The organism is Streptomyces aidingensis, assembly GCF_900112355.1.
GTDB lineage: Bacteria > Actinomycetota > Actinomycetes > Streptomycetales > Streptomycetaceae > Streptomyces > Streptomyces aidingensis.
On the sequence record NZ_FOLM01000017.1, the window covers coordinates 1 to 57,671 of the forward strand.

Sequence of the window (57,671 nt, forward strand, 5' to 3'; positions counted from 1 at the left end):
ACCCGCGCCTCCGGCAGGACCCACAGCGTCCAAGCCCGCTTCGCCCGCAACGACCGCCTCGCCGATGCCCTCCAGAGACAAGCGTTCTCCGCCATCAACACCTCGCCCGGCGCTCGGCGCTACTACGACAAGCAGCGCGCCCGCGACTCGGGCTACAACCCCGCCCTGCGCCAGCTCGGCAACCGCCTCGTCGGCATCCTCCACGGCTGCCTCAAGACCCGTACCCACTACGACGAGGCCACCGCGTGGTCACACCACGCAACCCCCACCACCGCCGCTTGACATCAAAACGCCATGGGATGTCTGACCGCGCGGGCCGCGCCACCGGCCGCGCCACCCGCGCATTTCGAACACATTCGCGTTGACACTGTTGACGATCCGCATCAACACGGTGGTCAGCACCGTCACTTGAGGCGTCTCCCCACAGCCGGGCCGTCATTCTGGTAACCGCGTGATTACGGAAAGGCTCGACCTCGGGAGGCGAGATGCTCGGCGGTGCCGGTATGACCACGGTCGCCGGATGGCGGGGCCTGATCGGCGCCCGCGTCCGGGACACCACGACCGAACGCACGGGACTGCTGATGGACGTCCTCAAGGAACCGGTTTCCGCCCCGGGCTGCGCCACCGTCGCCTGGGCCGTGCGCGCGTACCTGCGCCCCGTGCAGGGCGGCACCGAATGGGTCACCGACCCGAAGAACCTCGAGGTGATCGAACCTCATGCCCTCCACCGGCCGGTCCGGCACCCTGCCGCCGGAGCCCCCTCCCCCGACCCCGCCTCCGTCCCGGCCCCCGTCCCCGGCCTGCGCCCATCCCCGGCCGCCGCGGAGCCTCCCGGGTAGGACCGGCAAGTGGTGCCCCGACTGCGGCCACCAGATCTACCTGTGAAGGACCGGCAGCGGCAGCCGCCGCTCCCGGGCCGCAGGCCGCGGGCCGCGGGCCGCCGGGTCAGTCCGTCGGCCCGGGCCGGCCGAGGGAGAGCAGGGCCCGGGCCACGGTGCGCAGTTCCTCGTCCGGGCGGGTCTGCCCGGCCGAGGGCTCGGCGCTGAGCAGGCGAAGCGGGGAGCCGGCGAAGGAACGCAGGGCGGGGCGCAGCTCCCCGGGAACCCGGCCGATGGCGGCAAGCGCCCGGAGGGCGCGCAGACCGTACGGGGTGGGGCCGGCCACCGCGGCGAGAACGGAACAGGCGGGCTCCGGGGAACCGGTGATCCAGTAGTGCGCCTCGGCGGCCGCCGTCCGAGTCCACTCGTAGCCGGCCGTCAGCAAGGGCTCGACGAGGGGCAGCAGTGGAGCAGCGGCCCTGCCGAGCGGCTCCAGGCTGCTCAGGTGCCAGTGCACCGGCCCCCGGGCGGAGAGCAGGCCCTCGAAGGTGCTGAGCGCCGGGCCGGCCTCGCCGGTCAGCCGGTAGTGGGCCACGGCCGCCGCGGCGCTGAGCGAGGAGTCGGAGCTGAGCGCGGCGGTCCGCAGCAGGGAGGTGATCCCGGGCGTCGCCATGCCGTTGAGCCCGAGCTGCCGGGCGGCGACGATGGCCGCGCGACCGGTCCGGAGGCAGTCGGCCAGTTCGGGCTGGGCCCGGCGGGCGGCGGCGCCGAGCGGCGCCAGGGCCGCGACCAGGTCGATGCCCGCGTTTCCGGCGGCGCCCGCCGCCAGTTCGCGCCGGATCACGGGTATCAGCCGGTCGGCCGCCTCCGGGAAGGACCGGGCCGCCGCTTCGACCGCCTCGGCCCGCGGATTGTCCAGGACCAGGTCCAGGGCGCGGGCGTCGCGGGCACGGATCAGGGCGAGCAGCGCCGGTTCCGCTGTCTCCGGCTCCCCTTGTGCGTAGCGGTACAGGGTGTCCCGGAGGCCGGCGCCGGGCTCGGGCAGGAGCCCGATCCAGCGCCCGATGGTGCCCAGGCAGTGGGAGAGCGCGCCCGCGTCCTTCTGGTGCGGCAGGGCGGCGAGGAGAAGTTCCAGGACGGCGGGCTCCCGGTCGCGCCAGGCGCCGGCGATCTCCCCGGCGAGCCAGGAACCGCGCGCGTCCGCGTCCCCGGCGGCGATCCAGCGGGCGGCCACCGCCAGTCCGGCGTCCGCGTCCCGCATGACCAGGTGGCAGAGATGCTCGTCCGGGGTGATGGCCCCGCGCCACGGGAAGCCGTCGCCCTCCGGGTCGGGCTCGGCGCCGTCCGCGGCGATGATCTCCACCAGCCCGGCCGGATACGGCGGCCCGGTCCGTTCGGCGGCCAGGACGGCCGCGGCGAGTCTGACCTCGGGCAGCGGGCTGTCCACAGGCTCCAGCGGCCGGCCGAGCCGGTTCAGGGCGACCAGTGCGTCCGCCCGCACCGCCGGGACCGGGTCGGTGGTCCACAGCGCGTGGACCCGTTCGATCACCGAGGCGGACAGCTCGTCCGGGAGCAGCCCGGCCACGCTCACGACGGCCCGGAGCGCCGCCCGGCGCACCCCGCGCCCGGCATCCTCCAGGCAGGGCAGCAGCTCCGGGAGTTCCCCGCACAGCTCCGCGCAGACCGCGCCGGCCGCACTGCCGGCCCAGTGCGGCGAGGCCCGCTCCGCCGGGTCGTGGTCGGCGAGGAGGGAAAGCAGCATCAGCAGCTCCTCGCGCCTGCCCGTCACGTGCCGCGCGGCGTGGACGAGGAAGGGGACGGCGGGCGCCGACGCCGGGTAGACCGAGCCCTGGTGGTGGATGGTGGCGAGGAGACCGTCGAGCGCCGCCCCGGCGGTCTCCTCGTCGTCCTGGTAGAGCGCCCTGATCAGCTCCGGCACATCCTCGGCGGAGCCGTAGGCATGGGTCAGGGACTGCCACTGGACGGTGTCCAGCTCGGCCGGGGATTTCATGGTCCGCACTCCTCGGACGATCGGATGCACCGACCGTACCGGGCACCACTGACACCGCCCCCCGGCCCCGGCAGGGGGCCGGGGCCGTGCCCGTTGGGCCGGGCGGGGCCGGGTCAGTCGGCGGGGGCGGGGAGGGTGAGGAGGGCGAGTTCGGGGCCGGTGGCCAGGCGGGGGTGGGCGGGCAGGACGCGGACGGTGAAGCCGAAGGGACCCGTCCGGTCCAGGGGGAGTTCGCCGGCATAGGTCCAGCGGCCGTCCAGATCCGGGTGGCCGCCGTCCGGCTTGAGGGTGACCACGGCCGGGTCGGCGAGCGTGTCCTCGGCGTCCACCCGGCCGGTGACGGCCTGGACCTCCACATCCGCCGGTTCCAGCTCGCCCAGGCGGACGCGGACCGAGACCGGGATCACCCCGCCCAGAACGGCCGGTTCGTCCCCGGAGTCGACATGGTCGACAAAGACCCGGGGCCAGCCGTTCCGGACCCGGGAGACATATCCGGCGAAGGCGTCGGCGGCGCCGGGGGCGGCCAGGGCGCGGTGTGCCGCGGTGGCCGGGCGGTAGAACTCCAGGACGTAGTCGCGCAGCATGCGGTCGGCGAGGATCATGGGCACCAGCCGGGTCAGGGTGGCGCGGACCATGGCCAGCCAGCGGGCGGGCGGGTCGCCGCCCCGTCCCCGGTCGTAGAAGCGGGGGACGATCTGCTCCTCCAGCAGGGCGTAGAGGCCGGCGGCCTCCACGGCGTCCCGCCGGTCGGGGTCGGCGGCGGCCGGGCCGTCGGCGGTGGGGATCTCCCAGCCGAAGTCCGGGTCACAGGCCTCGTCCCACCAGCCGTCCCGGACGGAGAGGTTCAGGCAGCCGTTCAGGGCGGCCTTCATGCCCGAGGTGCCGCAGGCCTCCAGCGGGCGGAGGGGGTTGTTGAGCCAGACGTCGCAGCCGGCGTAGAGGGTCCGGGCCATCCCCATGCCGTAGTCGGGGAGGAAAACGATCCGGCGGCGCAGCAGGGGGTCGTCGGCGAAGCGGACGAGTTCCTGGATCAGGCGTTTGCCGCCCTCGTCGGCCGGGTGGGCCTTGCCCGCGACCACGATCTGGACCGGCCGCTCGGGGTGCAGCAGGAGGCGGCGCAGCCGCTCCGGGTCCTTGAGCATCAGGGTGAGCCGCTTGTAGGAGGGGACCCGGCGGGCGAAGCCCAGGGTGAGCACGCCGGGGTCGAAGACCTCGTCGATCCAGCCCAGCTCGGCCTGCCCGGCGCCGCGCTGCCGCCAGGAGGCGCGCAGCCGGGCGCGCACCTCGTGGACCAGGCGCTCGCGCAGGGTGCGGCGGACCTCCCACAGTTCGGTGTCGGAGGCGTGGGCCGGGTCGTGGGCGGACATCTCGTCGGCGGTCCAGGTGGCCGCGTGCACCCCGTTGGTGACATGGCCGATGGGCACTTCGGCGGGGTCGAAGCCGGGCCACAGGCCGTTGAACATCTCCCGGCTGACCGCGCCGTGCAGCCGGGAGACGCCGTTGGCGCGCTGCGCGGTGCGCAGCCCGAGCAGCGCCATGTTGAACTGCGGCGGTGTGCCGGGGGCCGAGCCGGTGCCGGAGCCGGCGACGGTGGTGCGCTCGTCCTCCCGGCCCAGGGCGAGCAGCCGCTCCCGGTCCGGCCCGGCATCCTCGGCGCCCTCGCCCAGGTGACGGGCGACCAGGTCGAGCGGAAAACGGTCGATGCCGGCCGGCACCGGGGTGTGGGTGGTGAAGACGGTGCCGGCCCGGACCAGGCGCAGCGCCGCGTCGAAGCCGGTGCCGGCCTCGGCGAGTTCCCGGATGCGTTCCACGGCGAGGAAACCGGCGTGGCCCTCGTTCATGTGGAAGACCTCGGGCTCGGGGTGGCCGCTGATCCGGCAGTAGGCGCGCAGCGCGCGCACCCCGCCGATGCCCAGCAGCAGTTCCTGGAGCAGCCGGTGCTCGGTGCCGCCGCCGTAGAGCCGGTCGGTGATGTCGCGTTCGGCCGGGCCGTTCTCGGCCAGGCCGGAGTCGAGCAGCAGCAGCGGGACCCGGCCGACCCTGGCCTGCCACACCTGGGCGTGCAGGGTCCGGCCGCCGGGCAGGGCCAGCATCACCCGGACGGGGGCGGCGCCGCCCGGCTCGGTGAGCAGTTCCAGGGGCAGCTCGTGCGGGTCGAGGACGGGGTACTGCTCCTGCTGCCAGCCGTCGGCGGACAGGCTCTGCCGGAAGTAGCCGTGCCGGTAGAGCAGGCCGACGCCGATCAGCGGCACGCCCAGGTCGCTGGCGGCCTTGAGATGGTCGCCGGCCAGGATGCCCAGGCCGCCGGAGTACTGCGGCAGGGCGGCGGTGATGCCGAACTCGGGCGAGAAGTAGGCGACGGCGCGCGGCAGGTCCGCACCGGCCTGCTGGTACCAGCGGGGCTCGGTCCGGTAGTCGCGGAGGTCGCCGGCGATGACGGTGAGCCGGCGCAGGAAGCCGCGGTCCCCGGCGAGCTCGGACAGCCGGCCGGCGGACACGGTGCTGAGCATGCGGACGGGGTCGCCGCCGGCCGCCTCCCAGCCCTCGGGGTCGACGGATCGCAGCAGTTCTCGGGTCTCCGCATGCCACGACCAGCGCAGGTTGAGCGCCAGCTCGTGGAGCGGACGCAGCGTTTCCGGAAGGACAGGACGAACAGAGTATCGACGAATGGCCTTCACCATTCGAAGGTAGCGGCGGGCGCCCGGGGCGGCGAGGGCATATCGGGGGTTCGAGTGATGACGCCACACCAATGGAACGCCCGCGCGGCCGGCGGGCGGGCTCACACCCGGTGCAGCACCGGGGCGGCGAGGTCGCCGGTGGGGCGCAGGGTGCCGGCGGCGATCTCCTCCGCCCAGTGGCAGGCGACCCGGTGGCCGGTGCCCGCGCCGCCCGCGGGGCGCAGCGCGGGCCGCTCGTCCGCGCAGCGGGTGGGCTGCTTCCAGGGGCAGCGGGTGTGGAAGCGGCAGCCGGCCGGCGGGTCGGCCGGGGACGGCAGATCGCCGGTCAGCAGGATGCGCTCCCGCCGGTCCTCGGCCTTGGGATCGGGCACCGGCACGGCCGACATCAGCGCCTTGGTGTACGGATGCCGGGGCGTTCCGTACAGCTCGTCGCCGGGCGCCTCCTCCACCAGCGAGCCCAGATACATCACCCCGATGACATCGGAGATGTGCCGGACCACGGCCAGGTCGTGGGCGATCACCAGATAGGTCAGGCCCATGGCGTCCTGGAGTTCCTCCAGCAGATTGAGCACCTGGGCCTGGATGGAGACGTCCAGCGCGGAGACCGGCTCGTCGCAGATGAGCAGGTCGGGTTCCAGCACCAGCGCGCGGGCGATGCCGATGCGCTGCCGCTGGCCGCCGGAGAACTCGTGCGGATAGCGGGAGAGGGAGCCGGCGGGCAGGCCGACCCGGTCCAGGATGGCGCGGATGCGTTCCCGCCGCTCCTTGCGGCCGGCGCCGATGCCGTGCGCGGCCATGCCCTCGGCCAGGATCGACTCGATGTTCTGCCGGGGGTTGAGGCTGCCCAGCGGGTCCTGGAACACCATCTGGAGCCGGCGCCGGGCGCGGCGCATCTCCCCCTCCGGGAGCTTCGCCAGGTCGGTGCCGTCGAAGACCACGGAGCCGGCGGTGATGTCGGTCAGGCGCAGGACCGCCCGGCCCAGGGTGGTCTTGCCGCAGCCGGACTCGCCGACCAGGCCGTAGGTCCGGCCGGCCGGGACGGACAGCGAGACGCCGTCCACGGCCCGGACATGGCCCACCGTGCGGTCGAAGACGACCCCCCGCCGGAGGGGGAAGTGCACCTTGAGGCCGGAGAGAGTCAGCAGCGGCGCGGGCGGGGCCCCCTGGGGCGGGACCGGAGCGGCGGACGCCGGCCCGGACCCGGACACGGACGCGGACGCCGGCTCGGGCCCGGACGCGGACGCGGATGCGGACTCGGACTCGGTCATTCGGCCTTCTCCTTGGTCGCGGAGGCCGCCGGGGCCGCCCCCGGCGGTTCCGACGGGGGGTGCGGGGGATGCCCGGGGCGCGGTTGCCCGTCCCGTCGCGCGGCGTCCGGCGCCGTTGCCGTGTTCACCGGGTGAACACAGCGCACCAGATGGCTCCGGGGACCCGGCACGGCCGCGTCCGGGGCCGGCGCCTGAGCCGGGGTGCCCTCCAGGCAGGCCGGTGAGAAGTGGTCGCAGCGCGGGGCGAAGGCGCAGCCCTCGGCCCAGGCGATGGTGTCGTTGACGGAGCCGCGGATCGGCTTGAGCGGCTGTCCGCGCGGCGCGTCCAGCCGCGGGATGGAGGCCAGCAGGCCGTGGGTGTACGGGTGGGCGGGGGCGGCGAACAGCGGGCGCCGGGCGGCGGCCTCCACCACCTTGCCGGCGTAGAGCACATTGACCCGGTCGCACAGTCCGGCGACCACGCCGAGGTCATGGGTGATCATCAGCAGCGCGGTGCCCTCCTGGTCGACCAGTTCCCGCAGCAGTTCCAGGATCTGCGCCTGGATGGTGACGTCCAGGGCGGTGGTCGGCTCGTCGGCGATCAGCAGCCGGGGCGCGCAGGCCACGGCCATGGCGATCAGCGCGCGCTGCCGCATGCCGCCGGAGAGCTGGTGCGGATACTCCTTCAGCCGCCGCGCGGGGTCCGGGATGCCGACGCGGTCGAGCAGATGGGCGGCCTCGGCGCGGGCGCGCTCGCCGCGCAGCCCGCGGTGGCGGCGGAGGATCTCGGTCACCTGGACGCCGATCGGCACCACCGGGTTGAGCGAGGACAGCGGGTCCTGGAAGACCATGGCCAACTGGGTGCCGCGCAGATCCCGTATCCGGGCGTCGTCCAGGGCCAGCAGGTCGGTGGAGCCGTCGAGCAGGGCGCGCCCGCCGGTGCGGACGCCGCGCCGGGGCAGCAGTCCCATCAGGGCCAGCGAGGTGACGCTCTTTCCGCAGCCGGACTCGCCGACCAGGCCGACGACCTCGCCGGCACCGATGTCGAAGGAGACGCCGGAGACGGCGGTGACGTCCCGCCGCCCGCGGGCGGTGAAGGTCACCGTCAGGTCCTCGACCGTGAGCAGCCGTGTGGTCATGGGGCATCAGCTCCGCAGTTTGGGGTCGAGCGCCTCCCGCATGGCCTCGCCCAGCAGGGTGAAGCCGAGGGCGGTGATGATGATGCCCAGCGCCGGATAGACCGCCATCATGGGCGCCTGGTCGAAGAACCGCTGTGCCTGGGCCAGCATCACGCCCCATTCCGGCTGGGCGGCGTCCGGGTTGCCCAGGCCCAGGAAGGACAGGGCGGCGGCCTCGATGATGGCGGTGGCCAGGGCGAGCGTGGACTGCACGATCACCGGGCCGAGCGAGTTGGGCAGCACATGGGCCAGCACGATGCGGCGCCGCCGCACCCCGAGCGCCCGGGCCGCCAGCACATAGTCGGAGTTCGCCTGCGCCAGCATGGAGCCGCGCAGCAGCCGGGCGAAGACGGGGATCTGCACCACGCCGACCGCCACCATCACCGTGGTCAGGGACTGGCCCATGATGGCGGCGACGGAGACCGCCAGCAGCAGCGAGGGCAGCGCCAGCAGCATGTCGGTGAAGCGCATCACCACGGTGTCCACGGTGCGGCCGGCCCGGCCGCCCAGGGCCAGGGCGGCACCGGAGAAGCCGCCGATCAACGCGCCCACGGTGAAGCCGATCAGCGTGGCCACGACGCCGACCAGCAGTGTCTGCCGGGCGCCGACCAGCATCCGGGAGAGTTCGTCCCGGCCGAGATGGTCCAGGCCGAGCCAGTTGCCCGAGCGCGGCCCGACGAAGATGCCGCGGTTGGGGAAGACCTCCCCGCGCCAGGTCTGCGCGGTGGGGCTGTAGGGGGCGATCCAGGGGCCGATGACGGCCAGGACCAGGAAGACGGCCAGCACGCCCAGGCCGATCAGGGCGGTCTTGTTGGCGCGCAGCCGGCGCAGCGCCTCCACCCACAGTCCGGAGCCGGTGCTGGTGTCGGTGCGGGCGGTCAGTTCGGCCAGCCGGTCGATCCGGTCCTTTCTGCGGGACGTCACCGCCGTCCCGGCGGCCGTCCCGGCGGGCGGGGCGGGGCGGGGCGCGTCGCCGTCCGGCGGGGTGGCGCCGGTGGTCTCGGTACCCATCTCAATGCACCCGCACTCTCGGGTCGATCAGGCTGTAGGTGAGATCGACAAGCATGTTGATCAGCACATAGGCCAGCGCGATGAACAGGATGAAGCTGGTCAGCACGGGATAGTCGCGGGCGTCGATGGCGTCCCGGATGAACGAGCCGATGCCGTTCCAGGCGAAGACGGTCTCGGTGAGCACCGCCCCGGACAGCAGGGAGCCGGTGAGCAGGCCGATGGCGGTGATCACCGGCAGCAGGGCGTTGCGCAGCACATGCCGGCCGCGCACGGTGGCCCGGTGCAGGCCCTTGGACTCCGCGGTGCGCACATAGTCCTCCTGGAGCACCTCCAGCACACTGGCCCGGGTCATCCGGACGATGACGGCGAGCGGGATGGAGGACAGCGCCACGGCGGGCAGCACCAGATGCCACAGGGCGTCGGCGGAGGCGTCCCATTCCCGGGTGAGCAGGCCGTCCAGCACCGCGAAGCCGGTGACCTCGGTGGCGTCGATGCCGGTGGTCAGCCGCCCGGAGCTGGGAAACCAGCCGAGGGTGACGGCGAAGATCTCCTTGAGGATGAAGGCCAGGAAGAAGACCGGGACGCAGATGCCGAGCAGCGAGCCGGAGACGGCCCCGGCGTCCAGCCAGCTTCCGCGCCGGCGGGCGGCGAAGTAGCCGAGCGGGATGCCGGCCACCACGGCCAGCAGGATGGCGGACAGGCCCAGTTCCACGGTGGCGGGGAAGCGCTGGGTGAATTCGTCCCAGACCGGGCGGCCGGTGCGGGTGGAGTCACCGAAGTCGAGGGTGATCAGATCGCGCAGAAAGATGCCGTACTGCTCCCACAGGGGCTTGTCCAGCCCGAGCAGCCGTTCCATCTGGATGCGGTCGGCCTCGGTGGCGCGTTCCCCGAGGCGGGCGGTGACGGGGCCGCCGGGGAGCTGCCGAAGCCAGACGAAGAGCAGGACGGAGAGCCCGAACAGGGTGGGTACGAGCTGGAGCAGCCTGCGGACGATGAGACGCAACACGCGGGTTGTCGCCCCTTTCTTGCGTGCGGTTCTTGCTCGCGGTGGTGGCTCGCGGCGGTGCCCGGGCGGCCCCGGGCGGCCGGAAGCGGCCCGCCCGGCCACGGCGTCCCGTGGCCGGGCGGACGCGGGCGGGACCGGCCCGGCCGGGGCTCAGGCGAAGGAGCCCTCGGCGAACTTCTCCTGGGTCAGGGGCGACACGGTGGGCGGGTTGACATCGGGTGAGAAGGCGATGGACGGGGGCGAGGAGGAGATCGGGACGCCCGGCAGGAAGTCCATGATCATCCTGTTCAGCTCCCGGTACATCTCCACCCGGGTGGCCACATCCGGCTCGACAGCGGCGGCGGCCATGGCGTCGAAGAGTTCCTGGTTCTCGAAGCCCCACTCCTTGGAGTAGCCGTCGAACCAGGTGCCCAGGAAGTTGTAGGCGTCGTTGAAGTCACCGGTCCAGCCGAGGAGATAGAGGTTGCAGCCGCCGGCCCGGGTGGTGTCCAGGTAGTCCGGGCTCCACTTCATGGGCTTGGGCGAGACGGTGATGCCGGCCGCCTCCAGGTCGGCCTTCAGCAGCTCGTACATGTCGGCCGGGGCGGGCATGTACGGGCGGGTCACCTCGGTCGGGTAGCAGAACTCCAGCGACAGATCCCCGGCGCCGGCCTCGGCCAGCAGGTCCTGGGCCTTGGCGGTGTCGTACTCGTAGGTGGTGACGTCCTCGGCATAGCCGTCCACGGTGTCCGGTATGAACTGGGTGGCCACCACGCCGCCCTCGGGCAGCTGGGTGTCCACCAGGGTCTGCCGGTCCAGGGCGTGGGCGATGGCCCGGCGCACCCGCAGGTCCTCAAGGGCCGGGTCCGACTCCTGGGTGATGCCGAGGTAGAAGAGGTTGAACACGCCGCGGGTCGGCACCTGGAAGCCTGCCTCCGTCAGCGCGTCCACATCGCCCGGTGCCACCAGGTCGTAGCCGTGGATCTCGCCGGCCTCCAGGGCCTGCCGGCGGGCGCCCTCGTCGGAGATGGTGCGGAAGACGATCTCGTCGAAGCCGGCCGGCTCGCCCCAGTAGTCGTCGAACCGGCTGATGGTGACCTCGCCGTTGCTCTTGTCCCAGGACTCGTAGCGGAACGGGCCGGTGCCGGCGATGACGATCTCGCCGTCGTGCCCCTCGCCCTGGCTGTAGGCGGGGTAGTTGATGTTCTCGCCCTCGCCGCTGGCCTCGTCCTCGGCGTAGGCGTCGAGGGACTTGGGCGAGTGGATGGCGAAGGCGGCCAGGGAGAAGGCGCCGGGGTAGACCGCGGACGGCCTGGCGACCTTGATCACCGCGGTGAGGTCGTCGGGGGCCTCGCAGCCGGCGTAGTTGGGCTCCGGCGCCTCCTCGTTCTGGTTCTCCGCGAAGCCGCCGAACTCGGCCTGCCAGTAGTAGGTCAGCGCGGTGGCCTGGTAGGTGCCGGTGAAGTTGAACCAGCGGTCGAAGTTCTGGCAGACCACCTCGCCGGTGAGGGCCTCCCCGTCGTGGAAGGTCACGCCCTCGCGGAGGTGGAAGGTCCATTCGGTGCCCTCGGGATTGGACTCCCAGGTCTCGGCCAGGCCGCCGACCATCTCGGTGCCGCCGGACTCGTGGTCGATCAGGGTTTCCAGCACCTGCCGGGTGATCCGGAAGGTCTCGCCGTCGCTGGCCAGCGCCGGGTCCAGGGAGGCCGGGTCGCCGGCGGCGGCGAAGACGAACGCCTCGCCGTCGTCCGCCGAGTCGTCGTCCCGCTCGCTGGTGGCACAGGCCGAGGCGGCCAGGCCGAGGGCGGTGACGGCCGCGATGAGGACGGCTGCGCTCCTGGTTCGGGATCGGAGTGCGGATCGGACTGCGTGCATGTCCCACCTCAGGGTGTCGGGGTGGCCGGCTGGAGCAACGCGCGTCAATCACCCCGGATGTGACCGGGGTCACCCCCACCGTCCGGATACCGGGGAGGTGCCCGCACATTACTGCGCAAGTCCATAGTTGTGAACGTCAGCCGGTTGGCCGATACCGACCCGAAACCCAGCGTTTCCAGGAGGCCCCGCGGTCATCCGCTTTCTGTGCTTCGAGCAGATGTTCCCGCGATCAACCGTTCTACGATTCGTTTTCCGACTGGACACGAGTAAGTCACACTGGGCCGGATTGTCCTTGCCGGTCCGATGGGCAGGTTATCGGCGTCGCCTCTCTTCGCACTGCCTCCTCGCTGGTCCCTCAGCGGCCTTTGATGGCCCCTTGCCCCTTGCTCCTGCCGACGGCGTGCACGGCGCACCGCGCGGGCGCACGCTGCCCCGCGACGCCACGCCGCCGGTCCACCCCCACCCGAGTGACGCGCACCGGAGCCGCCATGCCCGCAACCCACCAACCCCCGCAGAAACCGATACAAAGGACAAAGCTTTCCACTTTCCCGGAAATAGCCCCATATACCAACGCTCAGGGTGATTCCCATATGATCGGTCGCATCCCCGTCCTTGACGTCCAGCCGCTCGTCGACTGCGGGCGCCGCCCGGTCAAGGCGGTGCCAGGCGAAACGTTCCTGGTGACAGCGACCGTGTTCCGGGAGGGACACGAGGCGGTGGGGGCCAATGTGGTGCTGCGCGACCCGGCCGGACGCGCCCGGCCCTGGATCCCGATGCGGGAACTCGCGCCCGGCACCGACCGCTGGGGCGCCGAGGTCACCCCGGACTGCGAGGGCCGCTGGACCTATGCGGTGGAGGCGTGGGGCGATCCGCTCACCACCTGGCGGGAACACGCGGAAATCAAGATCCCGCAGCGCATCGACACCGAGCTGATGCTCGCGGAGGGCGCCGAACTGCTGCGCCGGGCCGCCGCCGGGGTGCCCAAGACGGCCGGCAGGGCCCTGGTGACCGCCGCCGCCCGGGCCCTGAAGGACACCGCCCGCGACCCCGACGAGCGGCTTTCGGCGGCTCTCGGCCCGGAGCTCACCGCCGTGCTGGAACGCCACCCGCTGCGCGAACTCGTCAGCGCCTCCCGGCCGTTGCCGATGACCGTGGAGCGCGAGCGGGCGCAGTTCGGCTCCTGGTACGAGATGTTCCCGCGCTCCGAGGGGGCCGTCGCCGAACCCGGGCAGACGCCGGTGTCCGGCACCTTCCGCACCGCTGCGGAGCGGCTGCCGGCCATCGCCGCCATGGGCTTCGACGTGGTCTATCTGCCGCCGGTCCATCCCATCGGGGAATCCTTCCGCAAGGGCCGCGGCGGCACGCTGACCGCCGGCCCGGACGATGTGGGCTCGCCCTGGGCGATCGGCTCGGCGGCCGGCGGCCACGACGCCGTCCACCCGGACCTGGGCACCCTGGCCGACTTCGACGCCTTTCTGGCCCGGGCCCGCGGGCTCGGCCTGGAGATCGCCCTGGACTTCGCCCTCCAGTGCAGCCCGGACCATCCGTGGGTGAAGGAGCATCCGCAGTGGTTCCGCAGGCGGGCCGACGGCACCATCGCCCACGCCGAGAACCCGCCCAAGAAGTACCAGGACATCTACCCCGTCCACTTCGACGACGACTTCCGCGGGCTGGTCACCGAGACGCTGCGCATCCTGCGTTTCTGGATGGCCCGCGGGGTGCGGATCTTCCGGGTGGACAATCCGCACACCAAGCCGGTGGTGTTCTGGGAGAAGGTGCTCGGTGAGATCAACCGCACCGACCCGGACGTCATCTTCCTCTCCGAGGCGTTCACCCGCCCGGCGATGATGCGGACCCTGGCCCAGATCGGGTTCCAGCAGTCCTACACCTATTTCACCTGGCGCAACACCAAGGAGGAACTCACCGAGTATCTGACCGAACTGAGCGGCGAGTCCGCCGCCTGGATGCGTCCCAACTTCTTCGTCAACACCCCCGACATCCTGCACGCCTTTCTCCAGCACGGCGGACGCGCCGCGTTCGAGATCCGCGCCGTGCTCGCCGCGACCCTCTCCCCGAGCTGGGGCATGTACGCGGGATACGAGCTGTGCGAGGCGACCCCGGCGCGGCCGGGCAGCGAGGAGTACTGGGACTCGGAGAAGTTCGCGCTCCGGCCGCGCGACTGGGAGGCCGCCGACCGCAGCGGCACCTCCCTCACCCCGCTGATCACCCGGCTCAACGAGCTGCGCCGCGCACATCCGGCACTCCAGCGGCTCCGTGGACTGCGGTTCCACCACACCGACAACGAGCACATCCTGGCCTACTCCAGGCGCACCCGCCGGGCACCGGCCGGCGGGAGCGCGGCGGAACCGGGCACCGGGAGCGGCGGCCACGCCGGCGCCGGCGACGACACGGTACTGGTCCTGGTCAACCTCGATCCGCACCATGTCCACGAGTGCACGGTGTCGTTGGACCTGTCGGAGCTCGGCCTCACCCCCGCCCAGCGCGAGGGCGCCGAGTCCTTCCCGGTGACCGATGAACTCACCGGGGAGACCTATCACTGGGGCAGGGACAACTATGTGCGCCTGGGGCCGGACGGTCCCCCGGAGCTGCGGCGACGCGGCGGAACGCGGGTGGCGCACATCCTCTCCCTGCGACCGTCCTCACAGACCGGAGGGTCACCCAACCATGAGCGTCAATGAGCCGGTTCTCGACACGTTCGAGGACACGCCGTACCGCGACCGCGATCCCGAGTGGTTCAAGCGCGCGGTGTTCTACGAGGTGCTGGTGCGGTCCTTCAAGGACAGCAACGGAGACGGAGTAGGGGATCTGAAGGGCCTCACCTCGAAACTCGATTACCTGCAATGGCTGGGGATCGACTGCGTCTGGCTGCCGCCCTTCTTCGCCTCACCGCTGAAGGACGGCGGTTACGACGTCTCCGACTACACCTCGGTGCTCCCGGAATTCGGCGACCTGGCCGATTTCGTGGAGTTCGTCGACTCCGCGCACCAGCGGGGCATCCGGGTCATCATCGACTTCGTCATGAATCACACCAGCGATCAGCACCGCTGGTTCCAGGAGTCCCGCCGCGACCCGGGCGGCCCGTACGGCGACTACTACGTGTGGGCCGACGACGACACCGGGTACGCCGACGCACGGATCATCTTCGTCGACACGGAGACGTCCAACTGGACCTTCGATCCCGTGCGCAAGCAGTACTACTTCCACCGGTTCTTCTCGCACCAGCCGGATCTCAACTACGAGAACCCCCGGGTGCAGGAAGAGGTCCTCTCGGCCCTGCGGTTCTGGCTCGACCTCGGCATCGACGGCTTCCGGCTCGACGCGGTCCCCTATCTGTACGCGCAGGAGGGCAGCAACTGCGAGAATCTGCCGGCCACCCACGAGTTCCTGAAGCGGGTGCGGGCGGAGATCGACAAGCACTACCCGGACACCGTGCTGCTGGCCGAGGCCAACCAGTGGCCGGAGGACGTGGTCGACTACTTCGGCGACTACTCCTCGGGCGGCGACGAATGCCACATGGCCTTCCATTTCCCGGTGATGCCGCGGATCTTCATGGCGGTGCGCCGGGAGTCCCGCTACCCGGTCTCCGAAATCCTGGCCAAGACCCCGCCGATCCCCACCAAGTGCCAGTGGGGGATCTTTCTGCGCAACCACGACGAGCTGACCCTGGAGATGGTCACCGACGAGGAGCGCGACTACATGTACGCGGAGTACGCCAAGGATCCGCGGATGCGCGCCAACATCGGCATCCGGCGGCGGCTGGCCCCGCTGCTGGACAACGACCGCAAGCAGATCGAGCTGTTCACCGCGCTGCTGCTGTCGCTGCCCGGCTCCCCGATCCTCTACTACGGCGACGAGATCGGGATGGGCGACAACATCTGGCTGGGCGACCGGGACGCGGTGCGCACCCCGATGCAGTGGACCCCGGACCGCAACGCCGGCTTCTCCACCTGCGACCCGGGCCGGCTGTTCCTGCCCAACATCATGGACCCGGTCTACGGATACCAGGTCACCAATGTGGAGGCGGCGATGAGTTCGCCGTCCTCGCTGCTGCACTGGACCAAGCGGATGGTGGAGATCCGCAAGCAGAATCCGGCGTTCGGGCTGGGGTCGTACACGGAGCTGGAATCGTCCAATCCGGCCGTGCTGGCCTTTCTGCGGGAGCACGGCGACGACCTGGTGATGTGCGTCAACAACTTCTCCCGCTTCTCCCAGCCGACCGAACTCGACCTGCGCGCCTGGCGGGATCACTATCCGGTGGAACTGATCGGGCAGGTGACCTTTCCGCGGACCGGGGACCTGCCCTATCTGCTGACCCTCGCGGGCCACGGCTTCTACTGGTTCCGGCTGCGCCACCGGACGGTCTGACCGCCCGTCCGTCGCGCCGTTTCCGGTATGCGCTCCCTCAGCGGCGGTACCCCGGAGTACGGAACGCGGCTTATCTGCCGTATGGGCCCGGGCGGTTCACGCGGTTACCCCCGGGCCCCTCAGGGAACGCTCCCTATACCGCACCGTCACCCAACCCTCAAGCCCCCGTAAGTGTGACGGAGCCCTCACTCGCACGGCCGGTCCTCCACGACACGTCCCGCACCGCCGGGCAGCCAACGCCGCAATCCGGGACACTTCTCCATATATTCATCGTGCCCCGGGGAAAGGACGCCATGTCGGAAAGCTCCGCATCCCGGACGGCACCACCCCGGCTCCCACTGGCCGCCGCGCCGCATGGCAGTGCCCTCTTCCGTTCCCTCACGGGGTTGCTCGCCCGCTGGCTGCCCCGCCAGCGCTGGTACGCCGGCAAGGGCCGTCCGCTCGGCGGACTCACGCTGATCTCGGCCACCGAGCTGCTGCCCTGCGGTGCCGGGGCGCCCACCCCGGGCCTGCTCCATCTGCTGATCGGCGCCCATCCCCAGGGCGCCCCCGAGGAGGCGCAGGGCGTGACCGGCGCCGGCGACTGCTACCAACTGCTGCTCGGGGTGCGCACCGTGCTGCCGCCCAATCTGGCCACCGCCCTGGTCGGCCGGCCGGCCGAGGGCCCGCTGTGCGGGCGGGCGGTCTATGAGGCGCTGCACGATCCCCGGCTGACGGCCCTGCTGCTGGAACGTTTGCGCGCGCCCGGCCGGCTGGGCACGCTGCGCTTCGAGCGCGCCCCGGAGGTGGCCATCGCCCCCGGCCAGGTCCCCCGGGTGCTGAGCGCGGAACAGACCAACTCCTCGATCGTCTACGGCGAGGCGCACATTCTGAAGCTGTTCCGGCGGGTCAGCCCGGGCGTCAACCCGGATCTGGAGCTGCCCCGGGCGATGGCCCAGGCCGGCTGCTCCCGGGTGCCCGCCCCCTCCGCCTGGTTCGAGGCGTATCTGCCGCCGGCCGCGGGGGCGGGCGGCGAGCCGCCCGGCGGCGGCTTCACCGAACCCCTCACCCTGGGCGTGCTCCAGCCCTATCTGGCCGGTTCCTCGGACGGCTGGCAGCTCGCCTGCAAGGCGCTCAGCCTGCGCACCGACTTCAGCTCCGCGGCGCACGCCATCGGCCGGGCCACCGGCGAGGTGCATGCGGCGCTGGCCGCGGCCCTGCCCACCACCGTGCTGGACGGGCCCGAACTGGAGCGCACCGCGCGCGGCATGAACGAGCGGCTGGAGGCCGCCGCCGCGGCCGTCCCCCAGTTGCGGCCGTACCGCACCGGGCTGCGCCGCGCCTTCGACCAGCTGTCCGCGTACGGCGCGGGCGGCGGGCGGTGCACCGCGCAGCGGCTGCACGGCGATCTGCATCTGGGCCAGGTGCTGCACGGCGGCAACGGCGGCAGCCGCTGGTCGATCATCGACTTCGAGGGGGAGCCGGCCCGGCCGATCGCCGAACGCCGCCGGCCGCAGCCGCCGGTGCGGGACATCGCCGGGATGCTGCGCTCCTTCGACTACGCCGCCTGCCAGCACCGGGCCTCGGGCGCCTGGACGGCGGCCTGGGCGCGCGCCAGCCGGGCCGCGTACTGCCGCGGCTATGCCGAGGCCAGCGGCCGGGACCCGCTGCACCAGCCGGAACTGCTGCGCGCCTACGAGATCGACAAGGCGATCTACGAGGTGCTCTACGAAGCCCGGCACCGGCCCTCCTGGCTGCATGTGCCGATGGCCGCCATCCGCCGGCTGGCCGCCGCCGGGCCCTCGTGACCCCGCCTGTCCCCGTGTGTCCCGCTGTCCCGCTGTCCCGCTGTCCCCCGCCTGTCCCCGCGTGTCCCCCTGTGTCCCCCTGTGTCCCCCGCCCGCGCCGCCACCCGAACACCGTCAGCCCACCCTCATCCTCAGGAGGTTCCCGCGTGGCTTCCCGCCCGGACTCCCCCGGCTCCGCGCCGAGCCCGTCCCCCCGCAAACGCCGCCCGCCGTCCGGCGGCCCCGCCACCGACGGCATGCCGCAGGACACCCTGCCCGGCCTGCCACCCCCGCCGCCTACCCCGGGCGGCCCCCGCTCCGGCGGCGACGGCCCACGGCCCACGGTCGGCGTGACACCGGCCGCCCCGATGGCCGACGCCGACCGGGGGCGGCTGCTCAGCGGCTCGCACCATGACCCGCACGGGCTGCTCGGCGCCCACCGGGTGCCCGGCGGAATCCGCATCCGGGTGCTGCGCCCGTTCGCCACCCGGGTGACCGTGCTCGGCCAGGGCGCCGACACCGGGCTGGCCGCCGATCTGATCTCCGAGGGCGACGGCCTGTTCGGCGGTGTGCTGCCGCTCGACAGGCTGCCCGACTACCGGCTGCGCCTGGTCTATCCGGGGACCGGCCCGGAGACGGACGCCTCCGGGCCGGTGGTGCGGATCGTGCAGGATCCGTACCGCTTCCTGCCGGCCATCGGCGAGCTGGATCTGCATCTGGTCGCCGAGGGCCGCCACGAGCAGCTGTGGCAGGCGCTGGGCGCCCGGCCCATGACCCACCAGGGGGTGCCCGGCACCCGGTTCACCGTCTGGGCGCCGAACGCCCGCGGGGTGCGGGTCACCGGCGAGTTCTGCTTCTGGGACGGCACCGCCTTCCCCATGCGCTCCATGGGCTCCTCGGGGGTGTGGGAGCTGTTCCTGCCCGGCATCGGCCCCGGCACCGTCTACAAATTCGACATCCACACCCCGGACGGGCGGCACACCCTGCGCGCCGACCCGCTGGCCCGGCGGGCCGAATGCCCGCCCAACACGGCCTCGATCGTGCACGACTCCGGCTACGAGTGGGGCGACGCCGACTGGATGGCCACCCGGGGGCGGCGCTTCAACCGCACCGCGCCGGTCTCCGTCTACGAGCTGCATCTGCCCTCCTGGCGCCCGGGGCTGTCCTACCGGGAGCTGGCCGAGGAACTGCCCGGCTATGTGCGGGACCTGGGCTTCACCCATGTGGAGCTGATGCCGGTCGCCGAGCACCCGTTCGCCCCGTCCTGGGGCTACCAGGTGACCGGCTACTACGCCCCGACCGCCCGGCTGGGCACCCCGGACGACTTCAAATACCTGGTGGACGCCCTGCACCGGGCCGGCATCGGGGTGCTGATGGACTGGGTGCCGGCGCACTTCCCCAAGGACGACTGGGCGCTGGCCCGGTTCGACGGCACGCCCTGCTACGAGCACCCGGACCCGCGGCGGGCCGAGCACCCCGACTGGGGCACCCTGGAGTTCGACTACGGCCGGCGCGAGGTGCGGAACTTCCTGGTGGCCAACGCGGTCTACTGGTGCCAGGAGTTCCACATCGACGGCCTGCGGGTGGACGCCGTGGCCTCCATGCTCTACCTGGACTACTCCCGCGAGGAGGGCCAGTGGGTGCCCAATGAGCACGGCGGCCGGGACAACCCGGACGCGGTCTCCTTCCTCCAGGAGATGAACGCCACCCTCTACCGGCGCTGCCCGGGGGTGGTGACCATCGCCGAGGAGTCCACGGCCTGGGACGGCGTCACCCGCCCCACCCACATCGCCGGCCCCACCGGCACCGGCGGTCTGGGCTTCGGCTTCAAGTGGAACATGGGCTGGATGCACGACTCGCTGGTCTACATGTCCAAGGACCCGGTGCACCGCAAGTACCACCACAACGAGATGACGTTCTCCATGGTCTATGCCTACTCGGAGAACTATGTGCTGCCGATCTCGCACGACGAGGTGGTGCACGGCAAGGGCGCCCTGGTGTCCAAGATGCCCGGCGACTGGTGGCAGCAGCGCGCCAATCACCGCGCCTATCTGGGCTATATGTGGGCCCACCCCGGCAAGCAGCTCCTCTTCATGGGCTCGGAGTTCGCCCAGGGCGCGGAGTGGCGGGTGGACGAGGGGCCGCAGTGGTGGGTGCTGGACCCGGGCTACTCGGCGGCCGGCGACCACGGCGGCGTCCGGGACCTGGTGCGGGAGCTGAACCGCGTCTACCGGGCCACCCCGGCGCTGTACCAGCGGGACACCGACCCCGGCGGCTTCGCCTGGATCGACGCGCACGCCGCCGACGACAACATGCTGGCCTTTGTCCGCCATGCCGACGACGGCCCGCCGCTGGTGTGCGTCGCCAACTTCTCCCCGGTGGTCCGGCACCGCTACCGCATCGGGGTGCCCGGCGAGTTCCCGGTCTGGGAGGAGATCCTCAACACCGACAACCTGGCCTGGGGCGGCAGCGGGGTGCTGAACCAGGATCCGCTGAAGACCGAGCAGGTGGCCTGGCAGGGCCGCCGGCACAGTGTGGAGCTGACCCTGCCGCCGCTGGCGACCGTCTGGCTGCGGCCCGCCTGAGCGGCCCGGGATCCCGTTCCGGGCGCGGCCCCGGCGCCGACGCGCGCCGGGGCCGCTTCATGTGCGCGGAGGAGGCCGGGCCGCCCCGGCATGCTCCCGATGCGCCCTGACGGCCGCTGCGCACGGGCCGACAAGCCGCCCGGAAAGCCGTACATTGAGTAGACACCGATGCCGAAACCGGGGAGCAAGCACGTGGCACCGAGTACCGCGTCAGTGATGCGTACGGGCCGGAACCGTCTGGCCGCGGCGGTTGTCCTGCACGAAGGCCGGGTGCTGCTGGTGCGCCGCAGCTACCGCGAACGCTTTCTGCCCGGGGTCTGGGGCGTGCCCTCCGGCAAGCTGGAGCCGGGCGAGCTGCCCGAGGACGCGGTGCTGCGGGAGCTCAAGGAGGAGACGGGCCTGTCCGGCGAGATCATCGGCACCGGCGGCGAGCGGACCTTCATCAGCCAGTGGAACGGCGTCACCGTCGAGAACCGGCAGCGCAACTTCCTCATCCGGCCGCTGAGCCTGGCGGTGGCGCTGCCCGAGCCCGATCAGGAGTACCGCTGGGTGCCCGTCGAGGAGCTCGACGGCTTCGGGCTGGACGACCACAACCTCGGCACCATCCGCCAGTCCCTCCCGCACCGCACCGCCGGCCCCCGGGCCTGAGACCGCGGGACATGCGGCGGGCCGCGCCGCCGGTCAGCCGGTGAGCGCGCGCAGCCGCCGGAGCGCGTCCAGATAGTCGCGGATGCCCAGGGCCCGCCGGCGCACCGGCGCCGGCTGCGGACGGCCGGCCGGCACATACACCTCGGTGCCCCGCCGGGCCAGCGCGGTCTGGAGAAAGAGCGTCGCCGTCGGCCCCCGCGGGTCCGGCTCGACCCGGTGCAGCACCTCGGCCGCCAGGGCATAGCCGGTGCCGCGCCCCAGGCGGAGCTGGGCGGTCTGGCACACCGAGGCGGGCCCGGTCCGCTCCAGCCTCCAGCGCCCCTCCTCCCGGGAGGAGGACTCCCGGTAACCGCTCATCACCATGCCCTCCCCGCCCGCGTAGGGGTTGGCGGCGAAGACCTGCATGGTGAGGCCGCCGCAGAGAATGCGGGAGGCCAGCGCGAAGCGGTGGTTGTGAATGTGGTCGGCGGCCCCCGGGCGCTGCCCGGCCCGCGGCTCCGGCAGCCGCTCCGGCCCCGCCCCGGGATCCCACAGATGGGCCCGCAGCAGATAGCGCGGCTCCTCCCCCAGCAGGATCAGCTTGGTGAAGCCCAGCGGATGACGGTCCGACAGCCGGGCCGGCTCCGCCAGGCTCTCCGGGCACTGACGCCCCTGGTGGAGCAGCGCGTCCAGCAGCCCGCGCAGCGCCTCGGGCTCGGCCAGCCGGCGCACGGCGTTCTCCGCCCCCGCCAGAAAGCCCTCCCCGGCACCCGTCCCGGCCTCGATCAGCCGCCTGGCCTCCCGCACCTCCGCGGTCATGGCGTGGTGTACGAGCGGTGGGCGTGGGCGATCAGTACCGATATCCCTTGGTACGTCATCCATATCGGACGGTGTTCCCGGTCGTCGCCCCATTCCCACACCCCTCCCCGTTGTTCGACGCGCACACGCGCAACAGCGGACCGCAGACAGGCCTCGGCGGCGCGGCGCAGCGCCGGGTCCTCCGGCGGGGCGGGCACCGCCATCAGCGCCCGCGCCACCCACCCGGCGGTGAAGTGCCGGACAAAGGTGTGGTCGGTGGGCCGGCCGGCCGCGAACCGGCGCAGGTGCTCGGTCTGGTGCGCGAACTCCCCGTGCCGCACCAGCCATTCCCTGCCCTGCTCCATCGCCTGCCGGGACCGGCGCTCCGGGCCCAGCACCGCGGTCGCCCGGGCCAGGGCCAGCACCGCCTGGGCGGTGTGCACCGGGGAGGGCCGGTCCGGGCGCAGCGGCCCGGCGTCGCCCTCCAGCGAATAGCCCCAGCAGGCCAGGCCGTCCCGCGCGGGATCGCGCAGCGCGCCCCTGGTCAGCCGGTCCCGCAGCTCCGGCAGCAGCGGGGAGCCGGGGGCCGCGCGCAGCAGCCCGCGGATGGCGGCGCCGATCACATAGGTGCGGTCCTCGCCCTCCGGATCGGCGCCCGGGGCCAGCAGCCCCTCCAGCACCTCCACGGCCTCGTCCAGCCGGGGGCGGTGCGCACCGGCCCGGCTGAGCGCGCCCAGCACCAGCGCGGTGACCTCGGGCCGGCTGACCCCGGTGCCGGTGCGGGCGGCCCAGCCGCCGTCCGGCAGCCGGAGCCGCCACAGCGTCTCCACCAGGGCGGGCTGGTCGAAACGGCCGTCGTCCGGGCCGAGGGCCAGCGCGAGATGCAGGCCGTAGGCGGTGCCGATGGCCGTGGGCGGATGCCCCGCCTCGCCCTCTTCCAGGAAATGCGGCCAGCCGGTCAGCGGGCCCAGAGCAGGGTCGTCGCAGACGGAACGGGCCCGCAGCACGGCCTCCCGGGCGCCGGCCGCCAGGCGCGGAAAGGGCTCGCCGGGCCGGGCCGGCCCGGGAATCACCGGCCCGGCCGCCCCGGCCCCGGCGGCGCCGTCCGCCGCCGGCGGCGGCCCGGCCGCCTCGTCCCGCCCGCGCCTGAGCTGCACGGCCAGCCAGACCAGCAGCCCGGTGGCCACCCCGGCCGTGCCGGCCAGGGCATAGCGGGCGGCGTCCCCGGAGAGGGAGGCGGGGAGCACCCCGAGCAGCGACTGGAACACCGCATAGGCCGCGGGCACCGGCACATAGCGGGCCAGCCTCCGGGAGAGCATCGGTGACGCCCCGTCGGCCGGGGCCTGGGCGGCAGGCGGACGCCTCGTCAGAACCGGCCTGCGCAACGCCATGTGCCTCTCCTTCCGGGCCCTCACCTGCCGCCACTTCTCCCAGTGTACGCAGAGTGACCGACACCTGGCCCGGACGTGACCGCTCCCCGCTCGCCGGTGCTCTCGCGTGCCCCTCGGTGCCCTCCGTACCGGTCGCGCGCGCTACTCGCGGTAGTACGGATCGGTCACGACGCCCGCACGGCGCTCCGCGTCGTACCGGTAGACCTCCCGGCCGGCCACATAGGTGCGCACCGCGCGGCTCATCACATCCAGCGGATCGCCGTCCCAGAGCACGATGTCCGCGTCCAGCCCCGGCCGCAGGGCGCCGACCCGGTCGGCCAGACCCATCATCGCGGCCGGGTTGACCGTGATGGCGCGCAGCGCCTCGCCGCGGTCCATGCCCTCCTTGACCGCGAAGGTCGCCTGGTGCACCAGGAAGTGGACCGGCACCACGGGGTGGTCGGTGGTGAGGGCGACCTGTGCCCCCGCCCGGGCCAGAATCCCCGGGTTCTGGATCGTGCGGTGCCGCAGCTCCACCTTGACCCTGCTGGTCAGCAGCGGCCCGCTGATGACCGGGATGCCGCGCCGGGCCACCTCGTCCGCCAGCAGATGGGCCTCGGTGGCGTGATTGATGATCAGGCGGTAGCCGAACTCGTCCGCCAGCCGGATCGCGGTGGCGATGTCGTCCGCCCGGTGGGTGTGCTGGCACCACGGCAGTTCCCGGTCCAGGACCCGGACCAGCACCTCCAGGGCCGGGTCGCGGTCGAAGGGCTTGCCCTCGGCGCGGGCATGCTCGCGCCGCGCCCGGTAGTCCTGGGCCCGGCTGAACGCGTCCCGGATCACCGCGGCCACGCCCTGCCGGGTGGCGGGCAGCCTCTTCTGCTCGCCGTAGACCCGCTTGGGGTTCTCGCCCAGCGCGCTCTTGACGCTGCACGGCTGGCGGATCAGCATGTCGTCCACGCTGCGCCCCCAGCACTTGAGGGCGACCGTCTGCCCGCCGATCGGATTGGCCGATCCCGGCTTGATCACGGCGGTGGTGACCCCGCCGCTCAGCGCGTCGGCGAACCCCTGGTCCGCGGGGTTGATCGCGTCCAGCGCGCGCAGCATCGCGCCGTTCGGATCGGTCTTCTCGTTGGTGTCGTCCCCGGCCCAGCCCTCGGCCTCCTCGTGGATGCCGATGTGGCCGTGCGCCTCCACAAAGCCGGGCAGCACCCACCGGCCGGAGGCGTCCACCACCTCGGCACCCTCGGGTACCGGCACCTCCCCGTCCGCTCCCACCGCGACGATCTTCCCGTCACGGATCACCACGGTCCCGCCCGCGACGGGATCGCCGTCCACGGGCACCACATATCCAGAAGTGATCGCAAGATCCATGCCCCAGAACCTAACCGACGCCCCGCGCACCGGCCCAGGACTTCCGGGCCGGTCTTTCCGCCTGCCCGGACGCCGGCCGGCCGTCAGGCCTCCCCGTCGCCCCGCGTCTCCAGGCGGGCGAGTTTGTCGGGGTTGGTGACCAGATAGACGCCGGAGACCTGGCGGCCCTCGGCGTCGAGGTCCATCACCATCACCGCGTAGGGCGAGCCGTGGGTGAACACCACGGCCGCCGCGTCGCCGCCCACCGAGCGGTGGCGGATCTCCAGGCCCTCGGGCGGGCGGGAGGCGTAGCCCGTCAGCGCCCGGGCGACGCGTTCCCGGCCGTGGACCGGGCGGAGGGCGGAACGGGGGGCCTTGCCCCCTCCGTCCGTCCAGAGCGTCACCTCGGGGGCGAGGATCTCCATCAGCGATGCCAGATCGCCCCCCATCGCCGCCGCCACGAAACGCTCCGTCACCTGCTGCCGGACGCGCGGACGGGCCTGGTAGCGCGGGCGGCGGGCGTGGACATGGGCGCGCGCCCGGCGGGCGATCTGGCGCACGGCCGGCGCCCTGCGCTCCAGGATCTTTGCGATCTCCGTATGCGGGTAGCCGAACACCTCGTGCAGGATGAAGACCGCCCGCTCCAGCGGCGAGAGCGTCTCCAGCACGACGAGCAGGGCCATGGAGAGGGATTCGGTGCGCATGGCGTGCGCGGCGGCGTCGGCGCTCTCGCCCGCCGCCGGCCCGTCCGGGGCGACCAGCGGTTCGGGAAGCCACGGCCCGACATAGGTCTCGCGGCGGCGGCTCACGACGGCGCGGTGGGCCAGCGCGTGGTTGACCGCGATGCGCACCAGATAGGCACGGGGATTGCCGATCTCCTCCCCCGCCCCGGCGGCCCGCCCCTGCCGTCCCGCCCAGGAGAGCCAGGTCTCCTGGAGCACGTCCTCGGTGTCGGCGATGGAGCCGAGCATGTTGTAGACGATGGAGAACAGCAGCTCGCGGTGGCGGGTGAACACCTCGGTCGGGGTGCCGCCGTGGGTGCCCCCTCGGGAGGCCCCACGGGCGTCCCCGTGGGAGTCCCCCTCGGTGTCCCGCTCGGCGGTCCGGCTGTCGGACATCTCGTTCCTTCCCTCGCGCTCCCCCTCAAGAGGGTGCACGCCCCCGGAGTGTGACATCCGCCGCTCCCCGGGACGGGACGTCACACCCCGGCGCCCGGTCCCCTCGTGAAGGGGTGAAACGCACCACGGGGAAAACGGAGGAACCCGTCATGAAGCTGATCATCTTCGGCGCCAACGGCCCCACCGGGCGGCTGGCCACCGCCCGCGCCCTGGCGGAGGGCCACCGCGTCACCGCCGTCACCCGCCGGCCCGCGGACTTCCCGCTCAGCGGTCCGCGCCTTCGGGTGACGGGCGCGGACGTGCTGGACGCCGCCGCCGTGGAGGAGACCGTCGCCGGGCACGACGCGGTGCTCTCCGCGCTCGGCGTCCCCTACGGCCGCGAGCCGGTCGCCGTCTACTCCCGGGGCGCCACCCACATCACCGAGGCCATGGCCAAGCACGGCGTCCGCCGCCTGGTCTGCATCACCTCCACCGTGCTGTTCGATGTGGAGCCGCCCGGCGAGGGCCTCTTCTTCCGCAAGGTGCTTGAGCCCTTCATCGTGCGCTTCATCGGCCGGACCGTGTACGAGGACATGCGGCGGATGGAGGCCGTGCTGCGGGAGAGCGGTCTGGACTGGACGGTGATCCGCCCGGCCGGTCTGTTCGACGCCGAGGACGTCAGCGCCTACCGGGTGGCCGCCGAGCGTCTGCCGGGCCGCTTCACCTCCCGGGCCGATCTGGCCGACGCCCTGCTGCGCCAGGCCACCGATTCCGGCGGGCGCCATGTGCGCGCCTTCATCGACGTGCGGACCACCGAGGGCACGCCGAGCCTGATCGGGGTGATCCGCCGGGAGGCGTTCGGCTCCCGCGCCTGAGCGAGCGACGCACCCGCCCGCCGTCCGGGTCGCGGTGGCCGGTGCGCGCGGCGGGGTCACCGGGCCGGTCACGACGTCCTGTTGACGATCACAGAAGGGGTGGAGGCTCGTGCGTGGCTCGGCGTGGCGGGGAGGGCGGCGACGGCCGCACCGGCGGCGGGCGGGCGGATCGTAGGGTGGGTGGGGTGATCGGATACGAGGATGTGAAGGGTGCCGCCGGGCGGGTCGCCGGCCGGGTGCGGACGGTGGCCGTCGCGCCGGCACGGCCCGGAGTCTGGTTCGCGCTGGAGTTCCTCCAGCACACGGGGACGTTCAAGGCCCGGGGAGCGCTGAACTTCACGGCCGCGCAACTGGAGGCGGGAGAGATGCCCGCGGCGGGCGTGGCCATCGCCTCCGGCGGGAACGCGGGCCTGGCCTGCGCCTGGGCGGCGCGGGCGGCCGGGGTGCCGGCCACGGTCTTCGTGCCCGAGACGGCACCGCCGGTCAAGGTCCGCAAGCTGCGCGGGTTCCAGGCCGATGTCCGGCTGGTGGGTCAGGAGTACGCACAGGCCGCGGACGAGGCCCGGCGGTGGAGCGCCCGGAGCGGGGCGCTGCTCTCCCACGCCTATGCGCATCCGCTGATCGCGGCCGGGGCGGGGACGCTGATGGAGGAGATCCATGCCGCGCTGCCGCAGGTCGACACCGTGGTGGTGGCCGTGGGCGGCGGCGGGCTCTTCGCGGGTGTGGCGGCCTCGGCCGCCGAGCACGGGGTGCGGGTGGTGGCCGTGGAGCCGGAGGGCTGCCGGGCGCTGAACGCCGCGGTGCGGGCCGGAGAGGTGGTGGACGTGCCGGTGGCCTCGGTGGCGGCGGACAGCCTGGGCGCCCGGCGGGTTTCCGAGGACGCCCTCGGCTGGGCGCTGCGGGGTGATGTCCGCCCGGTGCTGGTGAGTGACGAGGAGATCGTGGCGGCCCGGCGGCGGCTGTGGGCGGAGCACCGGATCGCGGTCGAGCACGGCGCCGCCGCCGCGTCGGCGGCGATCGACGCCGGGGTGTATGTCCCGGCCGAGGGGGAGACGGTGTGCGTGGTGCTGTGCGGGGCGAACACCGATCCCTCGGACCTGACGGGCTGAGGCCGCCCGCCGCCGCCCCTGCCGGGCGCCGGGCAGCGCGCAGACCCGGCACATCGGGCACCCGGCACATCGCCCGGCAGATCACCGCGCATCCGGAGGACCGCCGCCGCCGCGGCCCCGCCGCTTGCCCGGCCCGCGGCGGTGCGGCCCACCGCGCGGGCCCCGGCTCCGGTGCGGTGGGCGGCCGGGACGCCGGTTTCCCCCGCCTTATTACCCGCTGGTAGTCAGCGAGTGGGCAGCGGCACTCAGTAGACGGCTTCGGATTCGTCCATGCGGTGCTGCGGCACGGTCTTCAGCTCGGAGGTGGCGTCGGCCAGCGGCGCCATCACGATCTCGTTGCCGCGCAGCGCCGTCATGTTGCCGAACTCCCCGCGGTGCGCGGCCTCCACCGCGTGCCAGCCGAACCGGGTGGCCAGCACCCGGTCGTAGGCGGTCGGGGTGCCGCCGCGCTGCACATGGCCCAGGATGACCTGGCGCGCCTCGGTGCCCAGCCGCTTCTCCAGTTCCACCGCCAGCCGGTTGCCGATGCCGGTGAAGCGCTCGTGCCCATAGGCGTCGATCTCGCCGCGCTCGTACGGCATGGTGCCCTCGGCCGGACGGGCCCCCTCGGCCACGCACACCACGGCGAACTTCTTGCCGCGGGCGAAGCGTTCCCGCACCATCTCGCACAGCCGGTCGATCTGGAACGGCCGCTCCGGGATGCAGATGCCGTGCGCGCCGCCCGCGATGCCGGCCTCCAGGGCGATCCAGCCCGCGTGCCGCCCCATCACCTCGACCACCATCACCCGCTGGTGCGACTCGGCGGTGGTCTTCAGCCGGTCGATCGCCTCGGTGGCGACCATCACCGCGGTGTCGAAGCCGAAGGTGCGGTCGGTGGCGGAGATGTCGTTGTCGATGGTCTTGGGCACGCCCACCACCGGGATGCCGGCCTCGGAGAGCATGTGCGCGGCGGTCAGGGTGCCCTCGCCGCCGATCGGGATCAGCGCGTCCAGGTTGAGGTCACGGCGCAACTGGTCGGCGTTGGCGGCGGCTTCGCGCAGCTTTCCGCGCTCCAGCCGGCTGGAGCCGAGGATGGTGCCGCCGCGCGCCAGGATGCCGCTGACCGCGTCGATGTCGAGCTTGCGGTACCGGGCTTCGAGAAGGCCCTTGAAGCCATCCTCGAAACCGATGACCTCGTCCCCGTGGTCCACCACGGCCCGGTGCACGACGGACCGGATGACGGCGTTGAGGCCAGGGCAGTCGCCGCCCGCGGTGAGAACGCCAATACGCATGGACTCTCTCTCCTGCCTGCATAGGGGAAAGCTGGGAGGCCGCGCCATCGGGGCCGCCCTGTGTTACCGGGAGCCGCACCTGATTGTTTCACGCCATGAAGGCGGCGCCGAACACCCGCGCCCCGGCCCATCGGGCGCTCCGCCGTGCACCCCGGGTACCGTCAAGGGTGTCACCGATGACGGATCGGGTGAAGCCACGGCCGGGTGAACAGCGCCGGGCCGTTCCGCTTGCGTGAGGAGAGAACGCACGTGTCGCGCAGCGTGTACGTGACGGGCATCGGCCGGGGAGACGGCCGGCAGGTGGTCGAGCTGGGCATCATGGAGCTGCTCACCCGCCAGGTGGAGCGGGTCGGGGTCTTCCGCCCGCTCTCCCACGGTGACCGGGACCCGGTGGTGGAACTGCTGCGGGGCCGCTTCCGGCTCGGCCGGCCCGCCGCGCCGGCGATCGGGATGAGCTATGCCGAGGCCGCGGCGCTCCAGGCCGAGCGCGGCTCCGACGAGCTGGTGGCGCGGCTGGTGGACCGGTTCCACCGGGTGGCCAGGGAGTACCGGGCGGTCCTGGTGATGGGCACCGACTACGCCGACACCGGTCTGCCGGCCGAGCTGGCGCTCAACGCCCGGCTGGCCAACGAGTTCGGCGCGGTGGTGCTGCCCGTGGTCAGCGGCCGGGGCGAGGACGCGGAGCAGCTGGTCGCGGAGGTGCGCAACGCCCATCACGCCTATACCTCGCTGGGCTGCGACGTGATCGCCACCATCGCCAACCGGGTGCGCAGCGAGGCCGCGCTGGAGGCGGCCCGGACGCTGGGCCGCCATCTGCCGGAGCCGGTGTTCGTGATCCCGGAGGAGCCGGCGCTGGCCGCGCCGACCGTGGCACAGGTGGCCGAAGCGGTGGGCGCCACGGTGCTGCTGGGCGACCAGACCGGCATGGCCCGGGATGTGCGCGGTTTCGTGTTCGGCGGCGCCTCGCTGCCCACCTTCCTCAACGCCATGACCGAGGGCTGCATGGTGGTGACCCCGGGGGACCGGGCGGATCTGGTGGTGGGCGCGCTGGCCGCGCACTCGTCAGGCGCCACCCCGGTGGCCGGGGTGCTGCTGACGCTGGGGCTGAACCCGGGCGAGCAGACCATGCGGCTGGCGCACCGGCTGGCCCCCGGCACCCCGGTGCTGTCGGTGCCGGGCGGCTCCTTCCCGACCGCGGCCGAGCTTTTCGACCTCGAAGGCAAGCTGACCGCGGCGACCCCCCGCAAGGCCGAAATCGCCCTCGGTCTGTTCGAGAAACATGTCGACACCGCGGTGCTCACCGACCGGTTGTCCGTGGTCCGGACGGACCGGGTGACGCCGATGATGTTCGAGCACCAGCTGATCGAGCGGGCCCGGGCGGACCGCCGCCGGCTGGTGCTGCCGGAGGGCACCGAGGAGCGGGTGCTGCGCGCCGCCGAGGTGCTGCTGCGCCGCAATGTGTGCGATCTGACGCTGCTGGGCGAGGACACCACGATCCGCCGCAAGGCCGGTGAACTGGGCCTGGATCTGCCGCTGCTGGCCACGGACGAGGTGGCGGGCGACCCGTCCGCGGCCACCGCCCGGATCGTCGATCCGCAGGACTCGCCACTGCGGGAACGTTTCGCCGAGGTCTACGCCAAGCTGCGCGCCCACCGCGGGGTGACCTATGAACTGGCCTACGACGTGGTGACGGACGTCTCCTACTTCGGCACCCTGATGGTGCACGAAGGGCTGGCCGACGGCATGGTCTCCGGAGCCGAGCACTCCACCGCCGCCACCATCCGCCCGGCCTTCGAGATCATCCGCACCAAGCCGGGCGCCGCGATCGTCTCCTCGGTGTTCTTCATGTGCCTGGCGGACCGGGTGCTGGTCTACGGCGACTGCGCGGTCAACCCCGACCCGGACGCCGCGCAGCTCGCCGACATCGCCATCCAGTCGGCCGCCACCGCCGCCCAGTTCGGGGTGGAGCCGCGGATCGCCATGCTGTCCTACTCCACCGGCACCTCGGGCACCGGCGCGGACGTGGACAAGGTCCGGGAGGCCACCGAGCTGGTGCGCACCCTGCGCCCGGACCTGAAGGCGGAGGGCCCGATCCAGTACGACGCCGCGGTGGAGCCGACCGTGGCCGCCGCCAAGCTGCCGGGCTCGGAGGTGGCCGGGCAGGCGACAGTGCTGATCTTCCCGGACCTGAACACCGGCAACAACACCTACAAGGCCGTGCAGCGCTCGGCGGGCGCGGTGGCGGTCGGCCCGGTGCTCCAGGGCCTGCGCAAACCCGTCAACGACCTGTCGCGCGGCGCGCTGGTGCAGGACATCGTCAACACGGTGGCGATCACCGCGGTGCAGGCGCAGCAGCATCGGCCGGCCGCCGGCCGGCCGGCGGAGGCATGAGCGGAGGGCATGGCGATGAGGGCATGGCGATGAGGGCGAAGGAGAAGGGCCGGTGACGGTGAACGGTCCGGACGCGAAGTCCGGGAGGGCCCGGAGCGGCGGAGCCGGCTGGGTACTGGTGCTGAACTCGGGTTCGTCCTCGGTCAAGTACCAGCTCATCGACATGGCCGACGGCTCCCGGCAGGCGGCCGGGCTGGTGGAGCGGATCGGCGAGCGGACCTCCCGCCTGGTGCACACCGGGCACGGCGGCGACGGGCGCCGGCCGCAGCGGCGGGAGACCGAGGAGCCGTTCCCGGACCATACCGCGGCGCTGAAGGCGGTCGCCGCCGAGCTGGCCGCCGACGGCATGGGCCTGGACTCCCCCCGGCTGGCGGCGATCGGCCACCGGGTGGTGCACGGCGGCACCCGCTTCACCGACCCGGCGCTGATCGACGACGAGGTGCTGGCCGAGATCGAGCGCCTGGTGCCGCTGGCCCCGCTGCACAACCCGGCCAATCTCACCGGCATCCGCACCGCGCTGGCGCTCCGCCCGGCGCTGCCGCAGGTGGCGGTCTTCGACACGGCGTTCCACGCCACCATGCCGGAGCACGCCTGGCGGTACGCGGTCGACACCGCCACCGCCGACCGCCACCGGATCCGCCGCTACGGCTTCCACGGCACCTCGCACGCCTTCGTCTCCCGCCGCACCGCCGGGCTGCTCGGCCGGGACATCGGCGAGGTGAATGTCATCGTGCTGCATCTGGGCAACGGCGCCTCCGCCGCGGCGGTGGCCGGCGGGCGCTGCGTGGAGACCTCCATGGGTCTCACCCCGCTGGAGGGACTGGTGATGGGCACCCGCTCCGGCGACATCGACCCGGCGGTGGTGTTCCACCTCGCCCGGGTGGCCGGGATGACGACCGGGGAGATCGACGAGCTGCTGAACAAGCGCTCCGGGCTGGCCGGGCTGTGCGGGGACAACGACATGCGGGAGATCCGCCGGCGGATCGAGGCCGGCGGCCCGGACGGCGAACGGGCCCGGCTCGCCTTCGACATCTACATCCACCGGCTGCGCAAGTACATCGGCGCCTATGCGGTGGTGCTGGGCCGGGTGGACGCCATCGCGTTCACCGCCGGGGTGGGCGAGAACGACCCGCAAGTGCGGCGGGCCGCGGTGGCCGGGCTGGACCAGACCATCGGGGCGGCCCTCGACACGGAGCGGAATGCCGAGAGCAGCACTCGAGCCAGGCTCATTTCCCCGGAGTACGCTCGGGTGGCGGTGGCCGTCGTGCCCACCGACGAGGAGCTGGAGATCGCCGCCCAGACCTACGAACTGGTAACCCGCTAGCCGTTTGTCCGTTGCCCACCAGCCGCCCCCGTGATTATTCCGCTCGTGAACAAACGATAGGATCGCCCCCATGCGCCGTTCCAAAATCGTCTGCACGCTGGGCCCCGCCGTCGACTCCGCCGATCAGCTCAAGAACCTGATCGAGGCCGGGATGAACGTGGCCCGTTTCAACATGAGCCACGGGTCGCACGCGGAGCACGAGGAGCGGTTCCACCGCCTGCGTGCGGCGGGCCGGGAGACCGGCCGGGAGATCGGCACCCTCTTCGATCTCCAGGGGCCCAAGATCCGGCTGGCCACCTTCGCCGAGGGCCCGGTGGAACTGGTCCGCGGGGACACCTTCGTCATCACCACCGAGGACGTGCCCGGCGACAAGACGATCTGCGGCACCACCTACAAGGGCCTGCCGGGCGATGTCGCCAAGGGCGACCCGGTGCTGATCAACGACGGCAATGTGGCGCTCCAGGTGACCGAGGTGGACGGCTCCCGGGTGCACACCATCGTGATCGAGGGCGGTGTGGTCTCCGACCACAAGGGCATCAACCTGCCCGGCGCCGCGGTCAACGTCCCGGCGCTGTCCGAGAAGGACATCACCGACCTGGAGTTCGCGCTCGGCCTGGGCTGCGACATGGTGGCCCTGTCCTTTGTGCGCAGCGCGACCGATGTGCGGGACGTCCACCAGGTGATGGACCGGGTGGGCCGGCGGGTGCCGGTGATCGCCAAGGTGGAGAAGCCGCAGGCGCTGGAGAACATGGAAGAGGTCGTGCTCGCCTTCGACGGCGTGATGGTGGCGCGCGGCGACCTGGCGGTGGAGTACCCGCTGGAGAAGGTCCCGATGGTGCAGAAGCGGCTGATCGAGATGTGCCGCCGGAACGCCAAACCGGTGATCGTGGCCACCCAGATGATGGAGTCGATGATCACCAACTCCCGGCCCACCCGTGCGGAGGCCTCGGACGTGGCCAACGCCATCCTGGACGGCACGGACGCGGTGATGCTGTCGGCGGAGTCCTCGGTGGGCCAGTATCCGATCGAGACGGTGCGCACCATGTCGCGGATCGTGGAGGCGGCCGAGCAGGAGCTGCTGTCCAAGGGGCTGCAGCCGCTGGTGCAGGGCAAGAAGCCGCGCACCCAGGGCGGTTCCGTGGCGCGGGCGGCGGCCGAGATGGCGGATTTCCTGTTCGCCAAGGCGCTGGTGGCCTTCACCAAGTCCGGCGACACCGCGCGGCGGCTGTCCCGCTACCGGGCGGCGCAGCCGATCCTGGCGTTCACCACCGAGGAGGCCACCGCCCGGCAGCTCTCGCTGAGCTGGGGCGTGGAGTGCTTTGTGGTGCCGCACGCCAACAACACCGACGAGATGGTGCAGTTGGTGGACCGTGAGCTGCTGCGGCTCAACCGCTGGCAGGAGGACGACGTGATGATCATGACGGCCGGCTCGCCGCCCGGCGTGGTCGGCACCACCAACATGGTCCGGGTGCTGCATCTGGGCAAGGACGGCTGACCCGCCGCCGCACGCCCTTGTCCCGGTACCCCGGTACCCGGGGCGGCGGGAGGGGCCGGGTGGATGCGGCGGCCGGCGGCGGCGCCGCATCCACCCGGCCCCTTCGCATGCCCGGTGGTCATCCGATGGCGGGATGACGACGGTCCGGCGCCGGGTCTTCGCGCGTCACGACCGCGTGATGTAGTTGCGCATGCCCCTGGGGAAGTTCAGCGTGCCGCCGAACTGACCGGCCTGGGTGACGGTCACGTCGGTGAAGTGCGCGACCGGGATGTCCAGCGGCGGCTCGTGCTGCGGATCGAAGACAATCGGTATCAGGCCGAACAGATTGCCCTCCAGCCGCTCGGTGTACATGGTCACCGTGCCGTTGCGGAAGGTGGAGTTGGAGCCCTTGGTGGCCTGCACGTGGTACCGGACGCCGTCGGCGCCGTGGACTATCTGGTGCAGGTCGCCTATGTCCAGTTTCTCGGCGGTGAACTTCAGCGCCTGCTTGGTTCCTCCGCTGGAGGTGGTCACATTGACCACGCCGTGGTACTTCAGGCCGCGCAGGGTCAGATAGGTGGCCTCCAGGTACCAGGGGTGGTCCGCGACCACCACGGCCACATCCGTGCCGGCCACCTGCCGTTCCACCGGGCAGGGGTAGGGCACCCTGCCCTCGGCGTCCGGGGCGAAGGGATCGGTCTGCTCGGCCGCCGGCGCCGCCGCGGGGGCAGCGGGCGCCTCCCCGGCGGGCTCCTCCCCGGCCGCCGGTGCCGGGTCCCCGGCGGCCTCGCCGGCCGCCCCGCCGACGGATCCGCTCTCCTGCTTCTGCCGCTGCTCCGGCGCTTCCCGCCGCCGCTCCGGCTCCTGCCGCGCTTCCGCCGGCTCCCGCTCCGGCTCGGGCTCGGGCTCGGCGGCGGTCTCACCGGTCAGCCCGGCCGAGGTGACCAGTCCGGCCAGCCCGGTGCCCAGATCCTCCAGAGCCTGGCCGACGCCCAGCGGATCGAGCGGATGGGCGCCCTCCGCCTCGGCCGTCTCCTCCGCGGCGCCGCTGCCGCCCCCTGCCGCCGACTCCTCGTCACCGGACTCGGGTTCCGGCTCCGGCTCCGGCTCGGGCTCCGGTTCCGGTTCCGGCTCGGGCTCGGGCTCCGGCTCGGGCTCGGGCTCCGGCTCGGGTTCGGGCTCCGGCTCGGGTTCGGGCTCCGGCTCCGGCTGCCGCGCGCCGGCCGGTTCCGCTCCCGGTTCCTCGGCCGGGTCCGGCTGCGCCACGCAGGGCCCGTCCTGGAAGGGGTTGTCCGGATGCTGGTCTGCCTTGGCCAGCGGAGAGGTGAACCCCATCCCCATGATCACCGCGGAGGGCATCGCCGCCAGCGCCACGGCCTTGCTCACGGGCATGTGAAGCCGCTTCCGCAAAGGTTTGCGCGAGGTGCCGGCCGAGCGGCCGGCGCCGGCGTTCTCCTCACTGGGCACCGTGCTTCCCCTCCGTGTCGTCCGCTGTGGTGGCCTCCTCGGCCGCCGGCCCTCGGCCCTGCGCGCCGCCGATGCCGAAGTCGGCCAGCGCGCTGCCGGTGCCGGGGGCCGCGGCGCCCGGCGTCCGCCAGTCGCCGGCCGTGTCCGCCGCCGTGTCCTCCTCCGCCGCCGCGCCGTTCTCCTCCGTGTCCTCCCCGCGGTCACGGCCCTCCAGCTCGGCCTTGCGGTCGCCCGGTACCCAGGCCAGGCTCATGCCGCCGCCGGTGAGGCCGAGCAGGAAGCCGATCAGGAAGCCGCCGATGTTGGACACCGGGATGGAGACCAGCGACAGCACCAGCGTGGCGATTCCGGAGAACACCCGGGTGGTGGGCTGGAACCACATGGAGAAGCCCAGGGTGATCAGCAGGACACCGATCACCAGCGAGCCCGCACCCGCCGTGGTGGCGATCCGGATGGTCAGATCGCCCATGCGCAGATTCGCATACGGGAAGTAGAGGATCGGGATGCCCGCCAGGATGGTCCAGAACCCGGCCCAGAACGGCCGCTGCCCTCTCCAGTGCCGGAAGCCGCGGCGGGCCCGGGTGACACGGGAGGGCGGCGTCCCGGCCGCGTCGGCGGTGGTCATCGATGGGGTGGTGGTGCTCATGGCGCGTGCTCCCTGGATGCACGGAACGGCGGCAGCGTGCGAGTAGCGCCCGGTGCGGCGGACGGCTGACGGCGGAGGAACGAAGGGGTGCGGACACCGGACGGGGACGGGTGACGGGTCCGGCCGCCGGCCGCGGACACCGGCGGAACCGGTGCCCGCGGCCGTCACGGACGGCCGTTCGGCGGGGGACGGGGGCGGGGGACGACGGGTCCCGGGGGCCGGATCGCCCGGCGCCCGGGCCCCGCGCGGCGCGTTGCGGCCGGCGGCCCCGGCGATCCGGCCCCGGAACGGGACGGTGCGACGGCCCCGTTCCGGGCCTCGGATCAGCCGGCCGTCAGTAGCACTGCTTGTCGTTGCCCCTGTGCAGGTTCAGCTTCAGCCCGCTGAGCTTGAAGGTGCCCGCGGTGGTCGCCCACGCGGTCTGCTTGACGTCGGTCAGCGTCACCTTGTCGGCCTGCTGGGCGAAGGAGTTGGGGTCGTAGGGCCCTGTCGGGTCCGGCCCCTTGCTGGTGCCGCCGGCCGGAACACCGATGTCGATGTTGGTGAACTCGGCGTCGGCGTCGAGCTGGGCCACATCGATGAACAGGTTCTCGGCCTGGACCGGCTGGTCCGGGTCCGCGCCCGCACCGAGCCGCAGCGTCACATCGCCGATCGGGGTGGGGACCACCACCGACTGGCAGAGGTTGTAGATCGTGGCGCTGTTGAACGCCGATACCGCGACCGGGACGTGCTTGCCGTCCGCCGTCGTGTTGACGGTGCCGTACTGCACAAAGCCGTCTTCGTTCACCAGCTTGTCGGTGGTGACCTTGAAGCTCTGACCGGACACCGTGAACGAGGCCGCGAGGGCGCCCTGGGCCAGGGCGACGCCTATCGCGGCGGTCGCGGCCACGCTGGGCACCATGACGGCCCCGAAGCGCCGCCATCTGGTGCCGCCACGAGCCTGAGACTCCATGACTTTCCTCCTTAGGGACAACTCCCCCGCACCGTCCGCCCCAGGGGTACCGATGGACCCGCCCCGTGAGGCGCGCGGACGCGGAGAAGCGCGACATCCCGGGCCACCCCCGGGAGACAGCCACGGACCGCACACAGGTACGGCCATGAAGAACGGTCCCGCCCGTCGGCGGAACGCCCTCGACCCGAGGCCGACGCGTGGCCGACGTCGGCTTGGCTGATCGTGCTCGATGTGCGGTCGACAGGCAAGAGGTTCGTTACTAGCGAGTAAGACACGGTGGAATCACCGATAGGACGATAGCGAGCTTTTATACGCTCGGTAACGAATATCGGCGCCCCGCTCCAACTGTCAACCGGGCTCAACAGCCCCGAAACCTGGAGACCGACTACCGTGCGTGACATCGGCCGTGTTTACCAAACTTTGGTAAAGCACGGCCGATGCGAGCGTCTGGGAGCGTTCCCGCTCAGAAGAGCACCCGGGTGAGCGCACCACGGGCCGCGGTCACCCGCGGATCCTCGTGGCCGATCACCTCGAACAGGTCCAGCAGATGCCGCCGGGCCCGCTCGCGGTCCTCCCCCGCGGTGTCGCGCACCGTGTCGACCAGACGGGAGAAGGCGTCCGTGACATGGCCGCCGTAGAGCTCCAGATCGGCGGCGGCGATCTGCGCGGCGACATCGGCCGGGCGCTCGGCGGCCTCCCGCCGCACCTTCGCCTGGTCCATCTCCCCCACCCGCTCCAGCAGCCTGGCATTGGCCAGGCCGGCCTTGGCCTCGGGGTGACCGGGCTGGTCGGAGAGCACGTTCTCGAAGGCCCGGATGGCACCGCCCAGATCGCCCGTCTCCAGCGCGGAGTACGCGGCCTCCAGCGCCGGGTCCATGGGCGGGGCGGGCACCGCCCCGCCGGCGCCGTCCTGCCCGGCACCGGCCTCGACGCCGCCGGCCAGACCGGTGATGCCGAAGCGCTGCTCGGCGGCGAGCACAAGCTGCTCCAGCACCTGCCGGATCTGCGCCTCGGGCGCGGCGCCCTGGAACAGCGGCAGGGCCTGGCCGGCCACGACCGCGAACACCGCGGGGATGCCCTGCACGCCGAACTGCTGGGCCAGCATGGGGTTGGCGTCGACATCCACCTTGGCCAGCACCACCCGGCCGGCCAGGGATTCGGTGAGCCGCTCCAGCACCGGGCTGAGCTGCTTGCAGGGCTGGCACCATTCCGCCCAGAAGTCGATGACGACCGGGACCTCGGCGCTGCGCTGGAGCACCTCGCTCTCAAAACTCTGTTCGTCGACGTCGACGATGAGCCGCGGCGCGTCACCGGCGGGCTGTCCCTGTGCGCCTGCCGGTTCCTGCGTCGGGGCCGCCGCCTGACGGGCGCGTTGCGCGCGGGCCTCCTCGGCCTTGGCCTTGGCCTCGGCTGCCGCCTTCAGCGCGGAGAGGTCCACTACGCCGCTCATGGAGATGTTGCGTGGCTGCATGAGGACCAGTCTCCCCCCTCCGCGGCTCGTTGCGGAACGCATCCCCGGGACAGGCGCCCACCGGGTCCTGTGAGTGCCTGCGCCCCGGCAGCTTACGCTACGGTTCGTAGCGTAAGTCAAGACCCCGGCGATCTTTACTACTCACGGGTAAGGTTCCGGCCATGTCCCACGCCCCCTTCCGAGACGCTCCCCGGACCGGCCGGCCGCGCAGCGCGGCGGCGGACCGCGCCATCGTCGCCGCGACCCGGCAGGCACTGGCCGAGCTCGGCTGGTCCGGGCTGACCATGGCCGAGGTCGCGACCCGCGCCAAAGTCGCCAAGACCACCCTCTACCGGCGCTGGCCGGGCAAGAACGAGCTGGTGGTGGACAGCCTGGCGGCGGTCTTCGAGGAGCATCTGGAACTGCCCGACAGCGGCGGTCTGGCGGCCGATCTGGCGGGCGTGGTGCGCAGCTTCGCCGCGCTGCTGGAGCTGCCGGAGATCCGGACGGCGCTGATGGCCGTGGTCGCCGAGGCGACCCGGGACCCGGCGCTGCGCGCCCGCATCCGGGACGCGATCGTGGACCGGCAGAAGGCGCTGGTGCTGCTGGGCCGCTCGCGCGCCCAGGCGCGCGGCGAACTCCCGCCGGAACCGGACCCGGAGACCGCCGCCCGCAACGCGGACCTGATCTTCGATGTGATCGCCGGCACGGTGGTGCACCGCGCGCTGGTGAGCAATGAGCCGGTGGACGGCGCCTGGGCCGCCGACTTCGCCCGCCTCCTGCTCACCGGCCTCACCGGGCTGACCGGCGTCACCGGCCTCGCCCCCCGCACCGCCACGGACCGCCGCTGACCCGGCCGGACCCGGGCCCGGCGGCGGCGCTCAGAAGCCGGGGGGTTCGGTGTAGGTGCCCCATTCGCCGCGGAGGGAGTCGCAGATCTCGCCCAGGGTGGCCTCGGCGCGCACCGCGGCCAGCATCGGCCCGATCATGTTGGCGCCCTCCCGGGCGGCGGTGAGCATGCCGTCCAGCGCGGCGCGCACCGCGGCGTCGTCCCGCCCGCGGCGGCGCTCGGCGAGCGCCCGGACCTGCTCGCGCTCCACCTCGTGGCTGATCCGCAGGATCTCCAGATCCCGGGTGACCGAGCCATGGTGCACATTGACGCCGACGATCTTCTTCTCGCCCTTCTCCAGCGCCCGCTGGTAGCGGAACGCGGACTCGGCGATCTCGCCGGTGAACCAGCCGTCCTCGATGCCCCGCAGCAGCCCGGAGGTGACCGGCCCGATCGGGTGCCGGCCGTCCGGCACCGCGCGCCGCCCGCGTTCCCTTATGCGCTCGAAGATCTCCTCGGCCTCGGCCTCGATCCGGTCCGTGAGCTGCTCGATGTACCACGAACCGCCGAGCGGGTCGGCGACATTGGTGACCCCGGTCTCCTCCATGATCACCTGCTGGGTGCGCAGGGCGATCTCCGCGGCCTGCTCGCTGGGCAGCGCCAGGGTCTCGTCCAGCGCGTTGGTGTGCAGCGAGTTGGTGCCGCCGAGCACCGCGGAAAGGGCCTCCAGCGCCGTGCGCACCACGTTGTTGTACGGCTGCTGGGCGGTGAGCGAGACACCGGCGGTCTGGGTGTGGAAACGCAGCCACTGCGCCTTCTCGCTGGTCGCGCCGTAGACGTCGCGCATCCAGCGCGCCCAGATCCGGCGCGCGGCGCGGAACTTGGCGATCTCCTCGAAGAAGTCGATGTGCGCGTCGAAGAAGAACGACAGCCCGGGCGCGAAGGTGTTGACATCCAGCCCGCGGGAGAGCCCGAGCTCCACATAGCCGAAGCCGTCGGCCAGGGTGTAGGCCAGCTCCTGCGCGGCGGTGGCCCCGGCCTCCCGGATGTGGTAGCCGGAGACCGACAGCGGCTTGTACGCCGGGATGCGCTCGGCGCAGTACTCCATCAGATCCCCGATCAGCCGCAGATGCGGCTCGGGCGGGAACAGCCATTCCTTCTGGGCGATGTACTCCTTGAAGATGTCCGTCTGCAGGGTGCCGTTGAGCACCGCCGGGTCCACCCCCTGGCGCTCGGCGGCCACCAGATACATGCAGAAGACCGGCACGGCCGGCCCGGAGATGGTCATGGAGGTGGTGACCTCGCCCAGCGGGATGCCCCGGAAGAGGGTCTCCATGTCCGCGGCGGAGTCCACGGCCACCCCGCAGTGGCCGACCTCGCCGAGCGAGCGCGGGTCGTCGGAGTCCCGGCCCATCAGGGTGGGCATGTCGAAGGCCACCGACAGCCCGCCGCCGCCGGCGTCCAGGATCATCCGGTAGCGCTCATTGGTCTGCTCGGCGTTGCCGAAGCCGGCGAACTGGCGGATGGTCCAGGTACGGCCGCGGTAGCCGGTGGCGTACAGGCCGCGGGTGAAGGGGAACTCCCCGGGCCAGCCGATGCGCTCGAAACCTTCGTAGGTGTCGCCCGGACGGGGTCCGTAGACCGGCTCCAGTCCGGCGCCGGAGAGGGTGGTGAAGTCGGCGTCCCGGGTGCGGGAGGCGTCGAAGCGGGCCTGCCAACGGCGGCGGCCCGCACTGATGGCCTCGGGTGCGTCAGGGTCCATGGCATCCATGCACACCAATTTACTCGGACGTCCAAGTAATTACTAGGACGACCGAGCAACCGGCCGTGAACGGCGTTTCCCCGGGTCGGGCTCAGCCGGTGACCGACTCCGCGGACCGCTCGGCACCGGCCTCCCGACCGGGACCCGAGGGCTGCCGGGGCGCCTCCGGGCGGTCCAGCAGCGGGGTGATCTCCCGGGTGATCCGCCGCTCCACGAAGAAGGCGACGAACGGCACGGTGCCGGACAGCAGCACACCGATCAGCTTGCCGAACGGCCAGCGGGCCTTCTGCCCGAGGTCGAAGGCGACGATCAGATAGATGATGTAGAGCAGACCGTGGGCCTGCGACACCACAAAGGTCAGGTCCTCGCCGGTGTCGAATCCGTACTTGAAGACCATGCAGGTGCTCAGCACCAGAAGCATGACGGCGGTCACATAGGCCATCACGCGGTAACGGGTCAGGACGCTCGGCTTCATGGGGACGAGCGTATCCGCCCGATTCGGGCGTTCCTCGTCCGCCCCACGCGGGGACGCCGGGATCAGTCGTCGCGGAAGTCCCCGGCGGCCAGCCGCAGCGGGCGCAGCAGCGCGAAGATCTCCTCGCACTCCTCTTCGTCATAGGCGCCGAGCCCGAAGTCCATGGCCATCAGATCCCGGGTGGCGGCGTCGCAGATCTCCCGGCCCCGGTCGGTGATCACGGCCAGCGTGCCGCGTCCGTCGTTGGGGTTGGGGCGCCTGGTGACCAGGCCCGCCCTGGCCAGCCGGTCCACCGTGTTGGTCACCGAGGTCGGGTGCACCATCAGCCGCTCGCCGATCTTGGACATCGGCAGCTCGCCCTTCTTGCTGAAGGTGAGCAGCACCAGCGCCTCGTAGCGGGCGAAGGTCAGTCCGTAGGGCCGGACCACGGCGTCCACCTCGGCGAGCAGAATCTGGTGGGCGCGCATGATCGAGGTGATCGCCTCCATGGACGGCGACCGGCCCCAGCGCCCCTTCCACAGCTCCCCGGCACGGGAGATGGGATCGAACGACAGGCTAAGCGGTTTGGGCACGGGCTCGACCCTACCGGGCGTGGCGATCACCTGTAAGGCTGTCTCAGCCGATGGCCCGGATACCGCGTGGGGGTGGTCACGGCGTCGCCGGCACCGCGCCCTCCGCGGTGCCGCCGCCGCCCGTCCCGCCGCCGCCCGTCCCGCCGCCGCCGGTGCCGCCGCAGCGGCCGTCCCGGACGGAAGCGGCGCCCTCCGCCGTCTCCCCGGCCGCCTCACTCACCAGGGTGACCAGGCACTCCGCGGTGACCCGGTAGTGCTTCTGCTCGGGCCCGGTCTCGTACAGCATGGCCATCTCCTCGCCCACCTGGCCGGAGGTGGGGAACGGCGTGGTGATCATGCGCACCGACAGGACCATGTGCTTGCTGCGGGCCACGAACAGATACGACCCCGCGGCCCGGCGCCCGGCGGTGGCCGCGACCTGGTCGTAGATGGTCAGCTCCACCCCGGTGCCCGCCGTCGCCCGGACCGCCGCCTCGGCGGCGGCGTCCGGGACCAGCAGGCCGCAGTCGTGCGCGGGCAGGTGCAGCGACTCGGTGTAGGCGGCGGCGTACTCCTCGGCGGGGAAGGACACCACCCGGAACTGGGCGGCGGCCGTCTGCCCGCTGGCGAAGGTGGTGACCCGCGCGGGGAGATCCGGGTACCGGGCGAACAGGCCGCTGTCGCAGTCCACGTTCTGCAGACCGCGCAGTTCGTGGTAGACGGTCTCGTCCGGCATCTCCTGCCAGACCAGCGCCCCGCTCCAGGGCAGCGCGGCGGGCGGCAGGGCGACCGACGATCCGTCCCGCACGTCCTCCTCCCCGGGCAGCGGGTCGGTGCCGCCGCCGTTCTCGGGCCCGGCGGGACTCGGGGTCGCGGTGCGTTCACCCGGTGTCCCGGTCACGGCGGGCGGCACCGGCTGCCGGTCCGGCAGCGGGGCGCCGTCCGGCCAGCCGCCGCCCAGCAGCCAGCCGCCCAGGGCGAGCGCGGCCACCGCTCCCACCGAGCCGGCCGCGGCTCCGGCCCGGCGGCGGGCGCGGCGCCGCTCACCGCGGCGGCGCACCGCCTCCGGGGGGGCCGGGGGCAGACCCGTCTCCAGCAGTCGGGCCAGCTCGTGCAGCCGCTCCTCCACCCCGGCCGGCGGGTCCTGGCTCGCGCCGTTGACCCGCCCGGTGTGCGCGGGGTGCTTCGGGTGCTCGTTCACAGCGGTGGGTTTCCTTTCCCGGCGCGCAGCCGCGGACCGGCCACGGGCCGGCCGCCCGGGGCACCGCGTCCGGCCGCTCCCCGCTCCTCCCCGAGCTGTGCCCGCAGGGCCTTGCGGGCCCGGCTGAGCCGGGCGCGGACCGCGGCGTCGGAGGCCCCGGTCTCCCGGGCCACCTCCGCGGTGGGCAGCCCGAGCAGATGATGCAGGACGACCGCGGTGCGCTGCTCCACGGGCAACGTGCGCAGCGCGTCGATCAGCGCCACATGGTCCGGCGCCACCGCGGGGACGTCCGGCGGCGGGCCGTGCCGGAAGTGGGCACGCAGCCGGTTGCGGGCCTTGCGCCAGGTACTGACCGCCAGCCGCAGCGCCACGGTGCGCACCCAGGGGGCGGGATCGCCGCCCGCGCACAACTTGGGCCAGCGCTCCCAGGCGCGGGCGTACGCCTCCTGCACGGCGTCCTCCGCCTCCGCCCGGTCGCCGGTGAGCGCATGGACCACGGTGACCAGGCGCGGGGCGGTGGCGGCGTAGAAGGCGTCGAACTCCTGACGCCGCTGCTCGCCGCCGTCCGCTCCCGTGCCCACCGCTCCCCCGGATCCCGCTTCCCTCCGGCCGCCCGCGGATCCGCCTCCCGGGGAATCCGCCGTGCCCGGTCCCGCAGTCTGCCCCGGCCGGGCCGGGCCGGGAAAGCCGTGGCGGCTGTGGCAAGACTCGCTGTCACAGCACCCGCCCGCCGGGCGTGGCCCGGGTACGGAACCGCGCCACGGGCGGCGGCCGGGCGGAAAGCGTGTCACACGGGCGCCGCCCGGGGCGTGAGAGGAGTGAAAGCGGTGCCGTCCCGGGCCGCTGCCCGCCGATCCGCCCAGAGGGGATGTGTCCGTGCTCACCCTGACGTCGCCGCCGCCCGCCACCCGGTCCGCCGCCGCGCTCGACCTGGACATGCTGACCACCGCGGAACATCTGGCGTTCCTGCGCGGCAGACGTGCCCGGACGGACGCCGGCCCCGGGCAGGTGAGTTTCCTCCAGACGCCCGCCTGGGCGCGGGTCAAGCAGGGCTGGCTCGCCGAGAGCCTGGGCTGGCGCGACGAGCGGGGCCTGGTGGTGGGCGCGGCCCTGGTGCTCTACCGGCGGCTGCCGCATCTGCGGCGGTCCTTCGCCTACCTGCCGGAGGGGCCGGTGATCGACTGGTCCGATCCGGCGCTGGCCGGCCGCTGGCTGGCGCCGCTGCTGGAGTGGCTGCGCGGGGCCGGCGCGTTCGCGGTGCGGATGGGCCCGCCGCTGGCGTACCGGCACTGGACCGCCGCCACGCTCAAGGCCGCCACCGGGCCGGGCCGCCGGATCGGTGATGTGCTGCCGGACCTGGTCGATCCGCTGGGCGCGGCGGTGGCGGACCGGCTGCGCGACGCGGGCTGGCGGCGCTGCGCGGCCGAGGACGGCGGCGACGCGCAGCCGCGGCTGGTCTTCGAGGTCCCGCTGGCCGGGCGGCGCCGGGAGGACCTGTGGGCCGGGCTGAACCAGGAGTGGCGGCGCAATGTGCGCAAGGCCGCCAAGTCCGGGGTGGTCTGCGGCGCCACCGGCCCGGAGGATCTGCCGGTCTTCCACGAGCTGCTCGGTGTCACCGAGCGGCGCGACGGCTTCCGGCTGGGCCGCTCGCTGGCCTACTTCCAGCGCCAGTACGAGGCGCTCAACGCCGAGGAGCCGGACCGGATGCGGCTGTACACCGCCCGCCACGAGGGCCGGGTGCTGGCCGCGCACACCATGGTGCGGGCCGCGGACGGCTCCCGGATCTGGTACCAGACCGGGGCGTCCGCCGACCTGGGCCGCGAGGTGCGGCCCAGCAACGGGCTCCAGTGGCGGATGCTGTGCGACGCCCATGAGCTGGGCGCCTCCGTCTACGACATGCGCGGCATACCGGACACCCTGGACCCGGCCGACCGGGCGCACGGGCTGCTGCGCTGGAAGCTGGGCACCGGCGGCCGGGCCGTGGAGATGTCCGGCGAATGGGAGCTGCCGCTGGACGGCGCCCTGGACGGCGTGGTCAACCGCACCCTGCTGCGCGCCATGCACGGTTTTCTCGCCCGCCGCTGACACTTCCCTTCGCCGTTGCCCCCGCCGTCGCCCCTGCCGGTCCCCGGCCGCGGGCGGACCCCGGTTCAGCGGAGGGTGACAGGAGAATCACGCAGCGGCGTGACACGATGGGCGGCATGCACGGCGGGTACACGCGGGGCGCGGCGCTGATGGCCGGGCTGCTCCTGGCATTGACGGCGGCGGTGACGGCGGGCTGTTCGGCGGGGGGCGGCGGCTCCGCCGGGCCCGGGACGACGGACGACACGCACGGCACGGACGGCACCGACGGCGGGGCGGCACAGCACGGCTCCGGCCTGTGGGTCGACCCCGACACCCCGGCCGCCCGGCAGGTGGAGCAGTGGGAGGCACAGGGCCGCGAGGCGGACGCCGAGGCCCTGCGGCTGATCGCCGAGCAGCCGATCGCCGAGTGGCCGCAGGCCCAGCACGACCCGGGACCGCGGGTGCGGGAAGTGGCCCGGGCGGCGGACGCCCAGGACCGGACCGCGGTCTTCGTCGCCTACAACATCCCGCACCGGGACTGCGGCCAGTACTCGCAGGGCGGGGCCGCGGACGGCGACGCCTATCTGGACTGGATCGGCAGCCTGGCCGAGGGCATCGGCGACACCCGGGCCATCGTGGTGCTGGAGCCGGACGCGGTGCCGCATCTGCTGGACGGCTGCACCGCCGAGATGTACCACGAGCGCCGCTACGAGCTGCTCTCCGGGGCGGTGGACCGGCTGGCGGAGCTGCCCCGGACCCGGGTCTATCTGGACGCCGGCAATCCCAGCTGGGTGCAGGATGTGCGGCGGCTGGCGGACGCGCTGCGCCGGGCGGGCGTGCGGCGCGCCGACGGTTTCGCGCTCAATGTCTCCAACTACCAGACCACCGAGGATGTGGTCGCCTACGGCACCCGGCTGTCCGGGCTGCTGGACGGCGCCGGCTTCGTGATCGACACCAGCCGCAACGGCAATGGCCCGGCCCAGGGCCAGGGCGAGGAGTCGTGGTGCAATCCGCCGGGCCGCGCGCTGGGCGATCCCCCCACCCTGGACACGGGGCTGCCGCTGGTGGACGCCTTTCTGTGGATCAAGCGTCCGGGCGAGTCGGACGGCGAATGCCGGGGCGGCCCCCGGGCCGGCGAGTGGTGGCCGGAATACGCCCTGGGCCTGGCGCGGGAGGCCCAGCGCCGCCAGGGCTGACGCTCCCCGGGCACCGGCCGGGCGGCGGGCCGCCGCCCGGCCGCCCGGGCTCGTCCGGCTCAGGGGATGTGGACCCAGGTGGCCTCGGAGGGGATGCCGTCGGTGTCGGTGACGAAGAGCATGTACCAGCCGGGCGGGACCAGCGCCGGCTCGTCCGGCACGGTCACCGTGATCTCGCCCTCGCCCCGGCCGACCGCCAGCTCGATGGAGCGCTGCTCCACATCCGTGGTGTGGGTCACCGCGCTGGGGCGGATCAGCCGGGCGGTGGCGATCCGGTCCGCCCGCGGGGTGGCGAAGGCCGCGGTCTCGCCGCGGCCGATCCGTTCCGGGCCGCCGGTCAGCCGGGGCCGCTCCGCCTCGTCCGCCCGGTGCAGATAGGGCGGCTCGTAGACCTCGATGCGCTGCTCGAACTCGCCGGGACGGGTATTGGCCTCGTCGGCGAAGAGCGGGTCGCCGCCGAAGGTGGCCACCCGGCCGTCCGGCAGCAGCAGCGCCTCGGAGTGGTAGGTGCGGCCCACCGTGGGGTCGGCGGCCTCCCGGAACTCGTTGGCCGCGGGGTCGTAGAACTGGGCGCGCAGCACATTGCTGTCGCCGCGGGCCCGGTAGTCCTCCGATCCGCCGGTGGTGAAGATGGTGTCGTCCGGCAGGATCACGCTGCTGAGGTAGCGGGTGCCCTGCGGCAGTTCCGGGCCGTCGGTGTACTCGGGCTGCTCCTCGGTGAGATCGATGATCGCGGTCCGGGCGGTGGACTTGGCGGACTCGCCGACCCCGCCGCCGCCGAGCACCATGAACCGCTGGTCCTGGGCGGGCGGCAGCAGCAGCGAGGCGGAGGTTTCGAGCTGGTCGGGGTCGGTCATCCCGGGGACCGGCTGGAAGCTGTTGTCCGAAAGGTCCCACACCCCCGGCTCGCGGCCCTGGTCGGCCGGTCCGTAGCCCGCGTTCGAGCCGGTGTAGAAGATCCGGCCGTCCGCCATCAGGAACAGTGCCGGATAGGTCGGGAAGTAACGTTCCGGCGCCTCGCTCCAGGTCCGGGTGGCCGGATCGTAGATCTCGTTGATGCCGGGCACCACCTCGCCCACGTCGTCCAGTCCGGAGACGGTGAGCACCCGGCCGTCCGGCAGCGCGGTCAGCGTGGGGTACCAGCGGGCCTCGGCCATCGGCTCCACCGGCACATAGCGCTCCGCCACCGGGTCGAACTCGAAGGCCACATCGATGCCCTGGAAGTCCTGGTCGTCCAGGGTCATCTGCTCGGCCAGCCCGTAGAGATTCTCCGCGTCCCGGCCCTGAAGGCCGACGATCTCGTACTGGGCGCTCTCCTCGGTGACCCCGGCCTCGCCCTCGGCCACGGCGGTGACGAAGACCCGCTCCTCACTGGCCGTGACCTCGGCGCCGCCGGGCACCACCTCCTTGGCCGCGGGCGGCACGGTGATCTCCACCGCGGACTCGTACTCCACGCCGGAGGGCGAGCGGAACCGGGTGCCGGCCGGCAGGGTGCGGGCCCGGTCCGGGTCCTCGTTCTTGACCAGCATGGCGCCGCCGGCGTGCTTGACCGCGTCGCCCAGGATCTCGTAGCGGGCGGTGCCGCCGGCCACCAGCAGCCGCCCGCTGGGCAACTGGGCGTGGCCGGCGCAGAACAGGTCGTCCGGGGTGGGCACGGTGGTGAAGGTGTTCGCCTCCGGATCCCACAGGACGGTGTCGAAGGTGCCGGCGTCGAACTGCTCCTGGTCGTTGCCGGAGCCGGCGATCAGCAGCACCTTGCCGGTGTGCAGCAGGGCGGCGTGGATGGCGTTGGTGCGGTACTCCTCGGGCACCTGGACCCGGGACCAGGAGCCGTACCGGGCCTGGTACTCGGGCCGGGATATCCGGTACTCGTGCAGCCGGTCCTGGGCGAAGCCGACGGCCGCCGGCACGTTCATCGCGGCCAGCGCCGCGGTGACGCCGGCGCCGAGCACGGCCTTGCGGAACCGTACCGCGGGGCTCGGCCGGCGCCGGTGCCGGGCCGACGGGCCGGCCGGCGGCCCGCTCAGGGGTCGGGGCATCATCTTCGGTCACCTCCCGGTGGTCGGGGCCGCCAGCGCGGCGGCGTCCTGCTCGGTATCGGGGGCGGGGGGCTCGGCGGCGGCCAGGGACGCCGCCGCGGCGCGGGCGCGCGCCGCCCGGCCGCCGTCCACCGCGGCGCGGGCGCCGCGCAGCGCGCCGGTGACGACGCGGACGGCGGTGCCGGCCGCCCAGACGGTGATCGGGGCCAGGCAGACGGCCAGCGCCAGCACCGCCCAGGTGCGCATCGCCACATGGCTGTGGTCCAGCAGCAGCGAGATCGCCAGGGCTCCGGCCAGCGTCCCGCCCCAGGCGAGGTGGAGCCGGAAGGCGGCCGGCCGGTCCCGGCTGGCCTCGCCGCCCTTGGGGGTGACGACGAAGCGGCTGGGGCGGCGGCGCACCGCGTCCAGCAGGGAGCGGGCGTAGACGGGGGCGGACAGCGCGGACATCACCATGCCGGCCAGGCCGGAGGAGCCCTCCGGCTCGTGCGGGCTGACGTTGTGGCGCCGGTTCCAGAGATAGAGCCCGACCTGCGCGGCGGCGGCGTCGCTGTAGAGCATCAGCCAGACCGCGGCCGAGGCCTGGCTGCCGGAGGCGCCCAGCACCAGGTACAGCACGCAGCCCAGCGCGCCCACGCACCAGGTGATCCCCGCCATCGGGTAGAAGGCCAGCATCAGGGTGTAGTTGAGCAGCCGGCCCGGGCTGTGCCGCAGTCCGCCGCGGCCGTACTGGCGCAGGATGGTCTCGTAGGTGCCGCGGGACCAGCGCAGTTGCTGGTTGAAGAAGTCGGTCCAGGTGCTGGGGCCCTCGCCGACGGCGAGCACGTCCGGGGTGTAGACCGAGCGCCAGCGGTTTCCGGTGCGCCAGTTGCGGGTGCGATGCAGTTCGAAGCCGGTGGCCATGTCCTCGGTGATCGAGTCGTACAGGCCGCCCACGCTTTTCAGCGCGGTGATCCGCACCGCGTTGTTGGTGCCCACGAACATCGGGCCGCCGTAGGCGTTGCCGGCCCGCTGGATCAGGGCGTGGAAGAGGAACTGCTGGCTCTCCGCGGCCTTGGTGACCGGGCCGTCGTAGTTGCCGTACACCTGGGGGCCGACCACGAAGGCGACGTCCGGGTCGCGGAAGTAGCCCAGCATCCGCTCCAGGTAGCCGGGCAGCGGCACATGGTCGGTGTCGACCGCGGCCATGAAGTCGTAGGCGTCGCCGTGTGCGGCCAGCCAGGCGTTGTAGTTGCCGTGTTTGGTACGGGCGCGGTAGCGGCCCTGCGGCCGGTTCCAGTACGGGTTGCCCTTGCGGGTGAAGTGCCGCACGCCCAGCCGGGCGCACAGTTCGCGGGCGCCGGGGTCGTCGCCCTCGTCCAGCAGCCAGACGTCGAGCGGTCCCTGGTGACGTACCCGGACCGCGCCCTCCAGGGTGGCCCGGAGCATGGCGAACGGCTCCTTGCCGGGGACATAGGTGGTGAGAAAGGCCACCCGGGTGCCCGGCTCCGGGGTCACGGGTATCGGGTCCCGGGCCATCAGCGTGGCGTGCGCGATGGAGACCACGTTGACCAGCCGGAAGATCTCGATCAGCGCCACGCAGCCGAGCACCACGGCGTCCGCGGCCGGGAGATGGAACGGCGCGTTGTGCCGCTCGGTCCAGTGGCCGGGCCAGACCAGCCAGAGCAGCAGGACCGTGGAGAGCAGCGGCGCCAGGGTCATCAGCAGCACGGCGCGGACGCGGCGCGGCTCCCGGGCGAGCAGGCTGCGGTAGCGGACCCGGTAGCCGGGTTCCGGGTCGGCCGGTGGCCCGGCCAGTTGACTGTAGGCCTCGTAGTCGTAGCCCTCTCGGCCCACTGGTCCCTCCCTCCGCCATCCGGCAAAGGCGATATCGGTACACCAATCACCAGAAACCAGACGGCGGAGGATGTCGAACCCGGTGGCCCGCTCGGGCTACCGGCGGCGGTCCGGGCGCTCCGCGGGGTCAGCCGCCGACGCGCTCGTCCGCCGCCTCCCGGGCGGCGGCGGTGCCGGGGGCCGCGGCGGCCACCGCGGCCCTCTCCTCGCGGCGCAGCCGGCGCTCGGCGAAGAACCCGCCGGCGGGCAGCACGGCCATCAGGAAGTACCAGGCGGCGGTGGCCAGCGGCCAGCGGGCGCGGTTCCAGGCATCCAGCCAGAGCACGGCGTAGAGGACGAACAGCACGCCGTGCACGGCGCCCAGCACCGGCACCGGATCGATGTCGGTGGTGCGGCGCAGCACCGAGCCGGCCAGCAGCACCAGGAAGGAGACCGCCTCGGGGGCGGAGACGAGCCGGAGCCGCCGCACGGCGGAGGCGGTCTTCAGGTCCATGGGGTCATCACTCCAGAGGGGGGATCTTGTGAAAGCGTGCACAAGCTTGGTCCGGCCATTGTGACACCGGGTTTTCCGTCCCCGGACCACGGGGTGCCGGTCACGGGACCGTGATCGGCGGGATGCGCGGCCCGCGGCCTCGCTAGAGTCGGCACCATGGACACCGAGACGGGCACCCGCTGGCTCACCGAAGGGGAGCAGCGGGCGTGGCGCACCCATCTGGACGTCAGCCGGCTGCTGATGTACCAGCTCGAGCATGATCTGCAGCCGTTCGGCCTCACGATTCACGACTACGAGATCCTGGTGAATCTCTCGGAGTCCGCGGAGCACCGGATGCGGATGAGCGATCTCGCCGCGGCCACCCTGCAGTCCAAGAGCCGGCTGTCGCACCAGATCACCCGGATGGAACGGGCCGGGCTGGTGCGGCGGGAGAACTGCGCCTCGGACAAGCGCGGGCTGTACGCGGTGCTCACCGATCACGGCTGGGACACCATGCGCCGGGTGGCCCCGCACCATGTGGAGTCGGTGCGGCGGCACTTCATCGATCTCATTCCGCCGGAGGCGCTGGAGGCGATCCGGCAGGCGCTGGCCCCGGTGGGTGAGCACCTGCACGCCCAGCGCGGCCGGCCCTGAGCGGGCCGGCCGGGAGCCGCAGCACGAAGAGCGCCCCGCCCTCCGGGGCGGTGGCGACGGTCAGCGTGCCGCCGTGCCGCCGGGCCACGTCGCGGGCGATGGCCAGGCCGAGCCCGGCGCCGCCCTCGTCCCGCCCGCGGGCCTCGTCCAGCCGGACGAAACGCTCGAAGATCCGCTCCCGGTCCGGCTCCGGCACCCCGGCCCCGTCGTCGGCCACCTCCACCACCGCGACCGCCGCCCCCGCACCGGCTGCCTCCTCCGCGGCCGGGTGACCGGTCTCGCGGCGCAGCGAGACCCGGACCCGGTGCGCCGCATGCCGCTCCGCGTTGTCCAGCAGATTGCCCAGCACCCGGTCGAGCTGCCCGGCCGAGCCCGGGACGGTGACCGCGTCCAGCCGGTCCACGGTCACCGCCGGGCCGGAACCGCCGCCGGGCCGGGCACCGGCCCGGCGGGCGGTCTGCCGCCGCAGCAGGGCCGCCAGATCGGCCCTGCCGTCCGGCGGCGGGCGCTCCCCCGCGTCCAGGCGGGCCAGCAGCAGCAGATCGGCGGCCAGATCCTGGAGCCGTACGGTGTCCCGGACCGCGCCCGGCAGGTCCAGCAGCTCCGGGTGGGCCCGGCCCACTTCGAGCTGGGTGCGCAGGGAGGCGATCGGGCTGCGCAGTTCGTGCGAGGCGTCGGCCACGAAGCGGCGCTGCCGGGCCACCGATTCCTCCAGCGCGGCCAGGGTCTCGTTGGTGGTGCGGGCCAGCCGGCCGATCTCGTCCCGGGCGCCGGGCTCGGGCACCCGGCGGCTGAGGTCCCGGGACCGGGTGATGGCGGCCATCTCGCGGCGGATGCCCTCCACCGGGCGCAGCGCGCGCCAGGTCACCAGCCAGGTGACCGCCGCGACCACGGCCAGCAGCACCGGGAAGCCGGTGAGCAGGGAGTCGCGCACGCTGTCGACCGCGGCGCGCTCGATGTCGCGGGGGGCGCCGGCGTAGACGGTGACCCGGGTGCCGGCCGGGGTCGTCGCCGCCAGGACGGCGAACCGGTAGTCGCCGGGGGTGCCGGCCAGCCGCGCCGCGCCGTCCACCATCCGCACCCGGTCGCCGACGCTCCCGGTGCCCGGCCCCGCGTCGTCCCCGCCGTCGTCGCCGTCGTCGCCGTCGTCGCCGCCGTAGCCGTCATCGTCGTCCCCGTCGTCGCCGTCATCGTCGTCCCCGCCGTCGCCGGTCTGCCCGGCCGTCCCGCCCGATGCCCGTTCCTGCTCCGGCGGGACCGGTATGACCTCGTCCGTCTCCGTACCGCGGATCGCCTCCAGGCCGTCGCTGACCGCCCGCACCCTGCCCTCGGCGTCCACCACCTGCACCGGCCGCCCGGCCGCCAGTTCCAGCCCGTCGAACGGCGTGCCCGTGGCAAGCTGCGCGGCGGTGCTGCGGGCGGCGTTCTCGGCCTGGAGCTCCACCTGATCGCCCAGACTGCCGCGCAGCGCGGCCAGCAGCAGCAGCCCGGCCGCCAGCAGGGCGAGGGCGACCACGGCCGTGGCCCCCAGCGCGGTGCGGGTCTTCATGGCGCCAGCCGGTAGCCCGCGCCGCGCACCGTATGGATCAGCCCCGGTCCCAGCTTGCGGCGCAGCACGCTCACATAGACCTCGACGATGTTGGGGTCGCCGTCGTAGGCGAAGTCCCAGGAGTGTTCCAGGATCTCCGCCTTGGAGACGATCTCCCCGGCACGGGTGGCGAGCTGTTCCAGTACGGCGTACTCCTTGGCGGTCAGGGACACCTCCCGGCCGGCCCGGCTGACCCGGCGGGAGGTGCGCTCGATCTCCAGGTCGCCGACGCGGAGCCGGGGCGAGGCACCGGAGAGGGCACGGCGCCGCAGCAGCGCCCGCACCCGGGCCAGCAGCACCACATAGGAGAACGGCTTGGTCAGATAGTCGTCGGCGCCGGTGTCCAGGCCCTCGGCCTCGTCGTACTCGCCGTCCTTGGCGGTGAGCATCAGCACCGGGATGTCGTTCCCGGCGGCGCGCAGGGCCGCGCACACCCGGTAACCGTTCAGGCCGGGCAGCATGATGTCCAGAATCACCAGGTCGTAAGCGCCCTCGGTGGCCCGGTGCAGCCCGTCGGTGCCGTTGTGCACCACGTCCACGGCAAAGCCCTCGGCGGTCAGTCCGGCGGCCAGCGACCGGGCCAGCCGCCGTTCGTCCTCCACAATCAGCACCCGCATGGCCCAAGCCTGACACCTTCCGCCTGAAGAGATCTTCAGGCGGCTTCAGCGGGCCTTCAGCAGGCACCGGCCACGGTGGTGACCGACCCTCGCCACCGAGGAGCGGAAGGAAGACGGAAAAGACATGAACCGGAACACGCTGACAGCGGCGCTGGCGGCCACCGTGGTGATCGGCGGCGCGACCGTGGCCGGGGCCGCGCTCACCGCGGACGGGGACGGCGGCTCCCGGGCCGCGGAGGTCGCCCTGAGCGGTGACGACACCTCCGCCACCCCCGAACCCGAGCCGTCCCCGGCCGGGCCCGACCCCGAGCCCGGCCCCGGCAAGGGCGCGGGCGCGGCCACGGGCTTCGAGGAGGCCGCCCGCACCGCCCTGGCCACGGCGCCCGGCACGGTGCTGGAGATCGCACGCGAGGACGACGACGACAGCGACGACGGCGACGGCCGCTGGGAGGTCGAGATCCGGGGCGACGACGGCGCCCACCACGAACTGGAGATCTCGCTCGACGGCAGCACCGTCCTGACCCACCGGACCACCGCCTCCGACGACGACAACGTCTCCGGAGCCGACGACCGGAACGTCAGGGACGATCGGGACGACCGCAACGACCGGGACGACGCAGACGACGCAGACGACGCAGACGACGCGGGAGAGGACGAGGACGAGGACGACGGCTGAGAGCGTCCGGCCGCCCCCGGCGCGGGCGCCCGGCTAACCGAGGACGGCCGCGCACCAGGCGGCCACCGCGTCGTCCACCCTGTCCCGGGCCACATCGCATACGGAACCCGGGTCGCTCCCGGATGCACCGGGCGGGTCGGCGGCCGGCTCGTCCCGCGGCGGGCCGGCGGCGCCGGGATCGTCCGCCTCCTGCCCGGCCCCCGCCGTTCCCTCGCCGTCGGCCCGTCCGGTCCCGTCCGGGGCCGGGCGGCCGGCGGATTCCGCCGCCGGGTCCGCTTCGTCCCGCTCCGGCCCGGCAGCCGGAGACGGCGAGGAGGACGGATGCGAGGACGACGAGGACGCCGAGGACGAAGAAGAAGACGACGAGGATGACGAGGACCGGTCCTTCCCGGGAGCCGGAGCCTGGCCGGGCTCCCGCTCCCGGGACTCGCCGTGCCGGTCAGGTCCCGCATCCCCGGCCCGTCCCTCGCCGTTTCCGGCGATGTTGGCCGCGGCCGGTCCGTCGGCCGCCTCGGACGACGACCGGCCGCAGCCGGCCAGCGCCACGGCAAGGAGAAGGGTGAGTCCGGCCAGGACGCAGACCGGTGCTGTGGGGCGGAGGAGTCGCTTGTGCACCGGGTGAGTGTGCCCGTCCGCGGGGCCCGGTCTCCAGGCGGTGTCACCCGGCCGGCGGCGTTGTATGACGACACCACCGCAGGCTCCCGGCCCGCTCGCGCTCCCGCCGCCGCTCACTCCGGGGCGACGGCGGCCGGCCCGGTGAGGGCGGCGAGCAGCCGGTCGGCGGCGGTGTAGGGGTCGAGGTCACCGGCGATGACCTGCTCGGCGAGCACGGTCAGCCGGCGGTCGCCGTGCACGTCGCCGATCCGCTCGCGCAGCGCGGTCACGGCGATGGACTCCACCTCGTGGGCGGCCCGGCGCAGCCGCCGCTCGGTGAGCACGCCGCGCTCCTCCATCCAGGCGCGGTGCTTCTCCAGCGCCTCGACCACCTCGTCCACCCCCTCGCCGCGCGCCGCCACGGTCTTGACCACCGAGGGCCGCCAGTCGCCCGCGGCGCGGGCCTCGCCGAGCCCCAGCATGTGGTTCAGCTCCCGGACGGTGGCGTCGGCGCCCTCCCGGTCGGCCTTGTTGACGACGAAGACGTCGCCGATCTCCAGAATCCCGGCCTTGGCTGCCTGGATGCCGTCCCCCATGCCGGGGGCCAGCAGCACCACCGAGGTGTCGGCCAGCGAGGCGATCTCCACCTCGGACTGGCCGACGCCGACGGTCTCCACCAGGATCACGTCGCAGCCCGCCCCGTCCAGCACGCGCAGCGCCTGGGGGGCGGCCCAGGACAGGCCGCCGAGGTGGCCGCGGGTGGCCATGGAGCGGATGTAGACGCCCGGATCGGAGGCGTGCTCGCTCATCCGCACCCGGTCGCCCAGCAGCGCGCCGCCGGAGAACGGCGAGGACGGGTCCACGGCCAGCACCCCGACCCGCTTCCCGGCCCGCCGGTAGGCGCTGACCAGGGCGGAGGTGGAGGTGGACTTGCCCACACCGGGCGAGCCGGTCAGGCCGACGACATAGGCGTGGCCGGTGTGCGGGGCCAGCGCCGCCATCACCGCCCTGAGCTGCGGGGACGCCCCCTCGACGAGGGAGATCAGGCGGGCCACCGCCCGGGGCTGCCCCTGCCGGGCCCTGGTCACCAGATCCGGGACGTCCACCGTCGCCATCCTGCCGCTCTCCTCACTCGCCCGGCCTCACCCGGCCTCACCTTCCAGTGTGCTGCCCCGCGCCGCCCGTCAGCCTGCCGCCACCGGCTCGCGGCATGCTGGGGCCACGGCCCGGGCCGGGGGCGGGGCCCGGGCCGGGCCGTCAGGCCCGCGGGACGCGGATGATCAGGGCGTCGCCCTGGCCGCCGCCGCCGCACAGCGCCGCCGCGCCGGTGCCGCCGCCCCGCCGCTTCAGCTCCAGCGCCAGATGCAGCACCAGGCGGGCGCCGGACATGCCGATCGGGTGACCCAGCGCAATCGCACCTCCGTTCACATTCACCTTTTCGTGGGACACGCCGAGGTCCTTCATGGACTGCACGGCCACCGCCGCGAACGCCTCGTTGATCTCCAGCAGGTCCAGGTCGTCCACGGTCAGCCCGGCCTTGCCCAGCGCGTGCCGGACGGCGTTCGACGGCTGCGACTGGAGGGAGTTGTCCGGGCCGGCCACATTGCCGTGGGCGCCGATCTCGGCCAGCCACTCCAGCCCGAGTTCCTCGGCCTTCGCCCGGGACATCACCACGACCGCCGCCGCGCCGTCGGAGATCTGGGAGGCGGTGCCGGCCGTGATGGTGCCGTCCTTGCCGAACGCCGGGCGCAGCCTGGCCAGGGTCTCCACGGTGGTCTCGCCGCGGATGCCCTCGTCGTGCGCGAAGACGACCGGGTCGCCCTTGCGCTGCGGGATCTGCACCGGCACGATCTCGGCGTCGAACAGGCCGTTCTTCCGGGCGGCGGCGGCCCGCTGGTGGGAGAGCGCGCCGATGGCGTCCTGCTCCTCCCGGCTGATCGACAGCCGCTGGTTGTGCCGGTCGGTGGACTCGCCCATGGCGATGTTCTCGAAGGCGTCGGTCAGCCCGTCGTGGGCCATGGCGTCGAGCATCTGCACCGCGCCGTACTTGAATCCCTCCCGGGACTTGGGCAGCAGGTGCGGGGCGTTGGTCATGGACTCCTGGCCGCCGGCCACCACGATGTCGAACTCGCCGGCCCGGATGAGCTGGTCGGCCAGGGCGATGGCGTCCAGCCCGGAGAGGCACACCTTGTTGACGGTGAGCGCGGGCACGTTCATCGGGATGCCGGCCTTGACCGCGGCCTGCCGCGCCGGGATCTGCCCCGCCCCGGCCTGGAGCACCTGCCCCATGATCACGTACTGCACCTGCTCACCGGTCAGGCCGGCCCGCTCCAGGGCGGCCTTGATGGCGAATCCGCCGAGATCTGCGCCGGAGAA

At 73.3% G+C, this 57,671-nt stretch carries 45 protein-coding genes and 1 pseudogene (1 of these 46 running past the window's edge); 17 read left to right on the top strand and 29 right to left on the bottom strand.

Features of this window, described 5'->3' with window-relative positions:
* A pseudogene (locus tag BM242_RS23725) lies at positions 1–282 on the top strand (IS110 family transposase); the annotation flags it as partial.
* Between the two features lie 221 nt (positions 283–503).
* Positions 504–839 carry a hypothetical protein gene (locus BM242_RS23730; RefSeq protein WP_139238424.1) on the top strand — a complete coding sequence of 112 codons (336 nt, stop codon included), beginning with the start codon at positions 504–506 and terminating at the stop codon, positions 837–839.
* 106 nt (positions 840–945) lie between these two features.
* Here BM242_RS23730 and BM242_RS23735 read toward each other — a convergent pair whose 3' ends face one another.
* The 7 genes from BM242_RS23735 to BM242_RS23765 form a co-directional block, all read right to left on the bottom strand.
* On the bottom strand, positions 946–2,829 hold the full coding sequence (locus BM242_RS23735; protein ID WP_093840965.1) for a hypothetical protein: 1,884 nt from the start codon (positions 2,827–2,829) through the stop codon (positions 946–948).
* 113 nt (positions 2,830–2,942) lie between these two features.
* Positions 2,943–5,507, bottom strand: coding sequence for an alpha-glucan family phosphorylase (gene glgP, locus BM242_RS23740; RefSeq protein ID WP_093841042.1), 2,565 nt, complete (start codon positions 5,505–5,507; stop codon positions 2,943–2,945).
* 101 nt (positions 5,508–5,608) lie between these two features.
* Positions 5,609–6,775 (bottom strand): ABC transporter ATP-binding protein, encoded by a 1,167-nt coding sequence (locus BM242_RS23745; protein WP_093840966.1) that lies wholly within the window; start codon positions 6,773–6,775, stop codon positions 5,609–5,611.
* Positions 6,772–7,893, bottom strand: coding sequence for an ABC transporter ATP-binding protein (locus BM242_RS23750; RefSeq protein ID WP_093840967.1), 1,122 nt, complete (start codon positions 7,891–7,893; stop codon positions 6,772–6,774). Before BM242_RS23750 ends, BM242_RS23745 begins: the two co-directional genes overlap by 4 nt.
* 6 nt (positions 7,894–7,899) lie before the next feature.
* A complete protein-coding gene (locus tag BM242_RS23755; RefSeq protein WP_093840968.1) occupies positions 7,900–8,943 on the bottom strand; it encodes an ABC transporter permease in 1,044 nt (347 codons plus the stop codon).
* A gap of 1 nt (position 8,944) precedes the next feature.
* Positions 8,945–9,949: an ABC transporter permease gene (locus BM242_RS23760; protein WP_093840969.1), complete on the bottom strand. Its 1,005-nt coding sequence runs from the start codon at positions 9,947–9,949 to the stop codon at positions 8,945–8,947.
* 150 nt (positions 9,950–10,099) lie between these two features.
* On the bottom strand, positions 10,100–11,803 hold the full coding sequence (locus BM242_RS23765) for an ABC transporter substrate-binding protein (protein WP_093840970.1): 1,704 nt from the start codon (positions 11,801–11,803) through the stop codon (positions 10,100–10,102).
* A 590-nt stretch (positions 11,804–12,393) separates the two neighbouring features.
* Between BM242_RS23765 and BM242_RS23770 the strand changes: the two genes are divergently transcribed.
* The 5 genes from BM242_RS23770 to BM242_RS23790 all read left to right on the top strand — a co-directional run bounded on the left by BM242_RS23770 (position 12,394) and on the right by BM242_RS23790 (position 21,188).
* The gene (locus BM242_RS23770; protein WP_175541551.1) at positions 12,394–14,502 is read left to right on the top strand and encodes an alpha-1,4-glucan--maltose-1-phosphate maltosyltransferase; all 2,109 of its coding nucleotides are present in this window, start codon (positions 12,394–12,396) and stop codon (positions 14,500–14,502) included.
* Entirely contained in the window at positions 14,489–16,189 is a 1,701-nt protein-coding gene (treS, locus tag BM242_RS23775; RefSeq protein ID WP_093840972.1) for a maltose alpha-D-glucosyltransferase, read from the top strand. The genes BM242_RS23770 and treS overlap by 14 nt, the downstream gene beginning before the upstream one ends.
* Positions 16,190–16,482: 293 nt before the next feature.
* Positions 16,483–17,976: a maltokinase N-terminal cap-like domain-containing protein gene (locus tag BM242_RS23780; protein WP_093840973.1), complete on the top strand. Its 1,494-nt coding sequence runs from the start codon at positions 16,483–16,485 to the stop codon at positions 17,974–17,976.
* 347 nt (positions 17,977–18,323) lie between these two features.
* Positions 18,324–20,540: a 1,4-alpha-glucan branching enzyme gene (glgB, locus tag BM242_RS23785; protein WP_342747003.1), complete on the top strand. Its 2,217-nt coding sequence runs from the start codon at positions 18,324–18,326 to the stop codon at positions 20,538–20,540.
* Positions 20,541–20,756: 216 nt separating this feature from the next.
* Positions 20,757–21,188 (top strand): NUDIX hydrolase, encoded by a 432-nt coding sequence (locus BM242_RS23790; RefSeq protein WP_093840974.1) that lies wholly within the window; start codon positions 20,757–20,759, stop codon positions 21,186–21,188.
* Positions 21,189–21,221: 33 nt separating this feature from the next.
* On the opposite strand, the gene BM242_RS29630 is transcribed toward BM242_RS23790, so the two are convergent.
* From BM242_RS29630 to BM242_RS23810, 4 genes are all read right to left on the bottom strand, one after another.
* Positions 21,222–21,986, bottom strand: coding sequence for a hypothetical protein (locus BM242_RS29630; protein WP_093840975.1), 765 nt, complete (start codon positions 21,984–21,986; stop codon positions 21,222–21,224).
* The gene (locus BM242_RS30555) at positions 21,983–23,356 is read right to left on the bottom strand and encodes a prenyltransferase/squalene oxidase repeat-containing protein (protein ID WP_245834460.1); all 1,374 of its coding nucleotides are present in this window, start codon (positions 23,354–23,356) and stop codon (positions 21,983–21,985) included. Before BM242_RS30555 ends, BM242_RS29630 begins: the two co-directional genes overlap by 4 nt.
* Positions 23,357–23,497: 141 nt before the next feature.
* Positions 23,498–24,709 (bottom strand): amidohydrolase, encoded by a 1,212-nt coding sequence (locus tag BM242_RS23805; protein WP_093840976.1) that lies wholly within the window; start codon positions 24,707–24,709, stop codon positions 23,498–23,500.
* An 83-nt stretch (positions 24,710–24,792) separates the two neighbouring features.
* A complete protein-coding gene (locus tag BM242_RS23810) occupies positions 24,793–25,806 on the bottom strand; it encodes a sigma-70 family RNA polymerase sigma factor (protein WP_093840977.1) in 1,014 nt (337 codons plus the stop codon).
* Positions 25,807–25,955: 149 nt separating this feature from the next.
* Between BM242_RS23810 and BM242_RS23815 the strand changes: the two genes are divergently transcribed.
* Complete coding sequence (locus tag BM242_RS23815; protein WP_093840978.1) at positions 25,956–26,660, top strand: NAD(P)-dependent oxidoreductase; 705 nt, start codon at positions 25,956–25,958, stop codon at positions 26,658–26,660.
* 185 nt (positions 26,661–26,845) lie between these two features.
* The gene (locus BM242_RS23820) at positions 26,846–27,769 is read left to right on the top strand and encodes a serine/threonine dehydratase (RefSeq protein WP_093840979.1); all 924 of its coding nucleotides are present in this window, start codon (positions 26,846–26,848) and stop codon (positions 27,767–27,769) included.
* A 245-nt stretch (positions 27,770–28,014) separates the two neighbouring features.
* On the opposite strand, the gene BM242_RS23825 is transcribed toward BM242_RS23820, so the two are convergent.
* Positions 28,015–29,040, bottom strand: coding sequence for a 6-phosphofructokinase (locus BM242_RS23825; protein WP_093840980.1), 1,026 nt, complete (start codon positions 29,038–29,040; stop codon positions 28,015–28,017).
* Positions 29,041–29,289: 249 nt separating this feature from the next.
* Between BM242_RS23825 and pta the strand changes: the two genes are divergently transcribed.
* The 3 genes from pta to pyk all read left to right on the top strand — a co-directional run bounded on the left by pta (position 29,290) and on the right by pyk (position 34,250).
* Positions 29,290–31,431 carry a phosphate acetyltransferase gene (gene pta, locus BM242_RS23830; protein ID WP_093840981.1) on the top strand — a complete coding sequence of 714 codons (2,142 nt, stop codon included), beginning with the start codon at positions 29,290–29,292 and terminating at the stop codon, positions 31,429–31,431.
* A gap of 52 nt (positions 31,432–31,483) precedes the next feature.
* Complete coding sequence (locus BM242_RS23835; RefSeq protein ID WP_245834462.1) at positions 31,484–32,755, top strand: acetate kinase; 1,272 nt, start codon at positions 31,484–31,486, stop codon at positions 32,753–32,755.
* 70 nt (positions 32,756–32,825) lie between these two features.
* Positions 32,826–34,250: a pyruvate kinase gene (gene pyk / locus BM242_RS23840; RefSeq protein WP_093840982.1), complete on the top strand. Its 1,425-nt coding sequence runs from the start codon at positions 32,826–32,828 to the stop codon at positions 34,248–34,250.
* Between the two features lie 165 nt (positions 34,251–34,415).
* On the opposite strand, the gene BM242_RS29635 is transcribed toward pyk, so the two are convergent.
* From BM242_RS29635 to BM242_RS23870, 4 genes are all read right to left on the bottom strand, one after another.
* A complete protein-coding gene (locus BM242_RS29635; protein WP_175541552.1) occupies positions 34,416–35,621 on the bottom strand; it encodes a hypothetical protein in 1,206 nt (401 codons plus the stop codon).
* Positions 35,622–35,685: 64 nt separating this feature from the next.
* Positions 35,686–36,342, bottom strand: coding sequence for a DUF6114 domain-containing protein (locus BM242_RS23860; RefSeq protein ID WP_245834464.1), 657 nt, complete (start codon positions 36,340–36,342; stop codon positions 35,686–35,688).
* 334 nt (positions 36,343–36,676) lie between these two features.
* On the bottom strand, positions 36,677–37,294 hold the full coding sequence (locus BM242_RS23865) for a DUF6230 family protein (RefSeq protein WP_093840984.1): 618 nt from the start codon (positions 37,292–37,294) through the stop codon (positions 36,677–36,679).
* A gap of 463 nt (positions 37,295–37,757) precedes the next feature.
* Entirely contained in the window at positions 37,758–38,765 is a 1,008-nt protein-coding gene (locus BM242_RS23870; protein WP_093840985.1) for a tetratricopeptide repeat protein, read from the bottom strand.
* Between the two features lie 161 nt (positions 38,766–38,926).
* Here BM242_RS23870 and BM242_RS23875 point away from each other — a divergent pair, with 161 nt between their 5' ends.
* Positions 38,927–39,595, top strand: coding sequence for a TetR/AcrR family transcriptional regulator (locus BM242_RS23875; RefSeq protein ID WP_093840986.1), 669 nt, complete (start codon positions 38,927–38,929; stop codon positions 39,593–39,595).
* Between the two features lie 30 nt (positions 39,596–39,625).
* On the opposite strand, the gene icmA is transcribed toward BM242_RS23875, so the two are convergent.
* The 5 genes from icmA to BM242_RS30560 all read right to left on the bottom strand — a co-directional run bounded on the left by icmA (position 39,626) and on the right by BM242_RS30560 (position 44,143).
* Positions 39,626–41,335, bottom strand: a complete 1,710-nt coding sequence (gene icmA / locus BM242_RS23880) for a coenzyme B12-dependent isobutyryl-CoA mutase large subunit (RefSeq protein WP_093840987.1) — start codon at positions 41,333–41,335, stop codon at positions 39,626–39,628.
* Positions 41,336–41,426: 91 nt separating this feature from the next.
* Entirely contained in the window at positions 41,427–41,810 is a 384-nt protein-coding gene (locus BM242_RS23885) for a DUF3817 domain-containing protein (RefSeq protein WP_093840988.1), read from the bottom strand.
* Between the two features lie 62 nt (positions 41,811–41,872).
* A complete protein-coding gene (locus BM242_RS23890; protein ID WP_093840989.1) occupies positions 41,873–42,382 on the bottom strand; it encodes a MarR family winged helix-turn-helix transcriptional regulator in 510 nt (169 codons plus the stop codon).
* A gap of 76 nt (positions 42,383–42,458) precedes the next feature.
* Complete coding sequence (locus tag BM242_RS23895; RefSeq protein WP_093840990.1) at positions 42,459–43,562, bottom strand: hypothetical protein; 1,104 nt, start codon at positions 43,560–43,562, stop codon at positions 42,459–42,461.
* Positions 43,559–44,143 (bottom strand): SigE family RNA polymerase sigma factor, encoded by a 585-nt coding sequence (locus BM242_RS30560; protein WP_107365170.1) that lies wholly within the window; start codon positions 44,141–44,143, stop codon positions 43,559–43,561. Before BM242_RS30560 ends, BM242_RS23895 begins: the two co-directional genes overlap by 4 nt.
* Positions 44,144–44,498: 355 nt before the next feature.
* Here BM242_RS30560 and BM242_RS23905 point away from each other — a divergent pair, with 355 nt between their 5' ends.
* Both BM242_RS23905 and BM242_RS23910 read left to right on the top strand, forming a co-directional pair.
* Positions 44,499–45,647: a lipid II:glycine glycyltransferase FemX gene (locus BM242_RS23905; RefSeq protein WP_093840992.1), complete on the top strand. Its 1,149-nt coding sequence runs from the start codon at positions 44,499–44,501 to the stop codon at positions 45,645–45,647.
* A 107-nt stretch (positions 45,648–45,754) separates the two neighbouring features.
* Complete coding sequence (locus tag BM242_RS23910) at positions 45,755–46,822, top strand: glycoside hydrolase family 6 protein (RefSeq protein WP_425443922.1); 1,068 nt, start codon at positions 45,755–45,757, stop codon at positions 46,820–46,822.
* A 59-nt stretch (positions 46,823–46,881) separates the two neighbouring features.
* On the opposite strand, the gene glxA is transcribed toward BM242_RS23910, so the two are convergent.
* From glxA to BM242_RS23925, 3 genes are all read right to left on the bottom strand, one after another.
* The gene (glxA, locus tag BM242_RS23915; protein WP_483883347.1) at positions 46,882–48,864 is read right to left on the bottom strand and encodes a galactose oxidase early set domain-containing protein; all 1,983 of its coding nucleotides are present in this window, start codon (positions 48,862–48,864) and stop codon (positions 46,882–46,884) included.
* A gap of 6 nt (positions 48,865–48,870) precedes the next feature.
* Positions 48,871–50,694, bottom strand: coding sequence for a glycosyltransferase family 2 protein (locus BM242_RS23920; RefSeq protein WP_093840993.1), 1,824 nt, complete (start codon positions 50,692–50,694; stop codon positions 48,871–48,873).
* A 127-nt stretch (positions 50,695–50,821) separates the two neighbouring features.
* A complete protein-coding gene (locus BM242_RS23925; RefSeq protein WP_093840994.1) occupies positions 50,822–51,187 on the bottom strand; it encodes a DUF3817 domain-containing protein in 366 nt (121 codons plus the stop codon).
* A gap of 156 nt (positions 51,188–51,343) precedes the next feature.
* Here BM242_RS23925 and BM242_RS23930 point away from each other — a divergent pair, with 156 nt between their 5' ends.
* Positions 51,344–51,820 carry a MarR family winged helix-turn-helix transcriptional regulator gene (locus BM242_RS23930; protein WP_093840995.1) on the top strand — a complete coding sequence of 159 codons (477 nt, stop codon included), beginning with the start codon at positions 51,344–51,346 and terminating at the stop codon, positions 51,818–51,820.
* Here BM242_RS23930 and BM242_RS23935 read toward each other — a convergent pair.
* Both BM242_RS23935 and BM242_RS23940 read right to left on the bottom strand, forming a co-directional pair.
* Entirely contained in the window at positions 51,735–53,369 is a 1,635-nt protein-coding gene (locus BM242_RS23935; protein WP_093840996.1) for a sensor histidine kinase, read from the bottom strand. The two genes, BM242_RS23930 and BM242_RS23935, sit on opposite strands and share 86 nt — an antisense overlap.
* Positions 53,366–54,025 (bottom strand): response regulator transcription factor, encoded by a 660-nt coding sequence (locus BM242_RS23940; protein ID WP_093840997.1) that lies wholly within the window; start codon positions 54,023–54,025, stop codon positions 53,366–53,368. Before BM242_RS23940 ends, BM242_RS23935 begins: the two co-directional genes overlap by 4 nt.
* Before the next feature lie 124 nt (positions 54,026–54,149).
* Here BM242_RS23940 and BM242_RS23945 point away from each other — a divergent pair, with 124 nt between their 5' ends.
* Positions 54,150–54,701 (top strand): PepSY domain-containing protein, encoded by a 552-nt coding sequence (locus tag BM242_RS23945; RefSeq protein ID WP_093840998.1) that lies wholly within the window; start codon positions 54,150–54,152, stop codon positions 54,699–54,701.
* A 33-nt stretch (positions 54,702–54,734) separates the two neighbouring features.
* Here the strand turns inward: BM242_RS23945 and BM242_RS23950 are convergent, their stop codons facing one another.
* From BM242_RS23950 to BM242_RS23960, 3 genes are all read right to left on the bottom strand, one after another.
* Positions 54,735–55,316 carry a hypothetical protein gene (locus BM242_RS23950; protein ID WP_139238426.1) on the bottom strand — a complete coding sequence of 194 codons (582 nt, stop codon included), beginning with the start codon at positions 55,314–55,316 and terminating at the stop codon, positions 54,735–54,737.
* Positions 55,317–55,429: 113 nt separating this feature from the next.
* Positions 55,430–56,410, bottom strand: coding sequence for a methylmalonyl Co-A mutase-associated GTPase MeaB (gene meaB, locus BM242_RS23955; RefSeq protein ID WP_093841000.1), 981 nt, complete (start codon positions 56,408–56,410; stop codon positions 55,430–55,432).
* Between the two features lie 142 nt (positions 56,411–56,552).
* Positions 56,553–57,671: the 3' portion of an acetyl-CoA C-acetyltransferase gene (locus BM242_RS23960; protein WP_093841001.1), read on the bottom strand. 69 nt of this gene lie beyond the right edge of the window; only the last 1,119 of its 1,188 coding nucleotides appear in the window; its start codon lies beyond the right edge, outside the window — the gene reads right to left on this strand; its stop codon occupies positions 56,553–56,555.

Coding starts and splice junctions, on each gene's coding strand:
- BM242_RS23730 (WP_139238424.1), top strand. CDS start 504: ATGACCACGGTCGCCGGATGGCGGGGCCTGATCGGCGCCCGCGTCCGG.
- BM242_RS23735 (WP_093840965.1), bottom strand. CDS start 2,829: ATGAAATCCCCGGCCGAGCTGGACACCGTCCAGTGGCAGTCCCTGACC.
- BM242_RS23745 (WP_093840966.1), bottom strand. CDS start 6,775: ATGACCGAGTCCGAGTCCGCATCCGCGTCCGCGTCCGGGCCCGAGCCG.
- BM242_RS23750 (WP_093840967.1), bottom strand. CDS start 7,893: ATGACCACACGGCTGCTCACGGTCGAGGACCTGACGGTGACCTTCACC.
- BM242_RS23755 (WP_093840968.1), bottom strand. CDS start 8,943: ATGGGTACCGAGACCACCGGCGCCACCCCGCCGGACGGCGACGCGCCC.
- BM242_RS23765 (WP_093840970.1), bottom strand. CDS start 11,803: ATGCACGCAGTCCGATCCGCACTCCGATCCCGAACCAGGAGCGCAGCC.
- BM242_RS23770 (WP_175541551.1), top strand. CDS start 12,394: ATGATCGGTCGCATCCCCGTCCTTGACGTCCAGCCGCTCGTCGACTGC.
- treS (WP_093840972.1), top strand. CDS start 14,489: ATGAGCGTCAATGAGCCGGTTCTCGACACGTTCGAGGACACGCCGTAC.
- BM242_RS23780 (WP_093840973.1), top strand. CDS start 16,483: ATGTCGGAAAGCTCCGCATCCCGGACGGCACCACCCCGGCTCCCACTG.
- glgB (WP_342747003.1), top strand. CDS start 18,324: ATGGCCGACGCCGACCGGGGGCGGCTGCTCAGCGGCTCGCACCATGAC.
- BM242_RS23790 (WP_093840974.1), top strand. CDS start 20,757: ATGCGTACGGGCCGGAACCGTCTGGCCGCGGCGGTTGTCCTGCACGAA.
- BM242_RS29630 (WP_093840975.1), bottom strand. CDS start 21,986: ATGACCGCGGAGGTGCGGGAGGCCAGGCGGCTGATCGAGGCCGGGACG.
- BM242_RS30555 (WP_245834460.1), bottom strand. CDS start 23,356: ATGGCGTTGCGCAGGCCGGTTCTGACGAGGCGTCCGCCTGCCGCCCAG.
- BM242_RS23805 (WP_093840976.1), bottom strand. CDS start 24,709: ATGGATCTTGCGATCACTTCTGGATATGTGGTGCCCGTGGACGGCGAT.
- BM242_RS23810 (WP_093840977.1), bottom strand. CDS start 25,806: ATGTCCGACAGCCGGACCGCCGAGCGGGACACCGAGGGGGACTCCCAC.
- BM242_RS23815 (WP_093840978.1), top strand. CDS start 25,956: ATGAAGCTGATCATCTTCGGCGCCAACGGCCCCACCGGGCGGCTGGCC.
- BM242_RS23825 (WP_093840980.1), bottom strand. CDS start 29,040: ATGCGTATTGGCGTTCTCACCGCGGGCGGCGACTGCCCTGGCCTCAAC.
- pyk (WP_093840982.1), top strand. CDS start 32,826: ATGCGCCGTTCCAAAATCGTCTGCACGCTGGGCCCCGCCGTCGACTCC.
- BM242_RS29635 (WP_175541552.1), bottom strand. CDS start 35,621: ATGCCCGTGAGCAAGGCCGTGGCGCTGGCGGCGATGCCCTCCGCGGTG.
- BM242_RS23860 (WP_245834464.1), bottom strand. CDS start 36,342: ATGAGCACCACCACCCCATCGATGACCACCGCCGACGCGGCCGGGACG.
- BM242_RS23865 (WP_093840984.1), bottom strand. CDS start 37,294: ATGGAGTCTCAGGCTCGTGGCGGCACCAGATGGCGGCGCTTCGGGGCC.
- BM242_RS23870 (WP_093840985.1), bottom strand. CDS start 38,765: ATGCAGCCACGCAACATCTCCATGAGCGGCGTAGTGGACCTCTCCGCG.
- BM242_RS23875 (WP_093840986.1), top strand. CDS start 38,927: ATGTCCCACGCCCCCTTCCGAGACGCTCCCCGGACCGGCCGGCCGCGC.
- icmA (WP_093840987.1), bottom strand. CDS start 41,335: ATGGACCCTGACGCACCCGAGGCCATCAGTGCGGGCCGCCGCCGTTGG.
- BM242_RS23885 (WP_093840988.1), bottom strand. CDS start 41,810: ATGAAGCCGAGCGTCCTGACCCGTTACCGCGTGATGGCCTATGTGACC.
- BM242_RS23905 (WP_093840992.1), top strand. CDS start 44,499: ATGCTGACCACCGCGGAACATCTGGCGTTCCTGCGCGGCAGACGTGCC.
- BM242_RS23910 (WP_425443922.1), top strand. CDS start 45,755: ATGGGCGGCATGCACGGCGGGTACACGCGGGGCGCGGCGCTGATGGCC.
- glxA (WP_483883347.1), bottom strand. CDS start 48,864: ATGATGCCCCGACCCCTGAGCGGGCCGCCGGCCGGCCCGTCGGCCCGG.
- BM242_RS23925 (WP_093840994.1), bottom strand. CDS start 51,187: ATGGACCTGAAGACCGCCTCCGCCGTGCGGCGGCTCCGGCTCGTCTCC.
- BM242_RS23930 (WP_093840995.1), top strand. CDS start 51,344: ATGGACACCGAGACGGGCACCCGCTGGCTCACCGAAGGGGAGCAGCGG.
- BM242_RS23935 (WP_093840996.1), bottom strand. CDS start 53,369: ATGAAGACCCGCACCGCGCTGGGGGCCACGGCCGTGGTCGCCCTCGCC.
- BM242_RS23940 (WP_093840997.1), bottom strand. CDS start 54,025: ATGCGGGTGCTGATTGTGGAGGACGAACGGCGGCTGGCCCGGTCGCTG.
- BM242_RS23945 (WP_093840998.1), top strand. CDS start 54,150: ATGAACCGGAACACGCTGACAGCGGCGCTGGCGGCCACCGTGGTGATC.
- meaB (WP_093841000.1), bottom strand. CDS start 56,410: ATGGCGACGGTGGACGTCCCGGATCTGGTGACCAGGGCCCGGCAGGGG.